The sequence below is a fragment of the Brevefilum fermentans genome (assembly GCF_900184705.1).
In the GTDB taxonomy this organism is placed as follows: Bacteria; Chloroflexota; Anaerolineae; order Anaerolineales; family Anaerolineaceae; genus Brevifilum; species Brevifilum fermentans.
In genome coordinates, this window is the sequence record NZ_LT859958.1 from 230,686 (window position 1) to 288,356 (window position 57,671).

The window sequence follows — 57,671 nt, forward strand, 5'->3', positions numbered from 1 at the left end:
GGTAGAGCCCGTATCCGCTTACAAAAAAGATATCTATGTTGACCGATTTGCGCTTCTTTGGCTGCCATATTACGCCTTTATAAAAGGGGAAGAGCGGGTGATTGTCCCGGCTTTCCGCTGGGGCAGTTAAACATACAGCGACTTTATTAAATTAATATTCTTATATTCAAATGGACTGTCTGAAACAGGTAGTCCATTTTTGGTGTGAATCGACAAGAATTTAAGGGAACAATACGTTAATGGGTCAACAATATCTAATATAATTTTTACACCCTGCCTGTAAGATTAATAACAGTAAGAAAAAACAAAAATAATCAAAAAGGAGATCATGATGATTAAAAGAACAGCAAAAGCCGTATGGCAAGGTGATTTGAAGCAGGGCAGCGGTTCACTGGAATTGGGCAGCGGCGCCTTCCAGGGAAAATATTCCTTCACCTCCCGTTTTGAGGACGGCGTGGGAACCAACCCGGAGGAGTTGATCGGTGCCGCGCACGCGGGCTGCTTCTCGATGGCGCTCAGCTTAGAGCTTTCCAAAGCCGGCTACACCGTGGATGAGATCCAAACCGAAGCGATTGTCTCTCTGGGCAAAGATGGGGATGGTTTTTCAATTCCCGAAATTAAACTGGTGTCGAAAGCTCGGGTCAAAGATATTACCATGGACGAGTTTATCAAGTACGCATCGGGCGCCAAGGAAAACTGCCCGGTTTCAAAAGCACTGGCCGGGGTGAAGATATACCTGGAAGCGCATTTGATTAAATAGCGAATTGTGAATAGGAGACCGGATTTTGTTTAGCAGGTCTTCAGTACCCGTATCCTGTCCCTTAGATGTGGCACTGGTCTGGTGATCGGTGCCACCAGAAGGGTCAGACCATCAGCAATATTCTGGAGGCCTGCATCATTGAATTTGTAAACGACCACCTCGCACACTGCGTCAACCATCATGGGCTTGAAAAATGAGCTGTCCTTGCATGTGATAATCAATACAATTAAACACTTTTTCAATACGCTTGTTGGATATGACCAGTGGCAAATACCTGCCAGATTTTCGGTCTGTGTTGGAAAATCTGAATACCGCAATGAAATATGCAAAATCGAAACAAAACTGACCGGCAAGCCAGGGCGTTGACCCGCCAGCCCGTATTTTGGGCGAAAATCCTGTTGATCGCTCTGCTGCTATCCGGCTGTTTGCCCCGGCCAGTAGGCGAAACCGGGTCCATCCCGATGGATCTGTCTGCGCAGATGACTTATGAAGTGGTGAACTCCTTCCCGCATGACCCGGAGGCGTTTACCCAGGGATTGGTCTACCATGAGGGTTACCTGTACGAAAGCGCCGGGCTGTATGGCGAATCATCCCTGCGCAAAGTCGCGCTGGAAACTGGAGAGGTGCTGCAGCGCGTGGAACTTCCTCCACAGGTCTTTGGGGAAGGACTGACTCTATGGGAAGATCGGTTGTTACAGTTAACCTGGCGCGAGGGGCGCGGGTTCATCCACGCGCTTGAGGGTTTCGCACCCCTGGGCGAATTCACCTATGCAACCGAGGGCTGGGGTCTGACTCATGATGGGGTGCAGCTTATTATGAGTGACGGCAGCCATCGCCTGTATTTTTTAGACCCGGAAAGCTATCACATGATTGGCACAGTCGAGGTTTTCGACCAGGATCAGCCTGTTGAGCGGCTTAATGAACTGGAATTTATCAACGGGGAGGTGTTTGCCAACATCTGGCAGACGGATTGGATCGTCCGCATCGACCCGCAGTCTGGTGTGGTTTTGGGCTGGATCGACATGGCTGGGATCCTGCCTGAGGCGTTAATCACACCGACCACAGACGTGTTGAACGGCATCGCCTACGATCCGCAAGGCAACCGCTTGTTTGTCACCGGCAAAAACTGGCCACTGCTGTTCCAGGTTCGCCTGGTGCCCCTTGATGAGGGTCATTAAATCAAAAATGGCCAGATCGCTGGCCATTTTCTTTGATTCAGGTTCGCCCATTATTTATTTTTTGATTTGCCTTCGATCACCTTCGATTTGCTGGCGCCCTTGACTTCAATCCGGCGGGGTTTAACTTCTTCTTTTTTAGGCAGATGGATCTGCAGGATACCGTTTTCTGTTTCAGCCTGGATCTTTTCCACGTCCACGGTGCCGGGCAGGGAAATCGTGCGAGAGAAGGTACCAAAGCGGCGTTCTCGCAGGTGGTAATGACCCTCTTCGCCTTCTTCACGCTCATCGCGAACTTCGCCCTTGATCGTCAGGTTATTGTCCGTATAAGTGATTTCGATGTTGTCTGCGTCGATGCCAGCCACGTTGGCTTTAACAACGAACTCGTCTGGTTTTTCCACCATGTCCATGGGCATGCACAGGCTCATCGGTTCTCCGTAAGCATATTCACCGGTATCGTAGACATTATCAAGCATACGCTCCAAAGCACGGTTCCAGCTCAGCATTTCTCGAAAGGGATCACGTCGTATTAAATTAGCCATTTTTTCGTCCTCCATTGAACCTATTTTTATTGACTTACATCTACAGTATAGGGAGGATATGTTTGATTTTCGTCAAAAGGGTATTAACAAAATCTAAAAGATTTAACTTAAAGGGCTGGATTGATCGTTTTTTGCTACTGGATGGCCGCCCCTTATGGAGACGAAACCCCGAGTTCACTCAAGCGATGTCTTTTCAACCACCCAGAAGTGCGATAAACCAAAAATCCGCAGGGGCGTTTTTTCCAGCCATTGCAGGACGGCGCGCAGACTCTTTCCAAAACGGGGATGCCGGGCGATGATATTGTCATAGGCACCGAAGATGATTGTGCGCTTGATCACGCGTACGGGCAAACCGGAAAACAGGCGTGTGAGATCACGCCGGGTGTAAACATTGACATGAGGAGCCAGTCGATCGCGCCAGGCACGCGGCAGGTAGTTGATCAGGGGGATATTTCCGAAATGATAAACCCCGCGCCAGTAAAACCCATGGGTCTCGAAAGGGTAGCCGCGATTGGGGCAAAACAACACCAGCCGCCCCCCTGGTTTTAAGCTGCGCAGGATCTCTTTGATGACAGCACGGTCATCCTGGACGTGCTCCAGCACTTCGTGGCTCAATACCAGGTCAAAGCGCTCTGCACTCAAGGGCAGGTCTTCCCCGCGGGCATTGACCAGGTGCTCGGCGTGGATTTTGGCTTGCTGCAGGCGCTCAAACTCAATATCCAGCCCCACGATATTTTCCGTGAATTTCCCCAGGCGAAACAAGTACGTGCCCACTCCACAGCCATTCACCAGCACCGCCTGTTTCTGCCGTCCACCGGCGGCTTCCAGGATTAATGCCAGGCGACGTTCTTGACCGTCCCGCCAAACATAAGAAGGTTCGCCGCGCAGGGCTGCCTTGTCCAGGTTGCGCACAGAGGGTGGAGCTTCTTGAGGGGACATCGATCACTCCATAGCCATCGGGTCGATATCGCGGGTGTGGGGCACCCAGGCCATAATGGTGGTACCATCGCCGGGCACAGTGGTGATATCCAGGTCTCCGCCAACATTGCGGGCGCGGGTTTGCATGTTTGAAATCCCATGTCCCAGCGTTAGCTGAACCGCTTCAGGATCAAAGCCGCGGCCATTATCGTGCACTTCCATCAGCACCCGATCAGATGTGGTCCAAACCGACACTTCCACCTTGCTGGCATTGGCGTGTTTGGCGACATTTGCCAGCGCTTCCTGGCAGATGTGGAACAGGGCAATCGCCTGCGGATCCGGCAAGTTTTCCAACCCTTCAGAGGGACCGCTGAGGGACGTCTCAACCAGAGAATTGACCTGAAATTCCTTCACCAACCGCCGCAATCCGTCCATCAGGTTCTCTTCATAAAGCTGGCGCGGCCGCATGTCCATGATGAAGGCGCGCAGGTCACGGATCGTGCTGTTGAGGTCTTCGATGGATTGGTCAATGCGGGTGCGGACCTGGGCGGGCTCTTCCTCGAGCAGCAGACGGGCATGTTCAAGCGTCAGCCCCACCGCGTAGATGGATTGGATAACACCATCGTGCAGGTCCATCCCAATGCGCTCACGCTCTTCGAGCACAGCCAACCGACGTCCCTGGATATTCAGGCGGACGTTTTCAATTGTGGTCCCCACCCAGGAGGCGATTGATGAGAGCAATTGTCGATCGATATCCTCCAACGGATCATCCCGCGTGAGGGCAATGCTGAGCACGCCCAGCACTTCACTACGGCTGGTAAGTGGAAAACAAGCAATCTGCGCCAGCCCGGCATCCACCAGAGCCTGGTTCCTGAGGAAGGGGTCGTGCCGGTAGGGCAGACCGACAATAGAGGGATTGCCGCTGCGGGCTGTACGCCCGATCAGGCTTTCATTCAAGGTGAAGCGTGCCTGGTTCCAGATGGAATGGACGGCATCACCCAGGTGGATCGCCCTCGAAAGGAAATTTTGACCTTCCTGGTCTAAAAAGATTTCACCGACTTCCACATCGAAATAATTAATCACCCGGTTGAGGGCTGTTTTAAGCAGATCGTCCAGCTCGGTGATCGACGCCAGGGCTGAAGCCAGGTTATTGAGCAGCGCCAAATCCTGGATGCGACGGGTGAGGGTGCGATCCCGTTCGTGCAGTTCATCGTAGGAGCGCGCGTTGGAGATTGCCACTGCGGCATAGGCAGCCAGGGTTTCGATCACGCGCTCATCATCCTGCGTGAAGCCGTCTCCGGTGATTTTATCGACCAGGTAGATTTGCCCCAGGTTGCGCCCGCCCTGGTAGATGGGTACGCCCAGCAGAGAAACAATCCTGGGCGCCTGTTCAGGGAATGCCACCAGTCCAAGGTCGGTTTGAATATCCATCACACGCACCGGGTTGCTGGCGTCAGCAATCGCATTGATCAGGTTCATATTGATCGGCGGATGGGGTTGGGAAAAGACCTGTCCCTCATCGTTCCAGACCGAGATGAATTGCTCGAGATGCCCGCGCTCGGTACGGATGCCAATCGTCGCATAAGCAGCATTGGCTTGCTCACAGGCGATGCGGGCGATGCGGTTCAACAGGGAATCAATCGAGATATCCTGCACCAGTTCCAGGCTCACCTGGTGTAAGGCTGCCAGCCTTTCTTCTAACTGTTCACAGGAGAGATCTGTTTTGAGGACCATAGCGGGCTCATTTTACCCCAAAAGGGGGGCTGTGTTCTGAAGGCAGGCGAGAATCTGATAGCTTTTGGGAGCCCTTTGCCAGTATATTCCATTAAGTGAATTTATTGTTGATCAATTACCACATCGGGTATGATCATTTCTGATACAACGAACCATGGAGGTCGGGCAGATGACCGCAAACACGGCACATGAAGAAAAATTTTACAACCTGACACCTGCAGAACGCCTGGCACGCATAACCGATCAGTACCGGCTTTCAGCAGAGGATGGGGCAGTATTGAGCGGAGAGCAGGGCCTTTCACTTGAATCTGCAAATCACATGATCGAAAATGTGATTGGCACCTTCAGCCTGCCGCTGGGAATAGCCCGCAATTTTCTGATCAACGGTCGCGAGGTTCCCGTGCCAATGGTCGTGGAGGAGCCTTCCATCGTCGCTGGCGCTTCTTTCATGGCGAAATTGGCGCGCGGCACGGGCGGTTTTTTTGCCCACGCAGATGCAGCCGAGATGATTGGGCAAATCCAGGTTTTGGACCTGGACGACCCATCCACTGCCCGACTGGCGCTGCTGGATAACAAAGAAATGCTGCTGGCAGAAGCTGCGCGGGTTGATCCCGTGCTGATTAAACTGGGCGGCGGACCGCGTGACCTGGAGGTGAGGTTGATCCAGGATTCGCCCATCGGGGAATTTGTGGTGGTGCACCTGGTTTACGATGTGGTGGACGCCATGGGCGCTAACGCGGTCAACACAGCCGTGGAACGCCTGGCGCCGATTATTGAGCGCATCACCGGGGGCAGGGTCCTTCTACGCATTCTCAGCAACCTGGCTGATCGACGTTTAGCGCGCGCCCGGGTGACCATCAACACCGCAGACCTGACTTTTGGAGAGTTTAGCGGAGAAACCGTGCGCGATGGAATCGTCCAGGCTTGGGCGTTTGCTGCTGCCGACCCTTACCGTGCTGCAACACATAACAAGGGCATTATGAATGGCATCGACTCGGTGCTGATTGCAACCGGGAACGATTGGCGCGCTGTGGAAGCCGGTGCGCACGCGTTTGCCGCCCGGGGTGGGCGCTATACCAGCCTTTCGACCTGGAGCCAGGATGAGACCGGAAACCTGGAGGGGTCACTTGAGATGCCGATGGCTGTTGGCACGGTGGGCGGCGCCACTCGCGTTCACCCAGCGGCTCAGGCCTGCCTGCGCTTAATGGGAATTAAATCGGCTGCCGACCTGGCTGAGGTGCTGGTTTCGGTCGGCTTGGCACAGAACTTGGCTGCTTTGCGGGCACTGGCGACAGAGGGCATCCAGCGTGGGCACATGACCCTGCATGCACGCCAGGTAGCGGTTGCCGCCGGCGCACAGCCCGAACAGATCGATGCCCTGGTCGAACGCTTGATTGCTGATAAAATCATCCGTATTGATCATGCGATAGCAATTTTGGAAGATTGGAATGGAGGAGACCGTGGACAATAATGAGCATTTGTCAGCGCAGCAGGGAGGAGTGGCTCAAATCCCATCCCGCCCCGTAGGCATTGCCGGTTATGGGGTTTATATTCCGCGGTACCGCTTGCCCGGCACCGAGGTCTCGCGAATTTGGCTTGGCGAGCCCTCACCCGGCCCGGTTAAAGAGAAAGCCGTGGCGGGGCTCGACGAAGATGTGGTCACCATGTCGATTGAGGCCGCGCGCAATGCCCTGGCACGGGCGGCAATCGATCCCGAGGAACTGCGAGCGGTGTGGGTGGGCTCGGAATCTCATCCTTATGCGGTTAAACCCTCTGGCACGATTGTGGCAGAGGCGATTGGTGCACCGGTTCACGTCCAGGCCGGGGATTTTGAGTTCGCTTGCAAGGCTGGAACAGAGGCGATGGTGGCTGCCATGGCCCTGGTTGGTTCGCACATGGCGGATTACGCTCTGGCGATCGGCATGGATACCGCCCAGGCTAAACCCGGTGACGCGCTGGAATACACCGCTGCATCGGGTGGAGCGGCTTATATCATCGGTCCGGCTGAAAACGCCCTGGCATCAATTGACGCTCATTATTCTTTCGTGACCGATACTCCGGATTTCTGGCGGCGGGAACACCAAATCTACCCCGAACATGGTCAGCGGTTTACCGGTGAGCCGGCTTATTTTAATCACATCATCTCAGCTTCGCGAACCTTGCTGGATCAAATGGGTCTCACGGCAGCCGATTTCAAATATGCGGTCTTCCATCAACCCAACACAAAATTTCCCCAACGGGTCAGCAAACAGCTTGGCTTTACGCCGGAGCAGATCAAAGAGGGGCTGCTCTCACCGGTGATTGGAAACACCTACGCCGGGTCGGGTATGGTTGGGCTGACCGCCATACTGGATATTGCTGAGCCGGGCGATCGCATCCTGATGACGACCTACGGTTCGGGCGCCGGGTCGGACGCTTTTGTGATCACTGCCCTGGAAGCGCTATTAGAACGACGGAATGCTGCGCCCAGCACCCAGACTTATATTGCCCGCCGCACACAGATCGATTACGCTACCTATGCCCGCATGCGCGGGAAGATTGCCATGAGATGAGGGTGCCATGGATAAACGCCCATCAGATGTAATTGTGGCTGGCATCAGCCAGACACCGGTCGGTGAGTTTTGGGATCAATCGATCCGCCAGTTGGGAATCGAGGCGATCCTTGATGCCCGCAAGGATGCAGGCGGTTTGGTGCCCGAGGTGTTGTATGTCGGCAATCTGCTGGCAGTCTCTGCCTCTCGTCAGGCAAACCTGGGCACCCTGCTGGCTGAGAACGCTGGTCTGCGCGGGATAGAGGGGGTCACTGTGGAAGCAGCCGACGCTTCAGGCGGGGCAGCCTTGCGGCTGGCTTACCTGGCTGTGCGTTCAGGCGCTGTGAATACAGCCATGGCGCTGGGCGTGGAAAAATTCACCGATGTGATTGGCGGGGCATCGGAAGCCATGCTTGCCCACATGCTGGATGCTGATTACGAAGCGGCTGAAGGGTTGACCCCGGTCGGACTGGCAGCGCTTTTATTTAAGCGTTACCTGCTTGAGTATGAGGTCGATCGCGATGCCCTGGCAGGCTTCCCGGAAACCGCCCATGACAATGCTTCGGTCAATCCAAATGCCATGTTCAAGTATCCGATGCGCCCGGGCGTTTACCAGCAAGCTATTGTTTCCGAGGATTTTACCTTGTATGACGTGGCGCCCTATGCGGATGGGGCAGCGGCAGTCCTGCTCACCCGCGAGGATTGCCTGCCCGTGGGTTGGGACCAACCGCGGGTCAGGCTGATTGGATCCAGCCTGGTTACGGATACGCTTTCTATTCATGACCGCCATCATCCGCTGGAATGGGATGCAGCCCGTTTAAGCGTTGAACGCGCCTGCCGTGCAGCAGGCATCATGCCCCGGGATGTAGATTTTTTTGAAGTCCACGACGCCACCACCCTGCATACCGTTCTTTCTCTCGAGGCAGCGGGGTTTGCTTCGCAGGGACAGGGTTGGATGTTGGGCAAGCCTGAGACGATCGGACTGGGCGGTCAGATCCCGATAACCACTTTTGGTGGCTTAAAGGCACGCGGAAATCCGATCGGTGCAGCCGGGATTTACCAGGCGGTGGAAGCCACGCTGCAATTGCGCGGGCAGGCGGGTACAAACCAGGTGCAGGGTGCCAAACTGGGCTTGATCCAGTGCCTGGGCGGGATGGCTTCTACAGCAGCAGTGCATGTTTTAGCAGCGGATAACGGTTAGTCGGTAGTTGGATGGCAGAAGGAAGACAGGTTTTCGATCGATGGGAGTCTTCCTGTAAGAATTCACCTTCAGACTTTAAATCCCTGATCTTATTTCAATGATACAATCTACAAACGATGATGACCACGATTCAGGAGGACATTCCATGAAGGTTTTGATCACTGGCGGGGCAGGCTACATCGGCAGCACAATTTGTTCGGCGCTGCTGGATCACGGGCATACCCCGGTTATCCTCGATTCCCTGGTCACCGGTCAGCTCGCTTTCACCCGTGGACGCATCTTCTACCATGGCGACATCGCTGACCAGGACCTGGTGCGGCAGGTTTTTAAGGACCATCCAGACATCACTGCAACGATCCACTGTGCCGCCCTGATCGTGGTGCCTGAATCTGTGTCAAAACCCTACGAGTATTACCAGGAAAACGTGGTCAAGTCGATGGATTTCTTTTTCCAGTTAGCGACTCTGGGTTACCCGCGGGTGGTGTTCAGCTCATCAGCAGCAATTTATGATGTAGTGCCCGGTTTCATGGTCACGGAGTCGTCTCCGCTTAATCCCATTAGCCCTTATTCGCGCACCAAGTACATGATGGAGATGATCCTCAAAGATTTTTGCCACGCCTACGGGCTGAAGGGTATTGCCCTGCGTTATTTCAACCCGATTGGTGCAGACCCGCACATGCGCACGGGTCTGCACATCAAAGAGCCCAGTCACATCCTCGGGCGGTTGGTGGCAGTGGCGCGGGGAGAGGCACCGGAGTTCCAAATCACAGGCACGGACTGGCCCACCCGCGATGGCACTGGCATCCGCGATTATATCCACGTGTGGAACCTGGCTCTGGCGCACATCAAGGCGGTTGAACGTTTTGATGCGGTTATTGAGGCGGATGCGAGCCTCGAGAATCCCTATGCGGTGATCAACCTGGGAACCGGTCGGGGCGTTACTGTGCGCGAGATGGTGAAGGCTTTTGAGCATGTTCTCGGCCGCGAAATTCCCAAGGTGGAAATGCCGCCGCGTCCCGGCGATGTGGCCGGCTCCTATGCCAACGCGGATAAAGCCCTGTCACTGCTGGGCTGGTCGGCTGAACAGTCGATCGAAGCAGGGATAGCCGACGCGCTTAAATGGGGTGAAATACGCGACCAGATTTTGGGGTGGTGAAGGGGGCAACATAAAGGTTGCGGCGTTGAGTCATCTCCTAAAAGCGTATTCACGATGATCGTGTTTGGAGCGGAACGCCAGAAGCACAGCGAAAAGGTCTGAAGAAAAGCGAGCGAGATCAGGGTTCATAATTTAATTTCTCATCGAATGCGAGAAAAAATCGTCTATAATATAATCAACCACAAGACAAAGGAACGCATTAGATGAGCATTTTCGATTTAATCTTTGGTCATCCCGCCATTCGAGCACTATCCGATGAGCAGAAAAAAGAAGTCAACCTGCTGCTGGTTGAGCTGGTAAAAATCGGTCGCCTGGACGATTACCTTTCGACCAGCCCGGGCGGACATTTTGATATCCGCTGCCATCACACCGGGGCGCGCAGGATCGGGATGAAATTGAACCAGATCGGCGGTTTGGAGCTGATGCAGGCTGCCAGGGCGCATGTTAAACGTAAACTGAAAATGGTGATGGCAGAGCACCTTGATTATTGCTGGCAGGGTATTGGAGATTGGAAAGCCTGAACATCTAAGAAATTCAGCAACACTTTTGTCTTTAATAAAAGGAATGTACGATGAACGACCACCCCGACTTCCAGGAAGAGCAAACGCCGCGCCCCCCGCATTATGACGAGATAACTGAAGAACAATACGAAAAAGAAGACCAAAAACCTGCCGAAAAGGCTCACCAGGATCCCTTGAGCGCCATTACCTGGGCGCTGATTCTGATCTGGGCTGGCCTGGTCTTCCTGGCTTCGAACCTGGGCTGGCTGGACAGATTCCAGCCGCAATTCAACCTGCCGGGAGAGATCGAATTTTTGGGCTTGCGAACCTGGTCGGTCATCGCCCTGGGCGCCGGCATCATCCTCTTATTTGAGGCGATCATCCGCACGATTGTGCCTGCTTACCGCCGTTCTACCGGCGGAAGTTATTTCCTGGCAGCCATCTTGCTGGCGATCGGGCTGAATGCGATCTTCGGCTGGCAACTCATTTGGCCCCTTGTGTTGATCGGTATGGGTCTGGCTGCCCTGGCTAACGCTTTTTTCCATAGGCGCAAATAAGGTTTAAAACAGGTCCGGATCCAGATTTTTAAGCAGCCGCCAGGTATGCAGCAGGGGAGTATGCCAGCGTTCGCGCCCGGTACAGCGAAAATACGGGATTTGGTAGGCGCGCACCAGGTCGCCGATTTTGTAGCGCGCCAGTATGGGGGTAAAAACGATCAAACTGCCGGTTTCACCCGGTTCCATTTCGTACAGCATTTTCACACCGTGGCGGTCATGGGGATGAACTTGGTCTCGTCTTTGGTTATGCCGTGGGTGATCGCCCAGCCCAGGGCGGTTTCGTGTAGTAAAAGTTCGTTTTCGCCCGCCCTGACGCGTTCGATGCGGGGCTTATAATCGTCATAGGTTGAAACGGGGAATTTCGCCCGGTAATCCGCGCTGCTGCTGACGGTGCTGGCGCCAAATTTTACACTATATGCGGTTTGAGCGTAGATTCTCAGCGGACTTTGCAGCACAACTTCCTGGGCTGCTGGCGGATTTTCCAGTGATGCCTGCCAGGGCTGCCCCGCCAACCCACCCTACTGGTGCCGGATCTCCGCCAAGCCTTTCCAGACTAAAATGCTCACCGTGACCACGAAATATGCGCTTAACAGGGCTGCTTCCGACAGGTAGCCCAGCACCGGCACGATCAAAAATGCCAGCCCGATCTTGCCCAACATGGCGAGAAAGCTGACTCTTAAGGGCAATTCTGCCCTGCCAAAAGCCAGCAGCAGGGAACGGTCCCAGTAGAAGGTATTGGCGATTCCATAACCGACCATCAGCACCATTAACACCGCAAAAGCTGGTGCATACGCTTCTTTGTAGATATAAATGGTGCGTCCAAACAGCATCCAGGGCGAAAAAAGCAGTTGCCGCCCTAACAGCAACAACCCGGCAGCCACAGTCCCCGTCCAGGCGCCTGAGACGGTGGTGACACGGATGAGCAATTGCTTGAGCCGGTTCCATTCGCGGCGGGCAACGTGTCGGGTGATCTCCGGAAAGGTGGTGCTGATGAAAGGTGTGATCGGCATCACCACCAGGTTGATCACGGCCTGTGCAACCTTAAAATAGCCGGCTACCGAGGTATCGAAGAAATAGCTCACCCACAGCACCTCGCTATCGCGCGCCAGGGTGGTGACCATACCGCTGAAGTTGGAATTGACAGCAAAGCTTAACATCTCTTTGCGCTCTGGCAGGTTGCCGCGCAAGGTAGTTCGCCACCAGCCCTTCCCCAGGTGTTTGGGTAGCCAGTACAGGGCAACAAAAACCGGGCCGAGCCCCAGGATCGTCTTACCCGCCAGGTATACCAGCATGACGGCAAACACACCCCCTTTCACGAGGAATACCAGGGCGAACAAGCCGATGGTGACCAGGCTCTGGATAAAATTGATCAGCGCCAGTGATTTGAAGTGACCGGTCACCTGCAGCGCGCCGGTGGCGGTTTCGGTGATCATATTGCTGAGGATCGTGATCCCGTAAATGATGAACAACGGCTGAACGGCGAGGTCCTTGGCGAAGGTCAGTGCGCCCCAGCGAGACAGGATGAGCAATACCAGGTATGCCAGAAGCGAGGTGGAGAGTTCTGCCAGACCGCCCACTTTGATTATCGCTGAGGCGTGTTTGCGCTTGTCCTCAGCCAAAAATCCCCCCATGTAGCGGACCACAAAATCACCCATCCGGAAGGACAGCAGGCGGTTGATATTGGTGACAAAGCTGATCACCACCCCCAATTCACCAAAGCTCGCCACACCCAGAAGATTGGCAGCCAGGACGCTGAGCACAGCGCTGATGGCCTGGCTGGCAAATAAATAGGCTGAATTGCTGACAACCTTTTTGAAGATGGCGTCCTTGCCCCAGAATTTAATTCTGGAAAACAGCTTTTCGTCCTCTTCCCGGGTCTGCTGTGGATCGTTTTCTGTGTTTTGTTCCTTGTGAAGGCTCATGGGGTTTCGACCTGGCTGACCCAATCTCGTTCTGCCATGTACCAGTCCACCAGGCGAGTGACGCCTTCTTCAAGGTTCACCTGCGGCTCCCAACCGAGGAGCGCTTTGGCTGTTGTGACATCGGCCTGGTTGGTGTGCACATCGGCGCGGTGAAAAGCTTCGTATTTGATCCGGGCGCGCTTGCCGAGGAGCTCTTCCAGCATGTGAATCAGGTGATTGATCGTGATCACCTCATGTCCGCCCAGGTTGATCACCGCATAACCGAGGGGTTTCAGCGCCTGGATTGTGCCGCGGGCGATATCGTCCAGGTAGGTGAAGCCGCGCGACTGCTCGCCATCGCCGTTGACGATCACCGGTCGGTCCTCGGCGATCCACTGGCAGAAACGAAACATGACCATATCCGGCCGCCCGGCAGGACCGTAGACGGTGAAATAGCGCAAAACCGTGACGTCAATGCCATACAGGTGGTGATAGGCAAAGGCCATTGCTTCAGCGCCCTTTTTGCTGGCGGCATAGGGCTGCAGGGGGTGATCGGTATCATCCGTTTCCTTAAATGGCGGATCGGATTTTTCAGCGTACAGGCTGGAGGTCGAGGCAAGAATAAACTTCTCGACAGGGTACTGGCGGCATAGCTCCAGAAGGTTGAGGGTGCCGGTCAGGTTGGTATCCACGTACACCCAGGGGTCTGTCAGGCTGGAGCGCACCCCGGCGCGAGCAGCCAGGTTGATCACCCCGTCCACTTTTTCAGGCAGCCAGGGTTTTAGGGACTCGATGATGAACCGATCAGCAATATCCTCCTTCAGAAAGTGAAAATTCGACCGGGTCATCAGCTTTTTTAAGCGGTATTCTTTCAGGCGGACGTCGTAGGCGTCATTCAGATTGTCAACGCCGTACACCTGGTGACCGGAATCAGTCAGCAATTCCGCCACACGGTAAGCAATAAAACCCGCGACTCCCGAAATCAAATAGTTAGCCATTAGAGCCTGACGACCTTGGGGTGATCTTTCCCCTGATTTCCCAGGGCATTGCGGGTGTCAACAATCAACTTTGCCCTGGCGAGGATGGCACCGTAATCGTACTGTGCGTGATTGGTGATGATAGCCACACAATCGGCATGCTCAACCGCTTGCATCAGGTCGGGTACGGAAGAAAGCGACAGCCCTTCCTCCTCAAGATGCGGGATATAGGGATCGTGATAAATCACATCAGCGCCTTTTTCCTGTAAAAGGTGGATTACATCCAGGGCAGGCGACTCGCGCAGGTCATCGACATTCGGTTTATAAGCAGCACCCAGGATCAACACCTGGCTGCCGTTGATGGGCTTTTTATGGAGGTTCAGGGCGTCCTGAATCTTTCCCAGGGTATAGCGGGGCATGCTGGTATTGATCTCAGAGGCAAGCTCGATAAAGCGGGCGGTGTAGTTTAACGAGCGGAGCTTCCACGACAGGTACAGCGGATCAACCGGGATGCAGTGACCACCCAGACCGGGTCCGGGGGTGAATTTCATAAAACCAAAGGGCTTGGTGGCGGCGGCATCGATCACCTCCCACACATCAATTTTGAGGCGGTCGCACATGATCGCCAGTTCATTGACCATGCCGATGTTGATCATGCGGAAGGTGTTTTCAAGCAGTTTGGTCATCTCGGCTACTTCACAGGTTGAAACCGGCACAATGGTCTCGAGGGCCTGGCTGTACCAGGCTGTAGCCACTTCCGTGCAGTCTGGAGAGATGCCGCCGATAACCTTGGGGGTGTTGATGGTTGTCCAATCATCCCGACCGGGGTCAACCCGTTCCGGGGAAAATGCCAGGAAAAAATCTTCGCACACCGAAAGTCCGCTGGTCGACTCAATAGCAGGCAGAATCATCTCGCGGGTTGTGCCCGGGTAGGTGCTGGATTCCAGCACCACTGCCATGCCCTGATGCATGTGGGGAGCCAGGGACCTGGAAGCCGAAACAATAAAGGAAAGGTCCGGGTCGCCAGTTTTGCGCAAGGGCGTGGGAACACAAATTGATACGGCATCGACCTGGCTTAAAATGGCATAATCGTTACTGGCGGAAAGCAAACCCGCATCAACCAGCGCTTTGACGCGTTCGGAGCTTACGTCGAGAATATAGCTCTCCCCCCGGTTGATGGTCTCCACTTTCTCGACGTCCGGGTCCACGCCTACTACGGTGAACCCGGCTTCGGCGAACACCACAGCCAGGGGCAGCCCCACATAACCGATGCCTACCACGCCCACGCGGGCGCTTCGGTCACGGAATTTTTGGATTAAGTTTTCTTTGATCGTTCCCATGGGATGAACCCTTTTTTATAATAGAATTCGAAAGATTATTTTATCACAGACCCTGGCGGCAGCACGTCTTTCTAAAATAAACTCAACTGTTCTGGCTGATCGTTGCCCGCCGGATCATCACCGGGAAGGTCTAGGTTGGCGTCCTGAGACACGGTGCTGGTTTGGCGGGCAGCCTGTGCTTTTTTCATTAGACTGGGTAATTTTGCAAAATCTTCTTTGACCACGTTGCGTAGGGATGGCTGATGCAAGGCGGCTGCCGGGTGATACATGGCCACCACCATGCGTCCACGGGACCAAAAATCGCGGCCATGAATGAGGCTGATCTTTCCCTTGTCGATAAAATAGTTCATCGATACCCGCCCAAGGGTGACGATCACATCCGGGTTGATCGCTGAAATCTGACGTTCAAGGTAGAATTTGCAGGCATTCAGTTCTTCCGGTTCAGGGTCGCGATTGCCAGGCGGGCGGCATTTGACCACGTTGGTAATAAACACTTCTTCGCGTTTGAACCCCGCATCGCCCAGGAGTTCATCTAAAAAATTTCCGGCTGCGCCTACAAAGGGTCGCCCCTGTTCGTTTTCGTAAAAACCGGGTCCCTCGCCAATAAACATGATCCGCGAATGGGGGTTTCCCTCCCCGGGAACTGCATTCTTGCGGGAAAGATGCAACGGGCAGCGGGTGCAAACCCGGGTTTGCTGTGCGATTTCATCTAAAATTTCTTCGGGCGTCAAAACACACCTCCAGCGTATTGAATAACACACTCAATATTATCGGTTATCCACCAGTTCGGCAAGTATTTCAGGCACCAGTGGGTTTAAAGTCATCAAAAGTGCATCTTCGCCGGCATCCTGATAATATCCTTTGCGGACGCCAACCACAGCAAAGCCAAATTTATTGTAAAGATGAAGGGCGTCCTGGTTACAGGCTCTGACCTCCAGCAGTGCGTGGGTTGCGCCCAACCGGGTTGCTTCCAGTAACACTTTTGCCAGCAATCGCCGGGCGATGGAACGCCCGCGGTACTCCGGGTGAACTGCCAGCGTTCCGATATGGGCTTCATCGAGGATCAGCCAGACGATCACATTCGCGACAACCCTTGGTGGATGGGGTTCTTCAATCCATTCTGCGACCCAGCACAAAGTTCCCTGGTTTTGTGCAAGGGCTTTAATAAAATCTTTTTCAGCCCAGGGTGTGAGGAAAGAGGCTTGCTCGATAGCGCTAATCGGACTTAAATCCGCCGCGGTCATTGGGCGTAGACGGATGTACCCCTCATCGGTTTTCGATCTCATATTATCCAGGAATGGCGGACGTTGTGCTCAGATAGGTCGGCGCCAGGCTTGCAGGGTCGTCAGTATCGCCAGCCTGCAGGCGTGCCCATCCCAGGGCTGCCAGGAAACCTGCCCGACGCAAACAACGTTCAGGCGGGAGCAGGCACGCGTTTTTCCAACGGCGCCCAATGATGGCGCGGGCTTCTGCTGATAATTCGCCACAGATCAACGTGGGCGATTCAATGGTTTTAACCAGGTCCCTGGCATCCAGCACCACAGGCTCGCCCTGTGCAACCCACTCACCGCCAACGACATGGTAGGTGCCACAGGCTAATCGCTGGCGCCCGGCATGTAAAACAGCGACCATTGGACGCTCATCGAGGGGCTGTGCTTTGGCAATGACATCCAGTGAAGGGATACCCACAAGCGGGATGTTAACCGCCAACGCCATGCCCTTAATAAATGAGACGCCAATTCGTAAACTGGTGAAGGAGCCTGGTCCCGTCGCCACAGCCAGACCGGTCAGCTCGCTTGGTTTGATGCCGGTGGATTTGATCATGCGCTCAAGCGCCGGCGCAAGCTCAACAGTGTGATGATGTTGAGTTTCCCAGGTGACTTCATACCGTAAAAATGTGCCATCAAACAATGCCAGGCTGATCCATGAAGTTGATGTATCAAGGGCGAATAACACTAGAACACTCCATAAACTTTGCGGCGCAAATTAAAAACCATTGATTCATATCGCGCTCCTCGGGGAGAAAACAGCATGGTGCGGTTTTCGAGGGCTGTCGCTTCAAGTTGAACCCACAGGTGTTCGGCAGGAAGCGCGGCTTGGATCCGTTCAGCCCATTCAATCACAAGGATGCCCTGGGCGAGCATTCGGTCAAGATCCAGGATTTGGGCGTCTTGTGCGCTTTCCAAACGGTATGCATCCAGGTGGAAGAGCCGTTCCTGGTCGGGACGCCGGTATTCGTTTACGATCACATAAGACGGGCTTGTGACCGGATCAAGCGTGCCCCAACCGTCACCGATGCCCTGGACGAGGGTGGTTTTTCCAGAACCCAGCTTGCCTGCCAGGCAGATGACATCACCCAGCCTGAGATATCCGCCCAGGTGGATACCCAACCGCCGGGTCTGCTCGGCGCTGTAGCTAAAAAATTCAAAGCTCAAGTCATCTAAGATAGGCATAAGGATTAAACAGTATCATATCAGATTCGTGTTCAATGAACAACCTCAGTGTTCTTTGCCTGGAGCGCCAGGTTGGTCCTGGTCCTGGGCGGAATCAGCGCTGTAGAGGATTTTTTTAAGCCGGTTTTTGAGCGCCCTCCGCTCAAGCATGACCCGTCGCCCACAGGTGAGACATTCGATGCCAATATCGGCGCCGAGGCGCACCACGCGCCATTCGTACCCGCCGCAGGGATGCGGTTTACGCAGGCGTAAGATATCGCCAAGACCCAGTTCAGTCAGCATGATTGGATTATACCATCCAGACGGGCAGGGTTTTTAAATCTCTCGACGATTTTTGGTACGCAACGCTTAGGGTTGATGTCCAGTTCCTGGTTTGGAAGCGTTCCCAGTCTTATTCAGGAATTTCTGCAGCTTCAGCCAGCAATTCCTGTAATCTGGGGTGGTTTGCATAAAAACCGCGGTATTCAGGTGGCAGCAGCATGGCGATCCGGCACATGATTTCATCGGTGTTTTGGGCTAACCAGGCCTGGCGGTTCTCGCGATCAAAATCGGGCAGGTGGTATGGATAACCTACACGAATTGTCACCGTTGGGCGACGGAACTTCATCCATTCATTGTAGACGCGCTCTGTGCCGACGATGCCAATGGGTAAAATTGGAACTGAAGCTTTGGCAGCCAGCATCGCGGCACCCTGTTTGCCTTCAAGCATGCCCACACCCTCATGACTGCGGGTGCCCTCCGGGGCAATGCCAACCACACGTCCTTTTCGAAGCCAGTTAAGAACCTCGCGCAAAGCTGAAAAGTCGGTTGTTTCCCGATCCATCCAGACGATGTCGCCAATTTTTTCCAGGACCCACCTGAAGAAAGGCTTTTTCTGGTATTTTTTAGCGACAATTGCCACCTTATCCATGCGTTGAGGAACGGCTATCAAAAAGGGCACATCCAGGCGGCTGATGTGATTGGTGGTCATCATCACTCCGCCTTGTGGAGGAATGCGCTCCCCATTGATGATTTGAAAGTGGGTTATTTTGTTGATCAAAAAGATGATCAGTTTGAATAAAGGTTTCTCAGGCATGGTGATTAATTTCCTCTATACGATCGTTAACAGGCATGTCTGCTATAAGTTGCCCTGATTGTGCCTTTCCGGATGAACGCTTTCGGTTGCAGCCAGGGGATGTGGTTTTTCATTTCGCAAATGCTTGTTGATTAAAATCAGACCTATCACTGCCAGCACCAACATCAGGGTTACCGGTAAGTGGGAAAGCAAAGTTTGGGCGAAGGTAGGTTCTGCTTCTAAAATCAGCAAAGGTGCCACCCCTGAAATAAGCGCCAGAACATTCCAGAAGCCATGCAAGACAAATGCGCCCAGGGCGCTTAACCCAAGAGAGAGCCATTTTGAGTCGCGCCATGCCCTTGATAATCCCCAACCCATCATACCCGAAGCAAGCATGTGCAATACGCCCGTCCCAGCCCGACTGATGGCCATGATTAACCAATCTTCCGTGTTAATGACGTTGGTAAAATACAGCACGTTTTCCATCAAAGCAAAACCTGCGCCACACAACAGTCCGCCCACAAAACCCTCCTGCGGGGTGATTTTGCGACCAGCCAGTGGCCATAAACTCAGGGGCTTGATCACCTCTTCAATGATTGGGGCGATACCGCCGAAAATTGCCAATCCCCAGAAAATGACGCTTGGCTGCAGGAGAAGGGGCTTGAGGAAGTCAAGTATGGCGTCTAAATCCTGGTCCAACATCATTAGCTGTTCAACCAGTCCCAATAATTGCTGCTCAAGTTGTGGATTGGCGTTAATACGAAAACCCAGCCCGATGCCCCCGATGCCAGCCAGGATCAGGATGGCCAGCAGTTCCAGGACAACCACCAGGAATGGCAGCATGACGATACTGATCCCAAAAACCCGCCATTTTCTTGCCTGGGATCCGCCGGCAAAACCTCTTTGAGCAGCCTGGTAGATCCATAAGATGGGAATTCCGGCAACCAGAATGTTGATCGGACCCAACAGGATCACAGCCACATTTTCCAATCGGGCGATCAGCCAACCCAATAAAACCACGACAGGCCAGATCAGGATCACCCAGCGAGCAGCTTTTGCTAAAACGGGATGGTTCAGATCCAGCCAAGTCAGCGAGGGTTTTCCTCGCAGTTGATTGATGCTGAGCAGTAAAAGTGGGAGGAGCAACACACCGCCCAAGATCGACGTCCAGAAGAGCAACCCGATGGGCATGCTCTGTGAGAAACTCATCCGTGAATCTAAAACAAACAGCAGCCAGGCAACGCCTGTTGAGAAGGCTTGCACAGCAAACAACAGGATGCCCAGGATGCTGGCCAGCAGGGTCAGTATCACCTGCCAATTTTTACCCGGTGTTAGCTGTTCTGTCATTTAATGTTGGCCCGTGACGGTTATTTTTTAATGATCTCAATGCCATTGATGATGGTGGCATCTTCAAAGCCAACCGCGGTTTGTGGATCTCGGAGGGCGATCAGATCTAATATGGGCATACTGTCCTCGGTTACCTGGCCGAAGATCGTGAAACCACCGTCCAGGGAGGGAGTGGGCGCCAGGGTGATGAAAAATTGGCTGCCGTTCGTGTCGGGACCGGCATTCGCCATGGCAAACAGCCCATTGCGATCAAACGAAAGGTCGTCCTTGGTCTCATTGACGAAGGTGTATCCAGGCCCGATTATTCCAAGGCCAGAGGGGTCGCCCGCCTGAGCAACGAAGCCCGGGAGAACCCGGTGGAAATAGACATCGTCATACCAACCACTTTGCGCCAGGAAGACAAAGGAGTTAACTGCAATCGGGGCGACATCGGCAAAAAGTTCGATGTCAATTTCACCCGCGCTGGTGTTCAACCGGGCCATATAAGAAGCTTCAGGATCGATGACCCAGGCAGGGCACTCCAGGGTACCGCCGAATTCGTACGCCCCGAGCAGACCGAAAAGGTTGGGTTTATTATCGCGATAAATCCGGTCGTTCACGACCACGGTTGGTGTGTAATTCATGCCAATGGCAAACCGCTCTTCGGTGAGCTGTTCAATCCAGGCTCTTTTTTCCGGATTGAGAAGGTCTTTCGTAAACTGGTCCACATCCAGTTCCCAACCCTCGGCGACCTCCTGGACCCAATCGACAAATTCATCTTCCGTCATCTGGTTCCAGTAACCCTGATACAGATACAACAAGTCGTGCATTTCCCAGAATTTCCCCTGGGCGCCTGCTGCCTCGGCAGCTAAGCCCGCGATAAAGGCTTTATCATGGATGGATGGCAGGGGTAAATGCCGGAAGGCTAGCTTAACCGCATTGGGAAAATTTTGACGTAAAAAGTCCGTCAAGTGTGAAAATTGTACACAGGCTGGACATTGAAAATCGGCGTATTCGATGATTGTAATCGGGGCGTCCGGATTCCCCCGCACCCAGTCCTCATCGGATAACGGTGGGAGTTGATCAATGACCGCCTGGTAATAATCGGTTTCAGGGGAGGTTGTGTAATCATATGCTGCGGAACAGGGCATGCGGTCCGTCTGATCTTCCGAATCACGTTCAGGCGTGATCTGCGGTGGCGGATCCTTGATTACAGGGATGGCTTCAGATGTTTGCTGGGGTTCAACAGCTTTAGGAGCACAGGCTGCGATTAGCAAGGCGCCGATTAATAATGTAAACATCGTCTTTTTTAGCATTTCAAACCTTTCTTCGTGGGTGTATTTGCCAGTTAACCCTGGAGACCTGCCAAACAGGGTGAGTCCTTTACCCTCCCCCCAGCCGACTGGTAACCGCTGTTTGCAAGGCTTTCTGGACACTGTCTTTATCTTTCGTTGCGTCGATGATCACCCATCGCGCGGGTTCTGCTTCTGCCAGGGCAAAATAACCCTGCCGGACGCGTTCGTGGAATGCCAGCGTATAAGCATCCAGCCGGTTCCATTCGGTGCTGTTGACGCGCTTACGTTCCATTCCCACTTCAACGGGAACATCCACCAGCAGGGTCAGATCGGGTTTCAGTCCACCGGTGGAAAAATCAAGCAGCATTTGCAGTGTGTCCAGGTCGATTTGATGACCAAATCCCTGGTACGCCAGGGTGGAATCGCCGAAGCGATCACACAAGACAATCTTCCCTGCTGCCAGCGCTGGGCGGATGAGCTCTTCCACGTGCTGGGCGCGGGCTGCCAGGAACAGTAAGATCTCGGTGCGTGGGGTAATAGATACGTTTTTGAGGTTCATCAAGACTTCACGAATCTGGTTGCCGACGGGGGTGCCGCCGGGTTCCCGGGTGAGAACAACCTCGTAACCCGCATCCTGTAAAAACTCTTTTAGCGCAGGCAGTTGAGATGTCTTCCCGCTGCCATCGGGTCCTTCCAAGGTGATAAACATGGTTATTCTCTAAATATCCTCACGTGCCGATTGGGTTCTTTACCATATGAATGCGAGACAAGGTCAGCCTGGCGTGCCATTTCGTGCTGTAAACGGCGAATTGTGGACGAGGCGGGCGCCAGGTCAATCCAGCGCTCGCCGTTCAACACGGCTTCGATGGCAGCCTGGGTTTGATCGACAACAGTGCGATCCTGCCCGGATATCTCCTCGACGCTGGCCAGGTTGAACACATCGACTAAAAATTGCTCTAATTGCTGGCTGGTGTTCGAGCGTAAGACAAAAATGGGCATTTTACGCTGTTCTGCCTCGACAATGGGCTGCTGGCGCTCGCGATAATAACGGCGCAGTGTCAACAGGGCATCTGCTTCTTTCAACTCACGTACGATTCGGGCGGGTACATTCAGCAGTTTTGCTGCCTGGGTCAGCCGATTGCGCGCCACCCCGAATGGGAAAATGTTGATCGGCTTCAACGGTTGTGTCTCCATCTCCGCCAATGCCAGGGGAGGGGTTGCGCCTGCGAGTATCCCAACCTCGCTGCGCTGATTGCCAGTCGAACGGCTGAAGGGCATCGTTTCTCGTTTGCCTGCCCTGCTTACAGCCTGGGCGGCTGTGCTGATCTTTGGAACAACCGGTTTTTGCGTATGGATTCGATTTTGCTCATCACGATAGCGGATTTCCGGCGGAAGCGGGTAGCCCCGTAAAAGTGCGTCCACAGCCGCAGAGACATCGTTTTGTACGGCAACTCGGTTCCGGTCCTGGATCTCGACCAGCATATCAAAGGTTGCTGGTGCGCGGCGTTCAAGAACGGTCTTTTGGGTGCCGCGCCGGCGGGCTTCCTCATCGGAAAGGGTAACGGATTCAATTCCGCCCACCAGATCAGACAGGGTGGGGTTGAGCAGGAGGTTTTCTAGGGTGTTGCCATGGGCGGTGCCGATCAGTTGAACCCCACGTTCTGCAATAGTACGGGCTGCCATGGCTTCCAGTTCTCTGCCGATCTCATCGATGACGATCACCTCGGGGTTGTGATTTTCCACAGCCTCGATCATCACCTCGTGCTGGAGAGAAGGTTTGGCCACCTGCATTCGGCGAGCAGAGCCAATCGCCGGATGGGGGACATCCCCGTCGCCGCCAATTTCGTTGCTGGTGTCCACGATGATCACGCGGGATTTTTCTGCCAGGATACGGGCTGTCTCCCGCAGGATGGTGGTTTTGCCCACTCCCGGTCGTCCGAGGATGAGGATGCTGGCGCCGGATTCAATTAAATCCTGGATGATATCGCTGGTACCATAAACTGCGCGGCCGATCCGACAGGTCAATCCGATGACTTCCTGGCGCCGGTTGCGAATGGCTGAAATTCGGTGCAGGGTGCGCTCGATACCGGCACGGTTATCGGCATCAAACTCGCTGATGGAACGCGTGACGGCTTTGATATCGTCGTAGGTGATCTCTTGCTCGCTGAGAACCACCTCACGGTTTACGAAACGCGCCTTTGGTAGCCTCCCTAAATCCATGACCACTTCGAGTAAATTATCGCTGTCATCCAGCTCACGTAAAACCGCAGAAATTTGCTGTGGCAGGATGTCCAGCAGCAAATCAAGATCATCTGTAATTTTTTCGTGTTTTTGCATATTCAAATTATTTTCTTTTCCGTAAAATTGATGCCGGGGAAGGTTACCTCAACATCACCTTTAATTCTATCCTAAATTGATGAATGTTGGCTCTGTGTGCAACTCGACAGCCCGGGTTTTATTCCCGGGAAGATTCGATCGATGCAATTGGAAGGGTCGGCTCACGATTGCCGTTTTCAAACGCTGGATATGAAAACTCGGTCTTAACCCGTTGGCGGTGTGCCATATAGCGCACCAGCAAGGCCTGTGCAGGGAGCACCCGAACAGCGCGTTCGCACAATGCAGGTTCTAACCAGGGCTGGTAGGAGCGTGAGGTGATAAAGACCGGGCGCCCATGCAGGTCAGGCAATGCCAGCAGCAATTGCTCCAGCAGTTCGGTCATTTCAATCCTGGCTTGCGGGTTGACGACGGGCAATACCCATACCCCAACCGGACCGTAGACCAGGTCTGCATAAGCTTGCAGATCGCCCTTTGACGTGTAATGCACCAGACCGAGCATCTCCTGGCGGGAAAGGAATTCCACGGATTGCACCAAAGGCGGCACCAGGGTGTAGTACAGGTTGCGCATCCCCGTTACATCTGTGCTTGACCAAATCCGCCAGCCTGAAGAGCGCTGATGGCGGGCTTGCCCTGGCGGGGCACATTGATAGACATTTTGCTGGGCTAAAACTGAGAAACCTGCCTGACGAAAGTGTGGAAGGAGGGGCGAATCTGTGAAAACTTCTGCCACGACCTGTTTTGCACCCCAGCCACCGGCTTTTTTCACCAGCGCCTCCAGCAAGGGCACCAGGCAGTGTGAATCCCCCCGGGTTGGCGCGAGCAGGTAGTTAATCTGGGCGCTGCTCATCTTTGAGGACTGGTAAATTTGGGCAATACAGCGCTCCTGGTCACCTTCAGATTGAAAAACGCCGGTAAAACGGTGATCGGCTGGGTGAATTGCAATCAGGAGGTGACTTAGAGAGAGGGGTTTGCCGTGGGTGAGGTGCAGAATGTTGTCCAGGCAGGTGAGTTCTCGGCGATGACGATAAAGATATAACCAGTCACTCCAGAGGATTGCACGCTCGCTCATGTCCTTACGATACTCACAAAAATAAGTTAAAAGGGGGATCGACATTCATTGCCTGATTAACACCGCTTCCCAGCCTTTCTATATGCTGGGAAGCAAGCCTGTCTTTATCGGGCAGGATCATCAATGTCGATGTCCATCTTTAGATTAATTCTGGACGAATTACCAGCCACGGGTGGAAAGCATGTCGGAATCGGAGAGATCTGCCACCTGGCGTCCCACCATGGCTTCACCCAGGTTACGGCTGATTTCAGCCAGAACCCGGGGGTTATCATAATTGGCGGCGGCTTTGACAATGGCTGCAGCCCGCTTTGCCGGGTCACCGGACTTAAAAATGCCCGAACCCACAAAGATGCCATCCACACCCAGTTGCATCATTAAGGCAGCATCGGCAGGTGTTGCAATACCGCCGGCAGCAAAGTTGACGACGGGCAGGTGTCCAAGCTGGCGCACCGCTTTGACCAGTTCATAGGGTGCGCCGATATCTTTCGCGTAGGTCATCAACTCTTCTTCAGGCATATTTTGCAGACGCTTAATCTCGCCCAGTACGCTGCGCGCATGGCGAACCGCTTCGACCACATCGCCGGTGCCGGGTTCACCCTTCGTGCGCAACATGGCTGCACCTTCGCCCAGTCGGCGTAAGGCTTCACCCAGGTTACGGCATCCGCACACAAAAGGGACTTTAAAAACGTGTTTGTTGATGTGATAGGCTTCATCGGCGGGGGTTAACACCTCAGATTCATCGATAAAGTCCACGCCGAGGGATTCCAAAATTTGAGCTTCAACAAAATGTCCGATGCGACATTTAGCCATCACCGGGATAGAAACCGCATCCATGATCTGGATAATTAACTCGGGGTCGCTCATACGGGCAACTCCGCCGTGGGCGCGAATGTCTGCGGGAACGCGCTCCAACGCCATTACTGCGACGGCACCAGCATCTTCAGCGATCTTCGCTTGATCGGGCGTGACCACATCCATGATCACCCCGCCTTTTAGTTTCTGTGCCAGGCTTTTTTTAACCTCAAAAGCCGCAATTTGTTGTTCCATAGAGCCTCCAAAAGATAAATAGTTATAAAAATTCTACCACGCGCAGAGATGTCCGACAACTGAAGCCGTGGTATAAATCGTTCCGAAACACTAAACTTTTGGTGATACAGTTTTTTATGTTTTGTCAATATTTTTGTGTCGTCCAGGATGTAATATTGCGTTGCATGTGCGGAGTATTTTTTCAATTGCTTTACGAAATTGCAATAATTTCAGTTTTCTCGCTTAAGATTTGGGGATATTGCACAGCGGATGTTGCCCCCATTTCGTTATTGTTTTTAGCAGTCCAATTTTCCAACCAGTATTTCAATCTCTTGCAGTGGCGCTATAAGAGCTTTTATCTTTTAGGGGTATCTTGATAGCATTCTTATCGGAAATCTATATTAAGCTCGATTTTTCATCTTCTCGCTATGGAAATAGCGATAAACATGGTATTTACTTTCCCAGCAATTCCTTGTAGATTTCATAATCATTATCTGAAAAACAACAAAACATCACTTTCTCTAATGAGTGATCTGACTGAATGAAATCCTTTACTGTTTGGACGGCTATTTGAGCTGCAGGGCGGTTGGGATAGCCATATACCCCGGTACTTATACAAGGGAAAGCGATCGTTTTTATGTGATGCTCAACCGCCAATGAAAGGCTTTTACGGTAACAGGATGCCAAAAGCTGTGACTCTCCCTGTGCCCCGCCATACCAGACGGGGCCAACCGTGTGAATGACATACCGGGCTGGCAGGTTGTATCCGGCAGTAATTTTTGCGTCTCCAGTCTGGCAGCCATTTAATTTTCGACATTCTTCCAAAAGACGCGGGCCTGCAGCCCGATGGATGGCGCCATCAACACCACCGCCACCCAGCAGCGTTGTGTTAGCAGCATTTACAATGGCATCGACTTTAAGCATTGTAATGTCAGCCTTAATACAATCCAAAATTGTCATTTTTCACCTTCTTTTTGGCAGTTTAATCACATAGATTTCATAATAAAATGAGGCACATTTACAAGCAACGGATAATTAAATAAATCAAAAAAAGGTTTGCTTTTATAAGCTTCTCCACACACTTACCACCGTCCCATGGATATTCGCCTTGCGTACTTCTTCAATGCCAATTCTTTATTGGCATGAATCTTTTGCAATAATGTGATTATTATTTATGATCGATCCTGGCGACTTGCAGTATGGTTTACAAAAAAGACAGCCAATAGGCTGCAATCCCAAAAGCCACAGATACATTAAGCGAGGCTTTCAGTCCGACCATCGGCACCGAAACCACCAGATCGGCGATCGTCAGTAAACCGGGGTCAATGCCTGCTTGCTCATTTCCCACTGCCAGTAAGAATTGCTGAGCACCCAGCGAAGCCAGGTCGACATTAAAGATAGGCTGTGAACTTGCCGTAGTTTCAAGAGCCAGAAGGTAATGCCCCTGGTTTTGCAGGTTTTGAGCAAGGGCAAGTGCATTGAGATGCTGTGACCAGGAAAGTGTAATTTCAGCGCCCAGAGCCGTTTTTTGAATGGCTGAATTGTCTGAAGGGCTAGGCGTATATCCGCATAGGTAGAGGTGCCGAGCGCCCACACCATCCGCTGTACGAAAAATAGCCCCGACATTGTGTGTACTGCGGATATTGTCCAACAAGATACAGATTCTGCGTTTGGGAACCACACTGCTATGTTCTGATCCCTGATGCTGAAAAGGTGCCGAAGCTTTAAGCATTGGCGCACCGCAACGAGGACAAAAATCTCCTTTGTGTACCGTCGGATCAATCGGCATGCGCAAACCACAGTCAGGGTGGGTACATTGTCGAATTTCAAACATGGTCATGTTCCAAAACTGTCTCGTCCTGGCGAACTGTCAATCGAACTGGGTTTATTTTATCGCGAGTCTTGGCTTTCCCCCACCTTGAAGTTGGGAACACTTTTCCCCAGTGAAATATAAGCCAAACGCCTGGGTGAGGGGGGCACCCAGACGTTTGACGCTTGTAAATATATCATGGTCTCCTGTAGATTGCAAGGGTTAAGAGGTTAAATTAACATTAGCGTTTTAATGTTCATTGCCTCCGGTGTCCAGAACTGCGTTCAGACCAATCCCGAGAGACATGGGCGATCAAAACCTGGGTGGGGAAATCATGGGATTGTGTATCGACCAGGTAACCCGGCGACCAGAAGTCGCCGATGTTTTCATCGGTTTGCAGAGCGGGGAAAGCTTCGAAGATCCGTTTTGACGTCCACTGCCTGACAGCAGCCAGCGTTTTCAGGGTCAGGCATTCGGGAAAATCCAGCAGGGTCCATTTAAAATAATCGGGTCGAATAGAAATCAGATCCAGTTCCCAGCCATAAATTTGGCTCAATTCTGGCATCCAAGTTCGCAATTCTTGTGCCAGCTCACCTAAAAGATAGTGCTCCTTCATGCGTGGGACCAGGTAGAAGGAGGTGTCATAAACCGTTTCTGCCAGGGCAGCCAGATCGTCATTTGAGGCAGGTTGAAAATCGGGTTGCTGGTCGCCAGGTGACTGACTGCTGGATTCAGCAACGCCTGGATGACGGGCTGAATACAAGTCATCGATTTCTTCCGCGGATTGGTCCTTGATCCCCGCTTGAAGAATGCTAGCCAGGTCCTCTTCGGCTGGTGATTTGGGTTCCAACGGCTGCCAGGAGCGGCTTGCTGAAAGATCAGCATGAGGAAGCTTCACTTTGTGATCGGAAAGCCCTTGATCTTGTTTTTCTGCTGATTTTTTTGGCTTTGCAGACACCATTTCATCCTTATTGTGCTGGGCGGTATTCCATTCCAAATGCCATCGATTTGATGTCGATTTCTGTTACCTTGCAAGGATTGTTCCAGCCTCTGGTGGGCGTTTCCTTTTATCTCCGTGCTTGTTCCCGCAACCTTGTTTTACCAGCTTCAAGCTACAATATTTGCTGAGTTGAGGACGTTTTTAATACGATTGAACCATTCCAGTGCAATCATTATACTGGAAGGTTGCAATGCTCTGCACGGTCATTAAGCGTCTTTTTGATCAGCTCAATAAGCTAAGATCGTATCCATTAACAACCGTTTTGAGTTTGGAATGATGTTATTGTATCAACAAATTTGCAAACATTTTACTCTTATGGATTAACAAAGTATCATTATTTATTAAGAAAACCACGTCATACGCTAGATCGTTATGCGCGGAAAGATTAAGCGCACATCGGCAAAATGGTACAACTTACGGCAAACCATTTCGATTTCTATTGAATCAAATACCCATAAAGGAGGTGAAAATGACACTTTCGAAAGAACAAAAAATAGATATGTTCTGGTATCTGTTGCTTTCCAGACGATTGGATGAACGTGCCTGGGTACTGCATCGTCAGGGAAAAATCGCTTTTCATATTTCTGGTATTGGACAGGAAGCTGCTCAAATTGGCGCTGTCTATGCCATTAAAAAGGGCAAAGATTGGCTGGTTCCCTATTACCGTGACCTCGCAATGGTCCTTGCGATGGGGATGACCCCGGCTGAGTTTGTAAGGAGTCTGATGGGAAAAACAGACGAACCCACATCCGGGGCCCGGCAGATGCCAAGCCATTTCAGCATGCGCAAGGCAAATATCCTCAGCCACTCTGCACCGGTTGCCACACAGTCACCCCATGCGGCAGGTATCGGGCTGGCAATTAAACTGGATGGTGGAGACGCAGTTGTCCTCACTACGATTGGTGAGGGATCTACATCTCAAGGTGAGTGGTACGAGGCCGTTAACTTTGCGGCGATTCACAACCTCCCGGTGATATTTCTGGTAGAAAACAACCATTATGCCATCTCTGTTCCGCAGGAAAAGCAAATGGCAGTCAGCAGCGCGGCTGATAAAGCCTGTGGTTTAGGGCTGCCAGGGATTGAGGTCGATGGAACGCAAATGTTCGAAGTGTATGATGCTGTGGCAGAGGCGGTTAAAAATGCAAGGGCAGGCAGGGGGCCATCCGTTATTGAGGCGAAAATGTATCGATTAACGCCGCACTCCTCCGATGATGACGATCGGAGCTACCGCACCCGTGAAGAGGTTGAAGCCTTTAAAAAGAAAGATCCGCTGCTGATGATGAAGAATTTGTATATTGAACAGGGCTTGATAACCGAAGAAGAATATGAGGAACTGGAAGAGAAAGCCAAACAGATGGTCGATGCAGCGGTTGAAGAAGCAACCCGGGCTCCCTATCCCCAGGGCAAAGATGCAGCAACCCTGGTTTATGCTGAGGAGGTAAACAATGGCTGAGATTACTCTAATTGAAGCAATTCGCCAGGCAATGGATGAAGAACTGGCGCGTGATGAGCGTGTTTTTATCATTGGCGAAGACGTTGGTGTGCGAGGCGGTGTGTTTCGAGCAACACAGGGGCTATTCGAAAAATATGGTGAATCGCGGGTGATCGATTCTCCTTTGGCTGAATTGTCAATTGTCGGTGTTGGCATTGGTGCAGCTGTGTATGGAAAGCGTCCTATTTGCGAAATCCAGTTTGCCGATTTTATTTACCCCGCCTTCAACCAGATTGTCAGTGAAGCTGCAAAAATGTATTACCGTTCCAATGGGCAATGGTCGGTTCCTATGGTCATCCGCGCACCCTATGGAGGTGGTATTGGCGGTGGATTATATCATTCTCAAAGTGTAGAGGCTCTCTTTACACAGGTACCGGGCTTGAAAGTCGTGATCCCCTCCACCCCCTTCGATGCTAAGGGTCTGCTAAAATCCGCTGTCCGCGATCCAAACCCCGTACTATTCTTTGAACCCAAAAAAGGTTATCGCCTGATCAAAGGAGAAGTGCCGGAGGATGATCGGGAATATACAGTTCCGATAGGGCCAGCCAAAATCACCCGTGAAGGTCAGGACTTGAGCGTTTTCGCTTACGGAATGATGCACCATTACGCTAAGCAAGCAGCAGAAGTGGTTGCCAAAGAGGGGATTGACGTTGAACTTGTTGATCTGCGCACGCTATACCCGGTAGACCGGGAAACGATTCTGAAATCTGTGCAAAAAACCAGTAAAGCCCTGATTGTACATGAGGATAATCTGACCGGCGGATATGGCGCCGAGGTGGCTGCGACCATCGCAGAGTGGGGTTTTATGGATCTGGACGCGCCCGTGCGAAGGCTGGCTGGTCCGGATGTTCCGGCAGTTCCTTTCAGCCATCCCATGCAAGAATGGTTCATGATCAATCCAGAAAAGATCGCTGATGCGATCCGTGAATTGGCTGCTTTTTAAAGCATGCACTCAATAGAGGAGGAAGGATGGCTACAAAAATTGTTATGCCCCAATTGGGCGAATCGATTGTTGAAGGGACAGTCACTGGCTGGCATAAGCAGGTGGGAGATGAAATAAATGAATTTGATCCGTTGCTGGATGTGGAAACCGATAAGGTGACCAGTGAAATTCCCAGCCCAGCAAGCGGCACCGTGTTAAAAATTCTTGTCCATGAAGGGGAGACCGTTGCAGTGGGAACCGTTTTAGCTTGGGTTGGTGAACCTGGCGAGGAAATCTCCGCTGCAGATGAAAAGGTGATTCATCACCACGAACCACATGAGACCCCGGATATTGAATCGATCATTGACGAGCCGGTCCTGCAAAGGCCTGCCGGCAGGAACGAGGAGCTGGGTTATATCTCGCCGGTTGTGGCTCGACTGGCGCGTGAAAAAGGAGTGGATCTTACCAAGGTCAAAGGGACCGGCATGGACGGACGCATCACCAAGAAGGATGTCCAAAACTATCTCAAAGAACATCAGGGGGTAGCAGAAGCTGAAATACCCATCTGGGAGACACCGGCAGATGGGGACCTGTTCCGCCCAACAGAATTGATTTTTGCGAAAAAAGTGGAAGAGCCTGTTCCTACCAGCCGACCGGAAGTCAGTGCAATCCCCGGTGAAACCCTGGCACTGACTCCGATGCGGAGGCGAATTGCCGAGCACATGGTGCAAAGCGTCCATTCAGCGCCACATGTGACCACGGTAATGGAAGCGGATATGAGTCAGGTAGCGCGCCATCGTACCATCATCAATCAGGAGGTAGGCAAAGAGGTAAATGTAACCTACACTGCTTACATTCTTTCTGCTATTGTCACCGGATTGAAAGCTGTTCCTTTGGCAAATTCAACCTGGACAGAAACGGGAATCCGTATCCATAAGCAAATCAACCTTGGCATGGCTGTCGCCCTTCCAGATGGCGGGTTGATCGTTCCTGTGATTAAAAACGCTGATGAACTTTCACTGATCGGGTTGGCGAAAAAGATCAATGACCTGGCAGAACGCGCTCGAAGGGGTCAGCTCAAACCAGACGAGGTCCAAAACGGCACCTTTTCCCTGACCAACCATGGAATTCAGGGCTCTTTATTTGCCACGCCGATCATCAACCAACCGCAAAGTGGCATCCTTGGGGCGGGGTTGATCCAGAAGAGGCCGGTTGTTGTCAATGACGCCATCGCGATTAAGCCCATGATGTATCTGAGCTACTCCTTCGATCATCGCATCCTGGACGGTGCCTCTGCCGACACTTTTCTGGCAAAGGTTGTGGACGCACTGGAAAACTGGCAGTGATTCCATTGATTCGGTCTATACCCTGCGGGGTTCGGTATAATCAATGATCAATCCTGAAAAAGTAGTGATCAACCATGTGAATGGATCGGAACATCAAAGCAGAAAGGAACCCTATTAGATGAAAGAATACGATGTGATTGTAATTGGTGCCGGACCCGGCGGGTATGTCGCAGCCATCCGCAGTGCCCAATTGGGCAAGAAAACTGCGTTGATTGAAAAACGCTTCCTTGGTGGTGTGTGTTTAAATGTCGGCTGTATCCCTTCAAAAGCCTTGCTTAAAAATGCCGAGATTGCGTATACCCTGCGAGAACGCGGCAAGGAATTTGGGTTCAAGCTCGATAACCTTGAGCTGGATTACAGCGTAGCGCATAACCGCAGCCGTAAAACTTCTGAGCGGCTGGTGCGCGGCATCAACTTTTTGATGAAAAAGAATAACATCGATGTACTGATGGGCGCCGCGAAACTGATTACAAAGGACACCGTAGAAGTAACCCCGTCGGAAGGCGAGTCCGAAACCCTAAAAGCTAAGGACATCATTATCGCCACCGGTGCACACCCCTTCAGCATCCCGGGTGTGGAAGTGGACGGCGAAAAGGTCGTTGATTACGAGGTCGCCATCCTGCGAGACACACTGCCAGAATCAGCGGTGATTATCGGCGGCGGCGCTATCGGTGTGGAGTTTGCCACCATCTGGAGCGCCTACGGTGTCCGGGTGACGATCGTCGAGATGCTTGATACGCTCCTGCCGCTTGAAGACCCGGCGGTGGGTAAGGAGATCGAAAAAGCCTATAAAAAGCGCGGCATAAAGGTGATGACCGGCTCTAAAGTGAAGGGTGTCAAAACCAACACGAAGGGCACCTCCGTTACCGTAGAAACCGGCGACGGCGATGAAGTTATCGAAGCAGATCTGACCCTGGTCGCAATCGGGTTCAAGCCCAACAGCCAGGGCTTGGGTTTGGAAGACGTGGGGGTCAGGCTCAGCCCGCGCGGTCACATCGAGGTCGATGAGCGCATGGCCACCAATGTGGAGGGCATCTGGGCAATTGGCGATGTAACCGGCAAACTCCTGCTGGCGCATGTGGCTTCTGCGATGGGAATCGTCGCTGCAGAAAACATCGCCGGTGTTGAGACCGTGACTCTGGATTATGACATGATGCCCCGCGCCACCTATTGTTCCCCACAGACGGCCTCCTTTGGGTACACCGAGGACCAGGCTAAGGAAAAAGGCTACGATGTCGCGGTTGGCGAGTTCCCCTTCCAGGCCAGCGGTAAGGCGCTCGGATTGGGCGATTATACCGGCTTTGTGAAGATCGTCAGCGACAAGAAGTACGGCGAAATCCTCGGCGCACACATGGTCGGCCCGGACGTATCGGAACTGCTGCCCGAACTGACCCTGGCGCAGCGCTTTGAGCTGACCACCCACGAGATTGCCCGCAATGTGCATGCGCACCCCACCCTGAGTGAGGCGATCATGGAGGCGGCAGCGGGCGCCCAGGATGAGGCGATACATATTTGATGTTTATGGATTAAAATATCAATAACAGGCGGACCACAATCCCCACCATAGCGCCCGTGTCATCACAGCACGGGCGTTATGGATTAATGATCCTCTTTGGCACGCGGTTGGTTGTGGGATCACGTGCGGGCGGCGCGATTGTCATCGGATTTTGGTAGCCGCTAATGCAATATCCATTTCCTGGGGATTTCCGATTGCATTTATGCGACGCGTGTTGAGGAAACTGAAGGGCTCTTTCTTGACAGTCATCTCAAGCTGCGCGACCTAAACCACCTGCAATTGGGACCCCAATGGCGTCTTTTCTACCTCAATGCGGGTGGAGAAGGCATCCTTGAGCTCATCCAGGTGGGTGATGACCAGAATCTTCTCAAAATCTTCCTGCACCAGGTTGATGGCTTCCACCAGGAGCTGCCGACCCTGGGCGTCCTGGCTGCCAAAGCCCTCATCGATCACCAGGGTCTGCAAACGCGCGCCTGCCCGACGGGCTAACATCTGGGAAAGAGCCACCCGGATGGCAAAGTTAACCCGAAACGCCTCTCCTCCCGAGTACATTTCATAATCTCGCTGACCAACACCATCGCTGATGACCATGTCCAACGTTTCTTTGAGGTCTTCCCGGCTGGCATCTTTGTATTCGCGCTGGGTGACGAAATTAAAGGACATGCGCCCATGGCTCAAGCGTGAGAGCAGGGTGTTGGTCGCGGTTTCAATCTCGGGCAGGGCTTGCTCGATCAATAACGCGGGGATGCCATCCTTACCAAAGGCACGCTCGAGTTGTTTGAGGTCTGCGATCTGCTGGGACAGCCCTTCCCGCTCTTCCAGCATGGCGGATTTGCGCTGTTTGAGGCTTTCTAAAGCGACCACGTTTTGCGTTGCCCCACCCACATCCTGGCGGAGTTGATTTTCCTGCTCCTGAATATCATACAATGCGGTTTCAGCCTGGCGCAAATCGGGCATAGCAGCTTGTGCGGCTGAATACTGGATGGCTGCCTCGTCATGGGTGGATGTCATTTCCCTCAGGTTTTCTTCCAGATTGACCAATTGGTTCTCTATGCTGGCAATTTCCCGTTCGATCGGAGCCAGGGCAGCTCGGGCTGTTTCCAGGCGGTGGAGTTGTTCCTGCGCGTCCCGACCGGCGTTTTCAGCCTGACGCAATTTTTCGTGTGCTTCCAGGTCGTAACCCAGGGCTTTTAGCTCGGCGTCAATCTCAGCCAGGCGGGTGCGCGCCTCCAGGGCGAAGGCACCGGTTTCAAGCGCTGTGCGAATCTCCGCCAGCCGTGGTGCCCCATTTTTTTCCCAGGCTTGCTGCTGCGCAGTTAAATTTGCAATTTGGAGTTCAAGCTGGTCTGCCTGCCGGGTGGCCTCACGCAGATTGACCTCCACGTTGTTCAGGTCGGCCAGCTTTGCACCGATGCGGCTCAACTTTTCCTCGACGTTTTCTAATAACTTCTTATTGGCACGATAGCGATCCCCCAATCCCAGTCCGTCTTGTTGCAGATTTTCAATCAGGTTCTTCCGGTCGTCAGTGTTGAGGGGACCGCCGCATAGCGGGCATTCCACACCCTCGGCGGCTTGCAATTGCTGAATACGCGCTTGAAGCTCGTTCATCTCCTCCCTCAGGCGAGGGTTTTCGGCTTTGGCTTCAGCCTGTTGCGTTTGCAAATGTGCTGCCTCTGCTTGCAGCAATCCGCGCTCTTCCAGTTTTTGATTCGCAATGGCAATTTTTTCCCTTGAGGTGCTCAACTGCTGGGTCAAGGTTTCCAGTTCATTAAGACTTTCCAACAGGGTGGTGTGCTGCTGTGTCAGACCTGCCAGAGCCTCTCTCAGGCGGGCTTCCTCCGCCTGGACGATGCCCAAGGGCTCCTGCCGCAGGGATTCACGCTGCCTGAACTGGATTGCCACGGCTTCCATAGCTTCCAGGGCATGGTAAGTTGACTGCCAATCCTGGTAAGCCTTTTCGATGGCTGGGGCAGAACTCAACACTTTGGCGTAACTCAATTTCTCCTCGCGGCGTGTAGATAAAGTCTCCAGGACTTGACCCCGGTTGCGGGTGATGATATCGATTTGAATTTGATAGGCAGCCAGCATTCGGGATTGCTCATCCAGGGCAGCGAGCATGCTGCGGATATTTTCCAGGATGGATGCCCGTTCCTGACGTTGCTTGGATACGTCTGCCAGCCGGGCTTTCAGGGTTTTCAAACGTTCAATGCGCTGTGGTTCTTCGTCAAGTTCGCTTTGGATCTCGCTCAGGCGACCTTCCAGGGATTTGACGGTTTTTTCAAAATCACGACGTTTCTGGCTGGCAGCATCCCGGTAGGTTTCCCATATTTCGAGCCCTAATATATTGTTGAGAATTCGTTTTCGATCAGCCGGTCTGGCGCTGGCAAACTGGTCTGCTTTGCCCTGCAAGAAAAAAGAGGCGTTGGTGAAGGTGTCAAAATCCATCCGCAAGGTTGATTCGATTTTTGCATTTGTCTCGCGCAGGGTGTGCTCGGTGAGGGATTTCCAGTATCGGTCTTCTCCCGCATCTGCCTCGATGAAAAAATCCACCGTTGTGGGCTTGCCGCGCGGGTTGATACGCTGCACCCGGTAGCGAGCGCCCTCAAAGTCAAAATCGAATATCACCACAGCAGCCTTCACCGAGGGGTGATTGTTGATGATGGATTCATCGCGTTTTCGCGCCTGTCCAAACAAAGCCCAGGTCATCGCGTCCAGCAGGGCAGACTTGCCTGCCCCATTGGCGCCTGAGATGCATGCCAGGTTGAAACTTGTGAAATCCAGTTCAACCGCTTCTCGGTAAGACAGAAAACCTTCAATGCGTAATTTTACAGGAATCATCTGATAAACCTATTTTCACCCAGAATGGATATTTTGCATGTTGTAGGAACCTTTCAGGCACTGCAATCCCCAGGTTTGAGCTGATTATCGCTCAGACAAACCGGCATGCATTCCTTGATCGTACTGGAAGATTCATTTTCGTATTTTACGATAGCTCGTAGAGAGAGGCAAGTTGTGCCAGTGCGGGGATAAAAAAGATGTCGAAAAACAAGTTGTGTTGAAAAATTGATTTATGAAGGGACACAATTATTTTTAGTAAATTCGATTTTAACAAATATTATATCAATTTGTAGGGGTAGACCTACGGGTCTGCCCAACCCGAAGAGTGCTTTGCCCAGGGCAACTACGGCTCAATACCCTCGTTAAAATTATTTGACAATGGTCACCCCAGTGGATATACTTCTACCAGATATTAACCGATAACCTTCGGGGCAGGGTGCGGGTCTGGTGACCTAATTCCCGATCGGTGGTAATCCCGAAAAAGGGAGAGCCCACGAGCGCCATCCTGGGCGCATGAACCGGTGAGAAGCCGGTGCCGGCGGTGACAGTCCGAATGAGAGAAGGTCGGTGCATCCACCTGGATGATTGTCCACGCCCCGTAATCATGAATCGGGGTTTTTTTAATGAAGAGCGACACAGGAAAAGCATACACTCCCCAATCGAATGGCCTGTTTTCGCGCCTGTTTTACCTGGCAGCATCCCTGCTGATTGGCGTCTTGCTCTGGCATGCTGCGACCCTGGTGTTTGGCTTGCCAGCGTTCATCCTGCCCGGTCCAGGACAGGTTTGGCGGCGTTTTTTACAGTCTCTGACGGAGGGTCAGTTGCAACAGCATGCCCTGACGACCCTGTTCGAGGTTTTAGCCGGGCTGCTCATTGGCGGCCTGGCGGCGACCAGTTTGGGGTACCTGTTAGCCAAATCGGCTCTTTTGGAGAAATTACTCTCTCCCTACCTGGTCGCCAGCCAATCCCTGCCGGTGGTTGCAATTGCGCCGCTGTTAATCATCTGGTTTGGACCGGGGATTTTTTCAAAGATCCTTATTTGCAGCCTGACCGTATTCTTCCCGATTTTGATCAACACCGTCGTCGGCTTGCGAGAAGTGCCTAACGATCTGCGCGACCTGATGCGCACTTTAAAAGCCAGCTCAACCCAAACCCTGTGGAAATTAGAGGTTCCCGCAGCACTGCCGATTTACATGGGCGGTTTGCGCGTTGGCGCCACCCTGTCTGTGATTGGCGCGGTCGTCGGCGAACTGGTCGGCTCGGATCGCGGCCTGGGGTTCCTGATCAACATCGGGCGCGGTCAATATGACACTGCGCTGGTATTTGTGGCAATTTTCACCCTGGTGTTTATAGCCGTGGCTCTTTACGGCCTGGTTTTATTGATAGAAAGGCAATTCTTGTCGTGGCAATCCTGGCGCCAGAATGCCCGATGACCCAAAACACGATTGAAGGAGCGAGCTCTTATGAAAAAAAAACCTGCACTGATTCTGACTGCCCTGCTGTTTATTTTACTGTTCCTAGTGTTTATGTCTTATTACGGGCCCCGAATCAATCAAATGCTGGCTAAAATACGGGCTCAAGCACCCGAGCAATCCGGACCTGTTCCAGTGCGATTAACCCTGGGGTACATTCCGAACATTCAATTTGCGCCAATTTACGTCGCGATTGACAGGGGTTATTTTTTGGATGCAGGTTTTGATGTGCAACTGGAATACGGCAACGAAGCGGATGCGGTCGCCCTGATTGGTGCAGGTGAGCAAACCTTCGCCATTGCCAGCGGTGAGCAGATCCTGCTGGCGCGTGCCCAAGGTCTACCGGTGACCTACGTCGCTGCCTGGTACAACGAATACCCGGTCGGTGTGGTCTCACTGACCGATTACCGCATTCGGGTGCCTGAAAATTTGCGCGGGGTTAAGATTGGCCTGCCCGGTCTATACGGTGCCAGTTATATTGGTTTGATTGCCATGCTGGAGGCTGGCGGAATGACCGAGGACGATGTTAACCTGATATCGATCGGTTTCAACCAGGTAGAGGCGATTGTCAGCGGGCAGGTGGAATCGGCAGTGATTTATCTCGCGAATGAACCCGTGGTGCTGCGGTCTCAGGGATATGCAGTGGACGTGGTGCGCGTGGCGGATTACATGCAACTCGTTTCCAACGGTTTGGTGACCAACGAAGCGACGATCAAGAAGAATCCTGAGATGGTGAAAGCTTTTATCGGCGCGATGCTGCAGGGGATTGCAGATACGGTTGAAAATCCAATTGCTGCCTTCGAGATCAGTAAAAAATACGTTGAAAACCTCGCCGATGCGGATACGGATCTGCAACGGCAGATACTGGGCGAGTCAATTGTCTTATGGCAGACCGAGCGCCTGGGGTACACCGATCCGGTAGGATGGATCAACATGCAGACGGTACTGCTAAAAATGGGTTTATTGACCGAGACCCAGGACCTGGAAAAGGCATTTACGAATGAATTCCTCCCCTGAAGCAGCGCTGAGCGTCCACAACCTGGACGTGATCTTCCGAGATGCCAGCGGTGTGGTGCATGCCCTGCATGATCTGACCTTCAGCCTGCCGCCCAACGGATTTCTTTCGTTGATCGGGCCCTCTGGATGCGGCAAGAGCACCCTGTTAAGGGTTTTAGCCGGGCTGGTGCCGCCCACTGCCGGCGAAGTGCGTTATAGCACCGACCAACCCAAAATTGGCATGGTGTTTCAAAAAGCAAACCTGATGCCCTGGCGAAGGGTGTTGGAAAATATCAGCCTGCCCCTGGAATTAAAGGGGCTGCCCAGGAAAACAATCCTGGATCGAGTTCATGAAGTGATCCATCAGGTGGGGCTGGAAGGCTTTGAACGCGCCTACCCGCGTGACCTCTCGGGTGGGATGGCGCAGCGTGTGGCGATTGGGCGTTCGTTGATCCAGGACCCCGATATTCTATTGCTGGATGAACCCTTTGGTGCTCTGGATGCGCTGACCCGCGAGCGGATGGGGGATGAATTGCAGCATATCTGGCATGCGCACAAAAAAACCGTGGTTTTAGTGACCCATTCAATCCCTGAAGCGGTGTATCTTTCTGACCAGGTCCTGGCGCTCTCCTCACGACCGGGCAGCATCGTCCTCGATATGCCGGTCGACTTGCCCCGGCCGCGTACATCGGAAATACGTTATTCAGAATCCTTCAGTAAGTTGACGCATAAACTGCGCGATACGCTTCAAGAAGCCAACACCATGAGTGCGTGATGTCATTCGGCAGTCTTGATTGATGCGCGCTGAAATCTGAGCAGAATGATGATGCCCAGCCCCATCAGCGAGGCTCCAAACACAACCAGAATCATCGCAAATCCACCAAAACGATCAAACGCCTGGCCCAAGGATAATGGCAGGACCATCATCCCCAGGCTCGAACCCAGGTAGAGCAACCCCGTAACTCGACCGGTCATGTTCACCAGGGTTTTAGCATACGATAAAAGCGTAGGGAACAAGACCGAGGTTGCCAACCCCACCCCGGCTGAGCCAATCCACATCATCACCGGGCGGGTCGGCCAAATCAGAAGAAGTATGACCACCAGGGTCAATAAGGAGAAATTGAACAGGACTATCGTACCGGGTGCAACCTTTTTTGAGATCGGGATGGCGATCAGCCGACCCAGGGACAGGCTGGCCCAAAATAGCGCGGTGATCTGTGATGCCGTCGCGATGTCTGCAATCCCTGATTCAGAGACATAACTAAAAATCCATCCGCTAAAGCCAATTTGAACCCCTACAGCAAAAAAGATAGCCAGTATCAACAAGAGTATGATTCCCACATGATGCACTTTTTCTGGGCTTGCGGTATTAGCCGCTGCCAGGTTTTCAGGTGAAGGGGAGCTGACCAACCCCAGTAATCCCGGTATAAACAGCAACATCAATGCCCAGATAGCCCAGCTCAGATTGCCGCCAGTCCATCCCAGGACGGTCGTAATGATCAGCGGTGTAAAAAATGCGCCGACGCCAAAAATAAAATGCAAGGCATTTAAATAAGACCCCACACCTGATTGAAAAATCCATACCATGTTCAAGTTTGTGCCCACATCGACCGCTCCAACGCCCAGGCCGAAAAAGAACAGCACGATCAACAGGGCAGAGAACCAGGGCATCAACGGGATCAGAAAACCGGTCAGTATCATCACCAACAAAAACAGGGTCATCAGGCGATGGGTTCTAACCCGGTCAAATAACCAGCCTCCGCTCAGCGAGCCGATCAGATATCCCAGGTTCTGTGCAGTAAAGGCGAAACCCATCTGACCCAGGGAAATGCTGACCTGGTCTGCTAAAAAAGGCAGCAGTGGGCCGAGCATGGAAAGGCCGATCCCCACCGAGATGTATACAACAGCGTAAATCAGAAATCGTCTTGCATTAAGTGAGCCAGGGTTTGAAAATAGTGCAAATTTTTTCACTTCAACACCTCGTAGTGCCTCAATTTTGGTAACTCAGTAATGTTATCATCAAAGTCCAACTTCGCAACCCGTTTCCGATGGATTAACTCCGAGCAGCGCATTCCTGAAAACGAGTTACCATATGGAAGTGACCCTTTATAAAAATAACCAAAAACACAATTGTTATCATCCTAAGTTATAATAAATTTACTAGACCAATGGTGGCAAGGCATTAAATTATGATCAAGAAATCTGACAAATTTGATACAAGCGCAGATATTGTTTACTTTAATGGTGATGTTAACGATTTACTGGTCGAAATCCCAAATGAATTTGTTCAACTTGTTGTGACATCGCCTCCTTACAACCTGGGTAAGGAGTATGAAGAAAAGACTGATATTGATATTTACCTCAAACAACAAGAGAAAATAATTACACAATGTGTACGAGTCCTTAAATCAACAGGAAGCATTTGTTGGCAAGTTGGTAATTATGTCGGAAATGGCGAGATTATTCCGCTTGATATTATCTTGTTTCCAATTTTTTCTAATCTGGGTTTACATTTGCGTAATCGTATCGTTTGGCATTATGGGCACGGACTGCATGCAACAAAACGGTTTTCCGGACGATATGAAGTCATCCTTTGGTTTACAAAAACTGATCAATTTGTTTTCAATCTTGATTCAGTACGTGTGCCACAAAAATATCCACAAAAAAAACATTTTAAAGGACCCAAAAAGGGCCAGTTGTCCGGCAACCCCCTAGGAAAGAATCCGTCAGATGTTTGGGATATTCCAAATGTAAAATCTAATCATGTTGAAAAAACGACACATCCGTGCCAATTTCCAATCGAGCTTATTGAACGCCTGGTATTGTCGATGACAAACGAAAATGATTGGGTATTTGATCCTTTTATGGGTGTTGCCTCCACAGCAGTAGCCAGTTTATTACATCGTCGAAAAGTCATTGGTGCAGAAATTGTTGAAGACTATGTGAATATTGGATGGGAAAGAATTCGACTCGCTGAAGAAGGCAATTTGCGGATCAGACCTATGAATCGACCCGTGTATAACCCCGATAGTCCCGACTCTTATGTTCCTCCAAAACAAGTAGCTCTTGATTCAAGCTATTCAAAAACGCAATTACAGCTTTTTGAAAAGGCAAAATTAAAACACAAAAAGGATCTGTGACAATGAAAATCGTTTATGAATACTCCCATTTAGGCGGATCGGAAATATTACAGGTCAGATATCCGGAAATAAACTCTGAAATTGATCAAGTAATTTCTAATGTTTCAGCGTTGAGATTGAAAAAGAGCAAAGAAAAAACCATGGCTGGGAAAATGCTCTTCTCCCCTACAGATATGAACAGTCAGTTTAAGAAACAATTTCATGATAACGGCTTTAGGGAAATTCGAGATTATTACACTATTGAGATTCCAAATCATTGTGTGAGAATATCAAGAGCTTATAAACAAATTGATTTTGTTAAACAAAAAGTTCTCGTTGAAGTTCAATTCGGCAAATATGCTTTTATGTTTTATGATATGGCAAAATTTCAATACTTCTTCAATGAAAACAAAGCAGATGTTGGCGTTGAAATTGTTCCCTGTTATTATTTACAGCGAGAAATGTCGTCAGGCGTTTCCTATGGTGAACAATTGATTTATGATATTGAACGGTTAAAAAGACATTTCCCAGCTGTCCCAGTTAAAGTAATTTTGATCGATGTCGAAAATGAAAAATAGTTCACCCGGGTTACCATTTAAGAAAATGTAAAGCAATTTTGTAATTATTAAAGGAATTCTTATGCCTCGTCCTTTAAAAATTGTAATCCCCATGGCCGGCTATGGCACTCGCCTGCGCCCGCTGACCTGGAGCAAGCCCAAGCCGTTAGTTCCCCTGGCGGGGAAAACCGTCCTGGACTACCTAGTAGACATGTTTCACAGCGTCTCGAACTTTGAACAGGCTGAATTTGTGTTCATCCTCGGGCCGACAATGGGCGAACAGATACAGGAATACACATCCTGGCACTACCCGAACTTAAAGGTCCACTATCCCATCCAACCAGAGATGATCGGTCAGTCCGATGCTTTCTGGCAGGCGCGAGAATTTTTGCACGGGTCGATGTTAATGGCCTTTTCCGACACCCTGATTGAGATCGACTTTTCTTTTCTGAAGGATGAACAGGCAGACGGCATCGCCTGGGTCAAGCCGGTGCCTGATCCGCGGCGCTTTGGCGTGGCAGAAGTTGACGAAAACGGCCGGGTCACCCGGTTGATCGAAAAGCCCCAATCGATGGACAACAACCTGGTGCTGGTCGGGTGTTATTATTTCCGTGAGGCTGAAGAACTGCTTTCAGCGATTAAAGCCCAGAAAGAACAGGACCTTTCTTTGCGGGGAGAATTCTACCTGGCAGATGCGATCAATATCCTGTTGGAGCGTGGGTTTAATATGCGCACAGAAATCGTGGATACCTGGCTGGATGCCGGCACAATCGCTGCCACCATCGAGACCAACCGCTATTTGATGGATCATGGTCGGGAAAATAGCGCAGCGTGGACTGACCTGGAAGACAGCCTGATCATCCCACCGGTTAACCTGCACCCTTCAGCGCAGATTCGCAAGTCGACCATCGGACCGTATGTTTCACTTGGAGAGGGAACGCTGGTTGAGAACAGCCTGATCGAGGATGCCATCATCGGATCTGAGACCGTGATCACCGACTGCAAGCTGGAGACCTCGTTGATCGGGGATCGGGTAACGATCAGCGGTGTGAGTGGCAAGTTCAACTTAGGAGATGACAGCCAGGTGCAGCGATGAAAGTTCAGGTGGAATCTTATGCAGGCAGCAGTCACCCCGAAACACCGCGCACCATAATCTGGGAAGGACAGCGCTATACCGTTCAAAAGGTTCTTGAACGTCGAAGAGAACCGCATGGACTCGGCTTTCTGGTACACTGTATACCGGGTGACCAAATATGCGATCTTTTTTATCTGATAGAAACAGGAGAATGGCAGATACACCCCCACGGGGCTGCCTTTATTGATCAACTATCTCAAGAAACAAGGAAATAAGGAGTTAATATGGCAAAACGATACTTATCCAGGACCGTTAAAGCATTGAAACCATCGGGAATCCGCAAGTTTTTTGATATCGCAGCAACGATGAAAGACGTCATCTCACTGGGGATCGGAGAACCGGATTTCACAACGCCACAACCGATTATCGATGCGGGGATTCACGCGCTACAGAAAGGTGAAACCCATTACACCTCCAACGCCGGCATCTTGCAACTGCGACAGGCGATCGCAGAAAACCTTGAACGGCTATACGGTGTCCGTTACGATCCTGTAAGTGAAATCATTATCACAGTGGGGGTGTCTGAGGCTCTTTACCTGACTTTCAGTGCTTTGCTGGATCCCGGCGATGAGGTGATTATCCCGACACCCTGCTTTGTGTCTTATCAGGCTGAAGTTGAATTAGCCGGAGGGGTTCCGGTTGAAGTCTATACCAATATGGAAGACGACTTCCAACCCGACCCGGCTTTGATTGCCAAGGCGATCACACCAAAAACGAAAGCCATCCTGCTGAGCTACCCCTGCAATCCCTCGGGCGCAGTCGCCAGCCGTGAAAGACTTTTGGCAATTGCAGACCTGGCAAAACAGCATGATTTACTGGTCGTCTCGGATGAGATCTATGACCGCCTGGTTTATGGAGTGGAACATGTCTGTTTCCCAGCACTGCCCGGAATGCAGGATCGGACCGTCCTTTTAGGTGGGTTCTCGAAAAGCTATGCCATGACGGGTTGGCGTGTTGGCTACGCCGCAGGACCCGCCGATGTTATCGGCGGGTTGGTACGCATTCATCAGTATTCGGTCATGTCTGCCCCAACGGTCTCGCAATACGCAGCAATTGAAGCGCTTAGAATTGGCGAACCCTACGTTCAGGAAATGTTGGCGGAATACGACCGCCGTCGAAAAATGATCCACGCTGGCATGAATGAACTCGGGTTGGATACCTTCGAACCGCATGGCGCCTTTTACGTCTTCCCCAATGTGATCAATACCGGGTTGGATGATGAAACCTTTGCTGAACGACTGCTGAAAGAAGAAGGCGTGGCGGTTGTACCAGGCTCTGCCTTTGGAGATGCCGGGGCTGGTTTTGTGCGTTGCTCCTATGCCACCAGTTACGAGAAGATCGAGCAAGCTCTTGAGAAAATTGACCGTTTTGTAAAAAAGCTTTAATCGCACAGCCCTGCGAAATAGGTTGTCTTGCCACTGCTGATCGTTGACGCAGAATATCAAATTAAGCCACTGAATTGACCGCACAGCTCCTGCGGGAAGATTGCGGTCTTTTAATTTTCTGAAAAGAAATTATCGCTCACAATTGAACACTTCGCTTTGATTGACGAAATAATTCAAACTGAATACACTTGAGTTATCATGATCAAGACCAGAAACACCCTATCCGAACGCTGGTGGGACATGTGGGTTGCGATTTTTGCCATGGGGGTGGTATTGATCGTCTCATGGCGCCTGTGGGTTACGGAATGGACCGGCGATCTTTATATCCTGGTGTTCCTGACTTTTTTTGCAGGGTTAACGGGTCTGGCTCTGGGTTACAGCAAGTTTTCTCCCCTGGTGGCAGCCCTGTTTTCCGCAGTTTACGGCACTTTCTGCATGGGGTGGTTGTTCGGAACGACGGTTGACCTTGATATCACCTGGCGCGAGCGCATCGTCAACCACCTGAGCTGGCGATTGCAGTTGTCCATTGAGCAATTTAACGCCAATCAAGCGGTTACGGACCCGATCCTATTTTTGGTGATCATGGCCGTCTTACTGTGGATCATGGCATCGATTGCTACCTTTATCATCGTCCGGCAAGGGTCGGTCTGGCCGGTTCTGATCCCCCTTGGGATTTCGATGCTGGTGGTCAGCCATTATGATCAAGACCTGGCGCGCAATACGCGCTTCTTGATGACCTTTATGTTCTTCACCCTGATCCTGGTTGGGCGGATTAATTTTTTAACCCGCCAAAAACAATGGAACCAGGAAGGCATCAGCACGACCCACGAAACCCACACTGTTCTCACCCGGGCTATGATCATCCTGGCATTGATCCTGGTGATCCTGGCGTGGCTGATTCCAATTACACCGCAACAAAGAACCCGTTATGCCGAATTGTGGCTCTCGTTAATCGAAACCTGGGAAGAGTTCAGAGGACGATTCGGCGATATTCTCGTGCTTGAAACAACGACGGATACGAAAACGATCACTTTTTTCGATGAAACCATGGCGTTGGGCAGCGGCACACCGGTCAGTGAAGGGGTTGTGTTCACCGTTGAAGTCACCCAGCCCCCACCGGCAGCGTATCGTAATTACTGGTACGCCCGCAGCTATGATTATTATGAAGATGGCAAATGGACATCCTCCCCCGGGGTCGTCAACACCATGCGCTATCCCGATGATTTTCAAATTTTGTTTCCTGACTGGGTGGGTGGAGTGCCTGCAGCATACAGCGTGACCTCCCAGGTTGGACAGGTCAATAATTTGTATGTGACGGGATTACCCACGCGGGTTGATCGCCCGGTGGAGGCGCTTACCCGCTGGATCTCGCCAACCGAAGAAGACCTGATTGCATTACTCGCCTCTCCCGAGCTGTATCTGGGTGAAACTTACCAGGTGGAGAGCCTGGTCAGGGTACCCACTGCCAGCCAACTGCGCCATTCTGAGACCGAATATCCAGACTGGCTGGCGCGCTATACCCAGTTGCCCGCTGATTTCTCACCCAGGATCGCCAGCCTGGCTGAAGACATCGTGAACATGGATGACCACCCCTACGATATGGCCGTTGCTATCACCCGCTATCTGCGCATCAATATTGAGTATGCGCGCACGATCCCGCCGGTTCCTGCAGGCGCCGACCCGATGGAATGGTTTTTGTTCGATCACCAGGCCGGGTTTTGTAATTACTATGCGGCTGCCCAGGTGTTAATGCTGCGTTCCCTGGGGATCCCGGCACGTTTTACGGTCGGCTATGCACCGGGTGAATATGATTTATTGACTCAAACTTATACCGTGCGCGAACTGGACAGCCACGCCTGGCCCGAGGTGTATTTTGTGGATTTCGGATGGGTGCCTTTTGAACCCACCGTTTCTCAGCCTGCCCTGGTGCTGCCGAGGGGTTCGGACCCGGGAAGCTCTGATTTTATCCCCCCGGAACGGGGTGAGACGCCCCTCATCGATGACGCTATCGATGAACCTATAGCTGAAATGGATGAATCGCCCCCGACCGACCTGGAAGAATACGAGGTGCTCCCACCACCTGTGGAAGGCAGCACCGTGGCCTGGATTTTGCTGATCGTCTTTCTGCTGGTGATGGTTTTAGCGGTGTTGATCTTGCAACGCCCCGATTTATTTAAAATCACCATCGATCCTTTGCCGGTGCTGTTAGAGCGCCTGTTATTGAAATGTGGAAAGACTGTGCCAGATTGGCTGCGTCGCTGGAGCGATCTGGCTCGCATGTCGCCCGCCCAGAAGGCTTATCGCCGTCTATGCCGCTCGCTTAAAATTCTCGGTCTACCATCAGACCCGTCACTGACGCCCGCAGAGCGCGCACAAATGCTGACCCGGCGCATTCCCCAGGCGTATCAACCTGCACTGGAGATTGTTGAGCAGTATCATTTGGACCAATTCAGCGACCATTTGATGATCCAGGGGCAGAGCACTGCGGCAGGATGGCAGGTGCTCAGAATGGCTCTCAAAACCAGGTTGAGAAATATTTTCACAAAACAATCCATACAGTAAAATCTGTTCTGGAAAATTCTTTGGCTAAATCAGCCTGACCAACTGACGCATCGCCTCCCGGCGCGCGTCGATTAATCCAGGCATCACATCCAGACCGAAAAATACACCGGTGCCCTCTATAACCACGGACGCAGCAACGCTGCCCATCAAAGCCGCTTCCATCGGGTCGTAATGTTCTCGATAACCGACCAGGAATCCGCCAGCAAAGGCGTCCCCGCTGCCCGTTGGGTCGACTGCGTTAGAGGGGTATTGAGGGATAACCCAACGCCGCTCGTTAACGCGATCCAGCAAGTAGTACCCAAGGCTTTCCGTCTGGATGATGATAAATTCAGGCCCTAAATCGGCCAAAACTTCGGACATTGCCCATAAATCCGTCTGGCGACCAAGGAAAAGATTACGTATCTCCGCTTCCGGCGTGATGAAGGCTGTAATTTCTGAAAGCAAGGGGGGCAACTCCTGCCAGAAGGCAGGGTCCATATAGTCCGGGCAGGAGGTCAGGGTGATGGTGCCCGCCTGGTGCTGGTGAAAAATCGAGGGCAGGATGATATGCGAAAGATAATCGATGGGGCAGATATGGATCGCACTGGCTTCTAAATAGTGCAGCGGTATGTCTGAAATCTGGATTGAAAACGGCTGCAATGTCGTGCGACGACTATGTAGAAGCCTGGGGGCTTGGTAGCCCAGCAGATTGCGAGGAAAGGGCAGGCCACGGTCTGAAAAATGCTGGATCGGATTCTGGTAATGGGCAGTGACCGCATCTTCGTGGGCGATGAACCGCCGGAGATCTATATCGCTATCGATGACCCTGATGCCAGATGGGTCAAAGCCCAGGGATGATATATCCGCGATCCAATCCAGGGGAAAATCCTGACCAACGCGCGCCAGCAGACCCGCTTTTTTTCCCCACAGCTTGAGCCCAATGGCAGCATAGGCTAAATTGCCGCCAAATCCATCAATTTGCGGTTCACCGGAAATTGGGATAATCGTATCCCGATTCAGGCGACCCGCGATTACGAAACGCAGGGGGTTATCCGGTAGTTCACTGGTCATTTCAGGTCTTCTGCGAGAATTTCCTTGAGTTTTTCGCGATCAGATTCAATATCCGGCACTTCCGTGGGGAATTGCAGATCCAATCCTTTGTGTGTTTCAACAATCACTGACGCAAGAGCCAGGTTACGGTACCTTGCCCGATGCTCTGCAAGACAATCAATAGCTGGCGCTTATTTTCTGCAAACAACAATTCTTGCAGGTCGATACGTTCTTTTCGAAATGTCTTCAGTTGTGCCTGACCCTCTTTTTTGCTGGTATCGTCGGTGTAGCGACTTTCAATTTTGCTTAAATCAACGCCGGTATTGGAGGGGATGCGACGATGGTCCACGGGTCAGACCTCCTTAAGCCTGATGAATTTTGGTTGATTATAACTTGTCTGAGTTCGAACAGGTGCCAATGCCGAGAACTGATATTTATTCCTGACCTGCAAAAAACCCTGCTAAAGCGTTGATTGGTCCTAGGGAAACCTTATCCTCTGCCAGGTTTAGCACCGTCACCGATGCGGTATCAATACGCAGGCGATGAAAGGCGTTCAGGGGCATCCCCAGGAAATGGGCGACAGCCAGGCGGATGGGATCGCAATGGCTGACACAGATGATCTTATCTGTATCCGCACAGGTTTGGCTGATGGACTGCAGGCTGTGGACGATGCGAGTCTGCGCAGCGACGAAACTCTCTCCACTTGGAAAGCTGAAACCATCCGGGAATTCCTGGACATCTCTCCACAATCGGTTTCGTCTGAGCTGTTTGAGCGATTTTGCCTGCCATGCCCCAAAATCGATTTCAATCAAACCGGGCTCGGTGATCACTGGCAGGTTATGGATACGAGCGATGGGTTCAGCGGTCTGTTGGGTGCGCTCCAGGGGGCTGGAAAACACGGCTTTTATGGGCAAAGCGGATAGTTCTGCAGCTAATTGCCTGGCCTGGGCGTGGCCCTGCTCATTCAGATGAACTCCCGGCAGCCTGCCGGCAAGTTTTTTGCCTACCATTTCGTTCTGACCGTGCCTGACCAGGTAGATTATTGCCATGTTATTCTTCCCCTGCCTCACGGGTCAAATCAGCCAGGGCTTTGGCTTGTGCCTCTCGCCAGCGGCGCAAACGTTCGCCAGCCTGAGCTTCATACCCCTGGTCAGAGGGCTCATAAAACACCCTTCCAACCAGGTTATCGGGCAAATACTGCTGGGGCGTCCAGTGACCCTGATGTTGGTGCGGGTAATCGTAGCCCTGACCATGCCCCAATCCCCTGGCGTCCCGGCTGGGGTCCATCAGGTGGACGGGTACCGATCCGGCGCCGTGCTCTTCAATCTCCTTGAGTGCACTGAAATAAGCCAGCGCAGAATTGGATTTTGGGGCGGTTGCCAGGTAAAGTGTGGCTTCTGTGATCGGAAAAATGCCTTCAGGTAAGCCGATGTACTCATAGGCTTGGGCTGCAGCGTTAGCCACCACCAGACCCATCGGGTCGGCAAGGCCAATGTCCTCCCCGGCCAGGATGATCAATCGCCGCAGGATGAAGCGAGGGTCTTCCCCAGCATAGAGCATTTTGGCCAGCCAGTACAGGGCGGCGTCGGGGTCTGACCCGCGGATGGACTTGATAAATGCTGAAATTGTATCGTAATGGGCGTCATCTCCCTTGTCATACAGTACGGCACGCTTCTGGATCGATTCCTGGGCGACGTCCAGGGTGATGGTAATGAGGTTGTTCTCGTCGGGCGGGGTGGTTTCTACAGCCAGCTCGAGGGCATTTAAAGCATTGCGTGCATCTCCTCCAGACATGCGGATCAGATGCTCGAGGGCGCCGGCTGAAAAGTCAACCCGGCGTTTTCCATACCCACGCTCCGGGTCTTTGAGGGCTCGCAATAATATCTGTTCGATGTCCTCTTCACCCAGGGATTTGATCTCAAAAACCCGCGAACGGGAAACCAGGGCTTTGATCACATCAAAATACGGGTTCTGGGTGGTGGCGCCGATCAGGGTCACCAGGCCGGTTTCCACGTGGGGCAGCAGCGCGTCTTGCTGTGATTTATTCCAGCGGTGGACCTCATCCACAAACAGGATGGTGCGCTGCTGGTAGAGTTTGCGCCGTTCGACTGCCCCGGCGATCACCTGGCGTAAGTCTGCCACGCCAGCCAGGACTGCTGAAAGGCTATCGAAATGCGCTCGGGTGATGTTGGAAATGACCCGCGCTAACGTGGTTTTGCCGGTACCGGGCGGACCGTAGAGAATGATGGACGAAAATAAGCGATCTGCCTGGATTGCTCGGCGCAATAAGCGACCTTCACCGATGATATGGTCCTGACCCAGGATTTCGTCCAGCGTCTGAGGTCGCATGCGGTCTGCCAGGGGAGCTTCGTGCGACAAACGTGTTTGCATGGCATGATCAAATAAGTCCATGGGCTGATTCTACCTTGCAAGGTTTAAAGATGGAACATTTGTGCACAAAATTAATCAATAGCCCTGAACCTGATCCACAAGATTGTAAAGGGGCAAATCTTCCAGGTAGCGCTTCAAGTTTTCAACAAACAAATCCAGGGTTTCCTGGGGTAAGTGATGGCTGAGGCCGGAGACATGCGGCGAAATGATCACATTTTCCAGGTCCCACAGGGGGCTTTCTGCGGGTAAAGGTTCCTGTTCAAACACATCCAGGGCAGCCCCGGCAATCTGCTTTGATTTAATGGCGTGGATCAGGGCAGGTTCATCGATCAATCCGCCCCGCCCCACGTTGATCAGGTATGCGGATGGTTTCATGACTTCAAAAGCGTGTGCATTCAGGATGTGCCGGGTTTTTTGCGTAAGGGGCAGCGCTACGACTACAAAATCGCACTCTGACAAAAAGCTGTGCATGGCTTCGATAGGATAGAGGCGGTCGAAGAATTCGCCTTCCGGATCTCCCATACCCGGCTTGATATACCCATGATCCTCGGGGTGCAAGACGTCTTTTTTCACTGCTAAAATTGTTCCACCAAAGGGCTTTAACAAGCGTGCTACCTGGCGCCCGATACTGCCGTAACCCAGGAGGCCAACTGTGGTATAGCGCAGTTCAATGGGCAATAAATGATCCCATTTTCCTTTTCTGGGTGGCCACTGATGCTGCCGCTGGAATTGCAACAATTGGGGGAGTTTTTGACCCAGAGCCAGGATTGCCATCAGGACGTATTCAGCGATCTGGCTGGTGATAGCCCCGCTCATCGTGGTGGTGCGTATCCCCCGGTTTTGGAAGATCGGGTGGTCAAGCTTCGAATCAACACCGGCGCTGTTGAATTGCACCCATTTCAGGTTAGGAGCCATGCCCAGGTTGGGCAGGACACCGCGGGTATACAGGATGTCGACATCTGCCCAGGTTGATGGCGGAATATCTTCTGGTTTCTCTGCCGCGGTAACGGTCAACTTGATCCGCGGTGATACGGCTGTGATGCGTTGTTCACCGCCTTCGGGTAACGTCAGGGCGGCAAGAACATGGATGGCTTCCATAATGTTTTCCTTCCGGTTTGCTTTTTTTAAATTCTACCCCGGCACAACCGGTCAGATATAGATGCGGTTCGGATCGAGCTTTTCCCTCAGGATGCTCAATTCTTCTTCAGTTGGCGGCGCTGTCACCTGGCAATCCGGGGCTTGTTTTAACGACCAGCCCGTATTCTCGTACACCTGGTCAAAACTCACACCCGGGTGCAAGGCAGCCAGGACCAGCTCGCCGTTATCATCGGGCGAGAGGATGCCCAGATCGGTGACCACAGCCTGGGGACCGCCGCCGCGCACGCCGGTTTTTGCTCGGGCGTCGCCGCCTGAAAGAAACCCGGCCGAAGTGTGAAAATCCACCCTGGCAGGAAAACGTCGCTTTTGATGTGGCGTGATGATATAACAGCGATTGGCCCAGGCAGCGATCTCCATTGAACCGCCCGACCCTGGAAGACGAACTTTAGGATGTTCGTATTCACCGATGACCGTTGCGTTGATATTCCCGAACTGGTCAATCTGGGCGCCGCCCAGGAAGCCGACATCCACATTGCCGCGCTGCAGGTAAAGCGAGAAGATGTCATACATGCTGCAGACCGCGGTTGCGCCGGTCACCAGCGTCGGGTCGCCAATCGAAAGGGGCAGGCGCGCCGGTTGGGCGCCGATCACCCCTGCTTCGTAGATCATCTGCAAGTTGGGTGCATGGGTGCGCATCGCCAGGTTGCAGGCCAGGTTGGGGATCCCAACGCCGACGAAAACCACGTCGTGATCTTTTAACAGCCTGGCGGCATTCACCACCATCAATTCCTGTGGGTTATATCCTGATTGATCCATGATTTCTTCCTCGTGGTTAATATGCGCCGTAGTTCACAGGTTGAGAGAAGCGATCGCCAGGGTTCAGCCTGTGGTGAACATCCAAGCCCAGTTTATCCCAGTACGCCGCCCGGTCGGGCAGGTCAAACACCCATTCATCCAGGTAATCCTGGGCACCCTGCTGGGTTTTGCTAACCTTATCCCAGTCCAGGTAAAATTCGTTATCCCGATCGTAATAACCCTGGGTGTAGGAGGGATGGGCACAGTAAGGGACGTGACAGATGGCGTCGACCACCATCCCGGGGATGATCGTGCGGTTGGGATCGGAGCGGATGACCGCTTGATCGACCACTTCTTCCACCGTCAGGATCACCCGCTGGCTGGCGAATGCAGCCAATTGCTGTTCACCCAAAATACCCCAGATCTGGGCATTGCCCTGCTGATCCGCGCGCTGGGCGTGGACGATGGCTACATCCGGCTTTAACGGGGGCACCACCATCACCGCTGCCCCGCTGTATGGGTCGACGATTTGCTGGTAATTGGGGTTATTCGCTGCTAGGTCGGCTGCGCCGGTGGGGTTCATAGGCATGAAAGGTAAGCCACTGGCGCCCGCCTGTAACCGACTGATCATGCCGAAATGTGAGTATTCCTCCCACTCCAGCTCGCCGGATTCGAGGGCAGCCCGAATGCGGTGCAGGGAGCCCACCCCCGGGTTGCCGATATAAGAGAAGATTAATTTCCGGGCACACCCGGCAGCCACCATTTGGTCGTAGATCAAATCGGGAGTAGCTCGCGCCAGGGTGAGGTCCTTCAAGCCCTGGCGGATGATCTCATGCCCGGCGGCAAAGGGGATCAGGTGGGTGAAACCACTGGCATACACCAGGTCCCCTGGATGTACATGGTCCCTGATGGCGTCATGCAACGACATTAACTTACTCATAAAATCTGTTCTCCCGAAGATGATCCGATTAATCTTCTTAACGCGACTTGTTTCTTATGAGCAAAGAAAACCTGGCTCCGAGCAGGGCGCGCGCGTAAGCGTTTCCACCGCAGAAACCCTGAAAATGTTCCCATTGCCCTGCCGATCAATAATTCTCGTGTGGGTTGATCGGATTACGCCACCGCAAAACTCATTATCGGGGCAAGAAATCCAGCAATCATCATCAGGAGCCAGGCCGCGTAAGTCGAAAACGGATCATCTTATGCTATTAAAAAGCCGGATGGCAGATGGACGCGCCATCCGGTTGATCGGTATTGTTCAGGTTAACTCAGAAGCGGCGTACCTGGTTGCGGATTTGTTCCTGCATATACAGCGGCAGGTAGTATAAGCCGCCTGAGTTTTTGCCGGTGGAGCCGGAACCCTTTCTGCCGCCAAAGGGCTGGTAGCCCGGCCATGCGCCGGTTGTAGCGCCCTGTGGACGGTTGGCATATACCACGCCGGCTTCAATGTGATCATAGAACCAGCCCACTTCGTCTTCAGTCCCATAAAATCCAGCGGTTAAACCGTACTTGGTGCTGTTAGCCAGATTCATCGCCTCTGAAAGGTCTCGTGCTGCGTGCACCATGACGATCGGCAAGAACATCTCATGCTTCCACAGCCGGTGCTCCAGGGGAACCTCGACAGCGATGGTCGGCTGGCAGAAATAACCTCTGGCGTATTCGCCTTCGGTGATCACCTCTCCGCCGGTTAGTATTTTTCCGGCTGCCTTAAGTTCAGCGGTGAAGGATTGATAGTCTTCGTAGGCTGCACGGTTGATGACAGGACCCATATAAGTATCGCGCTCCGCAGGATCGCCGACTTTTAATGTTCGAGCCAGCTCAACCATACGGGCAACAAGCGCGTCATGCACCTCCGCCTCGACAAACACCCGTGAACAGGCGGAACATTTCTGTCCCTGCAATCCAAAAGCCGAGCGGACAATACCAATGGCCGCGTCATCCAGGTTGGCATGCTTTGAGACGATCGCCGGATTCTTGCCACCCAGCTCCAGGATGACAGGACGCACATAATCGCCCTGCGCAAAGCTGTGGAAAATACCCATACCGACATCATAGGAACCGGTGAAGGTAATTCCGCCGATATCCTTGCTTTCCACGATGGTTTTGCCAACGGTTGAACCGGGTCCGGTCACAAAGTTGACTACACCGTCAGGGATGCCAGCCTGGCGTAAACAATCCACAAGGATGGATGGCGACCAGACCGTGTTCGAGGCCGGCTTGATCACCACGGTGTTGCCCGCCACCAGGGCAGCCCCGACGGGACCGCCGGTAAGGGCGGGTGGGTAGTTAAAGGGGCTGATCACAGCCCATACGCCATAGGGTTTGAGCACCGAGGTATTGGAGGAATCAAAACCGACCAGGGGGTCTTTTCCCATCCTTGCCCGGTAGCCGCGGTTGGCTTCCATTTGATCACAGGCATAGCGAATCAGTTCGGCTGTTTCAGCCACGTCGCCCAGGGATTCCATGCGGTTTTTGCCGACTTCCAGGGTGACCGCTACGCCGATCTCAAACAGGCGCTGGTCAATCAAATCTGCGGTCTTGCGGAGCAGGTACACCCGCTCATCCCAATACATTTGGCTCCAGCCAGGGAAGGCCTTTCGGGCAGCGGCGATGGCGTCCTCTGCGTCCTGTATGCTGCCTCTCTGGTAGGTGATGAGGTGCAAATCGGTGTTGATGGGAGAAACTTGTTTGTTTTTCTCAGTTGAGAAGCGTTCTTCACCGGCGATAAACATTGGAATTTCCTGCCCCAGCTTTTGTTTTTGCGCTTCCATCGCTTCTGCAAAGTGAGTATGCAATTCTTCCGGAGGATTGAACATGGTGGAGTACGTGAGTTTAAAGCTTGATTTATCGGTCATAAGGAAACACACCTCCTGATCATCGTGTGAAATATTGAAGTTTACCAACAGTAAGATTTTATCACAGATCAGGAGGTAGGTGATAGCTGAGAGCAGGTCGTGGGTCGTAGGGTCGTTGTTTCTCCGGGCACGATTTAGGAGGAATCACCATTCACGAATTCCTGGCTTCCACTTTCTCCCGCTCAAAGCGCAGGGCACGCAGACCGTTCAGGGTCACCAGCAGCGAGACGCCCATATCAGCTAAAACCGCCAGCCACAGGGGTGTAAAGCCGAAGAGCGCCAATACCGCCACCAGCAGTTTGCTGCCCAGGCTAAAGCTGATGTTTTGTCGGATCAACCGGTTGGCAAAAGCCGACAACCGGATGGAAAAGGGCAGTTTGTGGAGATCATCCGCCATCAACACCACATCAGCAGTTTCCATGGCTTGAGCGCTGCCGCTGCCCCCCATCGCGATCCCCAGATTTGCGGCTGCAAGTGCGGGTGCGTCGTTGATCCCATCGCCCACCATGGCAATCGGTCCGTAATCCTGACGCAGTATTTCAACGATCTGTTGTTTATCGCCGGGCAATAAGCTGGCGCGAACCTCGTCGATGCCGATATCGCCGCCCACCTTGTTGGCGACGACGCGATTGTCACCGGTCAGCAAGATGGTTTTCTTCCCCATGTCTTTGAGCTCTGAAATCACAGCGGCTGATTCCTTGCGCAGGGTATCAGCAACAGCGATGAAGCCGCGCACCTGCTGCCCGTCGCATAAAAGCATGGCGGTTTTCCCCTCGGCTTCCGCCTGCTCAACCCAGGCGTCCACCTGGGGCGGGACATTGTGCTCTTCTGCAAATAAGCGTCGGCTGCCAATCGTCATCAGATGACCATTAATCACACCTTCCAGACCCATTCCACCGCGCGCCACCAGGTTCTCTGCTGCTGGGTAACATTCCGTCAGCCCGCGGTGTTCAGCTTCCCTGGTGATCGCCTGGGCTAATGGGTGGGTGCTGTGGCGCTCCAGGGCATACGCCAGGGCGATCATATTATTGCAGGGTTCGCAATCCGCCTCACCCTGGCAATCCAGGTCTCTGCTGTCCACCACCTGCGGTTCGCCGCGGGTAAGGGTGCCGGTCTTATCAAAGGCGAAGGTGCGCAGTTTGGATAAAGCCTCCAGGAAGACACTGCCTTTGAACAAAACCCCTGCTCGGGCTGCGCGGGTCAGGCCGGCAACCATGGTGACCGGGGTGGAGATCACCAGCGCACAGGGACAACTGATGATCAGTAAAGCCAGGGCGCGGTACAGCCAGCCGCGGCTGCCGTCAGCCGGGTTCAAAAAAGGAGCACCCAGAAACAGGGGCGGGATCATTGCCACCAGCAGAGCCAGTAGAACCATCGCGGGGGTGTAATAATGGGCAAAGCGGTCGATGAATTTCTGACTTTGAGACTGGTGCGACTGCGCCTGTGTGACCAGTTCGATGATGCGGTGCAATGAACTGTCGCCAACCAGTCGGGTGACCTG

55 protein-coding genes and 1 riboswitch (2 of these 56 only partly in view) are annotated in these 57,671 nt (G+C 52.5%); of the genes, 21 read left to right on the top strand and 34 right to left on the bottom strand.

Annotation, left to right across the window (positions count from 1 at the left end; genetic code table 11):
* The 3 genes from CFX1CAM_RS00985 to CFX1CAM_RS00995 all read left to right on the top strand — a co-directional run.
* Positions 1-130, top strand: partial view of an ATP-binding protein gene (locus CFX1CAM_RS00985; protein ID WP_087861214.1) — the 3' portion only. It extends 2,345 nt beyond the left edge of the window; the window shows 130 of its 2,475 coding nt (coding positions 2,346-2,475); its start codon lies off the left edge, out of view; its stop codon occupies positions 128-130.
* A 201-nt stretch (positions 131-331) separates the two neighbouring features.
* Complete coding sequence (locus CFX1CAM_RS00990) at positions 332-760, top strand: OsmC family protein (protein WP_087861215.1); 429 nt, start codon at positions 332-334, stop codon at positions 758-760.
* A gap of 323 nt (positions 761-1,083) precedes the next feature.
* Entirely contained in the window at positions 1,084-1,938 is an 855-nt protein-coding gene (locus CFX1CAM_RS00995; protein ID WP_087861216.1) for a glutaminyl-peptide cyclotransferase, read from the top strand.
* Positions 1,939-1,988: 50 nt separating this feature from the next.
* Here CFX1CAM_RS00995 and CFX1CAM_RS01000 read toward each other — a convergent pair whose 3' ends face one another.
* The 3 genes from CFX1CAM_RS01000 to CFX1CAM_RS01010 form a co-directional block, all read right to left on the bottom strand.
* Entirely contained in the window at positions 1,989-2,477 is a 489-nt protein-coding gene (locus CFX1CAM_RS01000) for an Hsp20/alpha crystallin family protein (protein WP_157891630.1), read from the bottom strand.
* Positions 2,478-2,651: 174 nt separating this feature from the next.
* Complete coding sequence (locus CFX1CAM_RS01005) at positions 2,652-3,416, bottom strand: class I SAM-dependent methyltransferase (RefSeq protein ID WP_087861218.1); 765 nt, start codon at positions 3,414-3,416, stop codon at positions 2,652-2,654.
* A gap of 3 nt (positions 3,417-3,419) precedes the next feature.
* Positions 3,420-5,129 carry a sensor histidine kinase gene (locus CFX1CAM_RS01010; RefSeq protein ID WP_087861219.1) on the bottom strand — a complete coding sequence of 570 codons (1,710 nt, stop codon included), beginning with the start codon at positions 5,127-5,129 and terminating at the stop codon, positions 3,420-3,422.
* Between the two features lie 169 nt (positions 5,130-5,298).
* Here CFX1CAM_RS01010 and CFX1CAM_RS01015 point away from each other — a divergent pair, with 169 nt between their 5' ends.
* The 6 genes from CFX1CAM_RS01015 (at position 5,299) to CFX1CAM_RS01040 (ending at position 11,074) form a co-directional block, all read left to right on the top strand.
* Entirely contained in the window at positions 5,299-6,600 is a 1,302-nt protein-coding gene (locus CFX1CAM_RS01015) for a hydroxymethylglutaryl-CoA reductase, degradative (protein ID WP_087861220.1), read from the top strand.
* Complete coding sequence (locus tag CFX1CAM_RS01020) at positions 6,590-7,681, top strand: hydroxymethylglutaryl-CoA synthase (protein WP_231940994.1); 1,092 nt, start codon at positions 6,590-6,592, stop codon at positions 7,679-7,681. The genes CFX1CAM_RS01015 and CFX1CAM_RS01020 overlap by 11 nt, the downstream gene beginning before the upstream one ends.
* A gap of 7 nt (positions 7,682-7,688) precedes the next feature.
* Entirely contained in the window at positions 7,689-8,861 is a 1,173-nt protein-coding gene (locus CFX1CAM_RS01025; protein ID WP_087861222.1) for a thiolase C-terminal domain-containing protein, read from the top strand.
* A 145-nt stretch (positions 8,862-9,006) separates the two neighbouring features.
* Positions 9,007-10,017, top strand: coding sequence for a UDP-glucose 4-epimerase GalE (galE, locus tag CFX1CAM_RS01030; protein ID WP_087861223.1), 1,011 nt, complete (start codon positions 9,007-9,009; stop codon positions 10,015-10,017).
* Between the two features lie 203 nt (positions 10,018-10,220).
* Complete coding sequence (locus tag CFX1CAM_RS01035; RefSeq protein WP_087861224.1) at positions 10,221-10,538, top strand: hypothetical protein; 318 nt, start codon at positions 10,221-10,223, stop codon at positions 10,536-10,538.
* 50 nt (positions 10,539-10,588) lie between these two features.
* A complete protein-coding gene (locus CFX1CAM_RS01040; RefSeq protein WP_087861225.1) occupies positions 10,589-11,074 on the top strand; it encodes a hypothetical protein in 486 nt (161 codons plus the stop codon).
* Positions 11,075-11,077: 3 nt separating this feature from the next.
* On the opposite strand, the gene CFX1CAM_RS01045 is transcribed toward CFX1CAM_RS01040, so the two are convergent.
* The 20 genes from CFX1CAM_RS01045 to CFX1CAM_RS01140 form a co-directional block, all read right to left on the bottom strand.
* Positions 11,078-11,272, bottom strand: a complete 195-nt coding sequence (locus CFX1CAM_RS01045; RefSeq protein WP_087861226.1) for a hypothetical protein — start codon at positions 11,270-11,272, stop codon at positions 11,078-11,080.
* A gap of 2 nt (positions 11,273-11,274) precedes the next feature.
* Entirely contained in the window at positions 11,275-11,586 is a 312-nt protein-coding gene (locus tag CFX1CAM_RS01050) for a GH3 family domain-containing protein (protein WP_087861227.1), read from the bottom strand.
* A 6-nt stretch (positions 11,587-11,592) separates the two neighbouring features.
* Positions 11,593-12,996 (bottom strand): lipopolysaccharide biosynthesis protein, encoded by a 1,404-nt coding sequence (locus tag CFX1CAM_RS01055; RefSeq protein WP_087861228.1) that lies wholly within the window; start codon positions 12,994-12,996, stop codon positions 11,593-11,595.
* Positions 12,993-13,973, bottom strand: coding sequence for a GDP-mannose 4,6-dehydratase (locus CFX1CAM_RS01060; RefSeq protein WP_087861229.1), 981 nt, complete (start codon positions 13,971-13,973; stop codon positions 12,993-12,995). Before CFX1CAM_RS01060 ends, CFX1CAM_RS01055 begins: the two co-directional genes overlap by 4 nt.
* Positions 13,973-15,292 carry a nucleotide sugar dehydrogenase gene (locus tag CFX1CAM_RS01065; RefSeq protein WP_087861230.1) on the bottom strand — a complete coding sequence of 440 codons (1,320 nt, stop codon included), beginning with the start codon at positions 15,290-15,292 and terminating at the stop codon, positions 13,973-13,975. The genes CFX1CAM_RS01060 and CFX1CAM_RS01065 overlap by 1 nt, the downstream gene beginning before the upstream one ends.
* Positions 15,293-15,363: 71 nt before the next feature.
* Positions 15,364-16,023, bottom strand: a complete 660-nt coding sequence (locus tag CFX1CAM_RS01070; RefSeq protein ID WP_087861231.1) for a uracil-DNA glycosylase — start codon at positions 16,021-16,023, stop codon at positions 15,364-15,366.
* 36 nt (positions 16,024-16,059) lie between these two features.
* Entirely contained in the window at positions 16,060-16,578 is a 519-nt protein-coding gene (rimI, locus tag CFX1CAM_RS01075; RefSeq protein WP_087861232.1) for a ribosomal protein S18-alanine N-acetyltransferase, read from the bottom strand.
* A 1-nt stretch (position 16,579) separates the two neighbouring features.
* Complete coding sequence (gene tsaB / locus CFX1CAM_RS01080) at positions 16,580-17,248, bottom strand: tRNA (adenosine(37)-N6)-threonylcarbamoyltransferase complex dimerization subunit type 1 TsaB (RefSeq protein WP_087861233.1); 669 nt, start codon at positions 17,246-17,248, stop codon at positions 16,580-16,582.
* Positions 17,248-17,745, bottom strand: a complete 498-nt coding sequence (gene tsaE / locus CFX1CAM_RS01085) for a tRNA (adenosine(37)-N6)-threonylcarbamoyltransferase complex ATPase subunit type 1 TsaE (protein WP_087861234.1) — start codon at positions 17,743-17,745, stop codon at positions 17,248-17,250. Before tsaE ends, tsaB begins: the two co-directional genes overlap by 1 nt.
* Before the next feature lie 45 nt (positions 17,746-17,790).
* Complete coding sequence (locus CFX1CAM_RS01090) at positions 17,791-18,027, bottom strand: DUF951 domain-containing protein (RefSeq protein WP_087861235.1); 237 nt, start codon at positions 18,025-18,027, stop codon at positions 17,791-17,793.
* 109 nt (positions 18,028-18,136) lie between these two features.
* On the bottom strand, positions 18,137-18,820 hold the full coding sequence (locus CFX1CAM_RS01095; protein ID WP_087861236.1) for a lysophospholipid acyltransferase family protein: 684 nt from the start codon (positions 18,818-18,820) through the stop codon (positions 18,137-18,139).
* 42 nt (positions 18,821-18,862) lie between these two features.
* Positions 18,863-20,146: a PrsW family glutamic-type intramembrane protease gene (locus tag CFX1CAM_RS01100; RefSeq protein WP_087861237.1), complete on the bottom strand. Its 1,284-nt coding sequence runs from the start codon at positions 20,144-20,146 to the stop codon at positions 18,863-18,865.
* A gap of 20 nt (positions 20,147-20,166) precedes the next feature.
* Complete coding sequence (locus CFX1CAM_RS11540; protein WP_197687144.1) at positions 20,167-21,441, bottom strand: peptidylprolyl isomerase; 1,275 nt, start codon at positions 21,439-21,441, stop codon at positions 20,167-20,169.
* A 67-nt stretch (positions 21,442-21,508) separates the two neighbouring features.
* A complete protein-coding gene (tmk, locus tag CFX1CAM_RS01110; RefSeq protein ID WP_087861238.1) occupies positions 21,509-22,129 on the bottom strand; it encodes a dTMP kinase in 621 nt (206 codons plus the stop codon).
* A 2-nt stretch (positions 22,130-22,131) separates the two neighbouring features.
* The gene (locus tag CFX1CAM_RS01115; RefSeq protein ID WP_087861239.1) at positions 22,132-23,757 is read right to left on the bottom strand and encodes a R3H domain-containing nucleic acid-binding protein; all 1,626 of its coding nucleotides are present in this window, start codon (positions 23,755-23,757) and stop codon (positions 22,132-22,134) included.
* Between the two features lie 118 nt (positions 23,758-23,875).
* Positions 23,876-24,826, bottom strand: a complete 951-nt coding sequence (locus CFX1CAM_RS01120; RefSeq protein ID WP_087861240.1) for a hypothetical protein — start codon at positions 24,824-24,826, stop codon at positions 23,876-23,878.
* Positions 24,827-24,985: 159 nt separating this feature from the next.
* On the bottom strand, positions 24,986-25,873 hold the full coding sequence (pdxS, locus tag CFX1CAM_RS01125; RefSeq protein WP_087861241.1) for a pyridoxal 5'-phosphate synthase lyase subunit PdxS: 888 nt from the start codon (positions 25,871-25,873) through the stop codon (positions 24,986-24,988).
* Positions 25,874-26,305: 432 nt separating this feature from the next.
* Complete coding sequence (locus CFX1CAM_RS01130) at positions 26,306-26,812, bottom strand: O-acetyl-ADP-ribose deacetylase (RefSeq protein WP_087861242.1); 507 nt, start codon at positions 26,810-26,812, stop codon at positions 26,306-26,308.
* A 244-nt stretch (positions 26,813-27,056) separates the two neighbouring features.
* Positions 27,057-27,686, bottom strand: a complete 630-nt coding sequence (locus CFX1CAM_RS01135; protein WP_157891631.1) for a TrmH family RNA methyltransferase — start codon at positions 27,684-27,686, stop codon at positions 27,057-27,059.
* Positions 27,687-27,918: 232 nt separating this feature from the next.
* Positions 27,919-28,620 carry a transposase gene (locus CFX1CAM_RS01140; RefSeq protein WP_157891632.1) on the bottom strand — a complete coding sequence of 234 codons (702 nt, stop codon included), beginning with the start codon at positions 28,618-28,620 and terminating at the stop codon, positions 27,919-27,921.
* Between the two features lie 511 nt (positions 28,621-29,131).
* Between CFX1CAM_RS01140 and CFX1CAM_RS01145 the strand changes: the two genes are divergently transcribed.
* The 4 genes from CFX1CAM_RS01145 (at position 29,132) to lpdA (ending at position 33,938) form a co-directional block, all read left to right on the top strand.
* Positions 29,132-30,115 carry a thiamine pyrophosphate-dependent dehydrogenase E1 component subunit alpha gene (locus CFX1CAM_RS01145; RefSeq protein WP_087861245.1) on the top strand — a complete coding sequence of 328 codons (984 nt, stop codon included), beginning with the start codon at positions 29,132-29,134 and terminating at the stop codon, positions 30,113-30,115.
* Positions 30,108-31,097 carry an alpha-ketoacid dehydrogenase subunit beta gene (locus CFX1CAM_RS01150; RefSeq protein WP_087861246.1) on the top strand — a complete coding sequence of 330 codons (990 nt, stop codon included), beginning with the start codon at positions 30,108-30,110 and terminating at the stop codon, positions 31,095-31,097. The genes CFX1CAM_RS01145 and CFX1CAM_RS01150 overlap by 8 nt, the downstream gene beginning before the upstream one ends.
* A 26-nt stretch (positions 31,098-31,123) precedes the next feature.
* Positions 31,124-32,422 (top strand): dihydrolipoamide acetyltransferase family protein, encoded by a 1,299-nt coding sequence (locus tag CFX1CAM_RS01155; RefSeq protein ID WP_087861247.1) that lies wholly within the window; start codon positions 31,124-31,126, stop codon positions 32,420-32,422.
* Between the two features lie 118 nt (positions 32,423-32,540).
* Positions 32,541-33,938 carry a dihydrolipoyl dehydrogenase gene (gene lpdA, locus CFX1CAM_RS01160; RefSeq protein WP_087861248.1) on the top strand — a complete coding sequence of 466 codons (1,398 nt, stop codon included), beginning with the start codon at positions 32,541-32,543 and terminating at the stop codon, positions 33,936-33,938.
* Between the two features lie 264 nt (positions 33,939-34,202).
* Here lpdA and CFX1CAM_RS01165 read toward each other — a convergent pair whose 3' ends face one another.
* Positions 34,203-36,776, bottom strand: a complete 2,574-nt coding sequence (locus tag CFX1CAM_RS01165) for an AAA family ATPase (protein ID WP_087861249.1) — start codon at positions 36,774-36,776, stop codon at positions 34,203-34,205.
* A 418-nt stretch (positions 36,777-37,194) separates the two neighbouring features.
* Positions 37,195-37,345: riboswitch (FMN riboswitch) on the top strand.
* A 54-nt stretch (positions 37,346-37,399) separates the two neighbouring features.
* Between CFX1CAM_RS01165 and CFX1CAM_RS01170 the strand changes: the two genes are divergently transcribed.
* Genes CFX1CAM_RS01170 through CFX1CAM_RS01180 form a run of 3 tightly spaced genes read left to right on the top strand, consistent with a single transcriptional unit; the run spans position 37,400 to position 40,019 of the window.
* The gene (locus tag CFX1CAM_RS01170) at positions 37,400-38,209 is read left to right on the top strand and encodes an ABC transporter permease (RefSeq protein ID WP_087861250.1); all 810 of its coding nucleotides are present in this window, start codon (positions 37,400-37,402) and stop codon (positions 38,207-38,209) included.
* 30 nt (positions 38,210-38,239) lie between these two features.
* Positions 38,240-39,265, top strand: coding sequence for an ABC transporter substrate-binding protein (locus CFX1CAM_RS01175; RefSeq protein WP_087861251.1), 1,026 nt, complete (start codon positions 38,240-38,242; stop codon positions 39,263-39,265).
* Positions 39,249-40,019 (top strand): ABC transporter ATP-binding protein, encoded by a 771-nt coding sequence (locus CFX1CAM_RS01180; protein ID WP_087861252.1) that lies wholly within the window; start codon positions 39,249-39,251, stop codon positions 40,017-40,019. The genes CFX1CAM_RS01175 and CFX1CAM_RS01180 overlap by 17 nt, the downstream gene beginning before the upstream one ends.
* Positions 40,020-40,021: 2 nt before the next feature.
* Here CFX1CAM_RS01180 and CFX1CAM_RS01185 read toward each other — a convergent pair whose 3' ends face one another.
* The gene (locus CFX1CAM_RS01185) at positions 40,022-41,215 is read right to left on the bottom strand and encodes an MFS transporter (protein WP_087861253.1); all 1,194 of its coding nucleotides are present in this window, start codon (positions 41,213-41,215) and stop codon (positions 40,022-40,024) included.
* Between the two features lie 218 nt (positions 41,216-41,433).
* Between CFX1CAM_RS01185 and CFX1CAM_RS01190 the strand changes: the two genes are divergently transcribed.
* From CFX1CAM_RS01190 to CFX1CAM_RS01215, 5 genes are all read left to right on the top strand, one after another.
* Positions 41,434-42,384, top strand: a complete 951-nt coding sequence (locus CFX1CAM_RS01190; RefSeq protein ID WP_087861254.1) for a DNA-methyltransferase — start codon at positions 41,434-41,436, stop codon at positions 42,382-42,384.
* 2 nt (positions 42,385-42,386) lie between these two features.
* Positions 42,387-42,941, top strand: coding sequence for a BglII/BstYI family type II restriction endonuclease (locus tag CFX1CAM_RS01195; protein ID WP_087861255.1), 555 nt, complete (start codon positions 42,387-42,389; stop codon positions 42,939-42,941).
* A 61-nt stretch (positions 42,942-43,002) separates the two neighbouring features.
* Complete coding sequence (locus CFX1CAM_RS01200) at positions 43,003-44,016, top strand: sugar phosphate nucleotidyltransferase (RefSeq protein ID WP_087861256.1); 1,014 nt, start codon at positions 43,003-43,005, stop codon at positions 44,014-44,016.
* Positions 44,017-44,279: 263 nt separating this feature from the next.
* Positions 44,280-45,440 (top strand): pyridoxal phosphate-dependent aminotransferase, encoded by a 1,161-nt coding sequence (locus CFX1CAM_RS01210; protein ID WP_087861258.1) that lies wholly within the window; start codon positions 44,280-44,282, stop codon positions 45,438-45,440.
* A gap of 198 nt (positions 45,441-45,638) precedes the next feature.
* Positions 45,639-48,002, top strand: a complete 2,364-nt coding sequence (locus CFX1CAM_RS01215; RefSeq protein WP_087861259.1) for a transglutaminase TgpA family protein — start codon at positions 45,639-45,641, stop codon at positions 48,000-48,002.
* 24 nt (positions 48,003-48,026) lie between these two features.
* Here CFX1CAM_RS01215 and CFX1CAM_RS01220 read toward each other — a convergent pair whose 3' ends face one another.
* The 9 genes from CFX1CAM_RS01220 to CFX1CAM_RS01260 all read right to left on the bottom strand — a co-directional run.
* Complete coding sequence (locus tag CFX1CAM_RS01220; RefSeq protein ID WP_087861260.1) at positions 48,027-49,052, bottom strand: carbohydrate kinase family protein; 1,026 nt, start codon at positions 49,050-49,052, stop codon at positions 48,027-48,029.
* A gap of 103 nt (positions 49,053-49,155) precedes the next feature.
* Positions 49,156-49,380 carry a hypothetical protein gene (locus CFX1CAM_RS01225; RefSeq protein ID WP_087861261.1) on the bottom strand — a complete coding sequence of 75 codons (225 nt, stop codon included), beginning with the start codon at positions 49,378-49,380 and terminating at the stop codon, positions 49,156-49,158.
* Between the two features lie 85 nt (positions 49,381-49,465).
* On the bottom strand, positions 49,466-50,080 hold the full coding sequence (locus tag CFX1CAM_RS01230; RefSeq protein ID WP_087861262.1) for a histidine phosphatase family protein: 615 nt from the start codon (positions 50,078-50,080) through the stop codon (positions 49,466-49,468).
* A 1-nt stretch (position 50,081) separates the two neighbouring features.
* Positions 50,082-51,443, bottom strand: coding sequence for an AAA family ATPase (locus CFX1CAM_RS01235; RefSeq protein ID WP_087861263.1), 1,362 nt, complete (start codon positions 51,441-51,443; stop codon positions 50,082-50,084).
* A 54-nt stretch (positions 51,444-51,497) separates the two neighbouring features.
* The gene (locus CFX1CAM_RS01240) at positions 51,498-52,520 is read right to left on the bottom strand and encodes a D-2-hydroxyacid dehydrogenase (protein WP_087861264.1); all 1,023 of its coding nucleotides are present in this window, start codon (positions 52,518-52,520) and stop codon (positions 51,498-51,500) included.
* 51 nt (positions 52,521-52,571) lie between these two features.
* Complete coding sequence (locus CFX1CAM_RS01245; protein WP_087861265.1) at positions 52,572-53,336, bottom strand: CoA-transferase subunit beta; 765 nt, start codon at positions 53,334-53,336, stop codon at positions 52,572-52,574.
* Between the two features lie 16 nt (positions 53,337-53,352).
* Positions 53,353-54,255 carry a CoA transferase subunit A gene (locus CFX1CAM_RS01250; protein ID WP_087861266.1) on the bottom strand — a complete coding sequence of 301 codons (903 nt, stop codon included), beginning with the start codon at positions 54,253-54,255 and terminating at the stop codon, positions 53,353-53,355.
* Between the two features lie 328 nt (positions 54,256-54,583).
* On the bottom strand, positions 54,584-56,170 hold the full coding sequence (locus tag CFX1CAM_RS01255) for an aldehyde dehydrogenase family protein (protein ID WP_087861267.1): 1,587 nt from the start codon (positions 56,168-56,170) through the stop codon (positions 54,584-54,586).
* 151 nt (positions 56,171-56,321) lie between these two features.
* A protein-coding gene (locus CFX1CAM_RS01260) for a heavy metal translocating P-type ATPase (protein ID WP_087861268.1) crosses the window boundary here: on the bottom strand, positions 56,322-57,671 show its 3' portion. The gene runs 849 nt beyond the window's last position; only the last 1,350 of its 2,199 coding nucleotides appear in the window; the start codon falls outside the window, past its right edge; its stop codon occupies positions 56,322-56,324.

Bases quoted from the DNA above. Each gene is read 5' to 3' on its own strand.
- CFX1CAM_RS01175 (WP_087861251.1), top strand. From the start codon at position 38,240: ATGAAAAAAAAACCTGCACTGATTCTGACTGCCCTGCTGTTTATTTTA.
- tsaE (WP_087861234.1), bottom strand. From the start codon at position 17,745: ATGCCTATCTTAGATGACTTGAGCTTTGAATTTTTTAGCTACAGCGCC.
- CFX1CAM_RS01100 (WP_087861237.1), bottom strand. From the start codon at position 20,146: ATGACAGAACAGCTAACACCGGGTAAAAATTGGCAGGTGATACTGACC.
- CFX1CAM_RS01250 (WP_087861266.1), bottom strand. From the start codon at position 54,255: ATGAGTAAGTTAATGTCGTTGCATGACGCCATCAGGGACCATGTACAT.
- CFX1CAM_RS01015 (WP_087861220.1), top strand. From the start codon at position 5,299: ATGACCGCAAACACGGCACATGAAGAAAAATTTTACAACCTGACACCT.
- rimI (WP_087861232.1), bottom strand. From the start codon at position 16,578: ATGAGATCGAAAACCGATGAGGGGTACATCCGTCTACGCCCAATGACC.
- galE (WP_087861223.1), top strand. From the start codon at position 9,007: ATGAAGGTTTTGATCACTGGCGGGGCAGGCTACATCGGCAGCACAATT.
- CFX1CAM_RS01215 (WP_087861259.1), top strand. From the start codon at position 45,639: ATGATCAAGACCAGAAACACCCTATCCGAACGCTGGTGGGACATGTGG.
- CFX1CAM_RS01060 (WP_087861229.1), bottom strand. From the start codon at position 13,973: ATGGCTAACTATTTGATTTCGGGAGTCGCGGGTTTTATTGCTTACCGT.
- CFX1CAM_RS01130 (WP_087861242.1), bottom strand. From the start codon at position 26,812: ATGACAATTTTGGATTGTATTAAGGCTGACATTACAATGCTTAAAGTC.
- CFX1CAM_RS01240 (WP_087861264.1), bottom strand. From the start codon at position 52,520: ATGGAAGCCATCCATGTTCTTGCCGCCCTGACGTTACCCGAAGGCGGT.
- CFX1CAM_RS01120 (WP_087861240.1), bottom strand. From the start codon at position 24,826: ATGAGCGAGCGTGCAATCCTCTGGAGTGACTGGTTATATCTTTATCGT.
- CFX1CAM_RS01255 (WP_087861267.1), bottom strand. From the start codon at position 56,170: ATGACCGATAAATCAAGCTTTAAACTCACGTACTCCACCATGTTCAAT.
- CFX1CAM_RS01230 (WP_087861262.1), bottom strand. From the start codon at position 50,080: ATGGCAATAATCTACCTGGTCAGGCACGGTCAGAACGAAATGGTAGGC.
- CFX1CAM_RS01005 (WP_087861218.1), bottom strand. From the start codon at position 3,416: ATGTCCCCTCAAGAAGCTCCACCCTCTGTGCGCAACCTGGACAAGGCA.
- CFX1CAM_RS01055 (WP_087861228.1), bottom strand. From the start codon at position 12,996: ATGAGCCTTCACAAGGAACAAAACACAGAAAACGATCCACAGCAGACC.
- tmk (WP_087861238.1), bottom strand. From the start codon at position 22,129: ATGTTTATCACCTTGGAAGGACCCGATGGCAGCGGGAAGACATCTCAA.
- CFX1CAM_RS01000 (WP_157891630.1), bottom strand. From the start codon at position 2,477: ATGGCTAATTTAATACGACGTGATCCCTTTCGAGAAATGCTGAGCTGG.
- CFX1CAM_RS01195 (WP_087861255.1), top strand. From the start codon at position 42,387: ATGAAAATCGTTTATGAATACTCCCATTTAGGCGGATCGGAAATATTA.
- CFX1CAM_RS11540 (WP_197687144.1), bottom strand. From the start codon at position 21,441: ATGCTAAAAAAGACGATGTTTACATTATTAATCGGCGCCTTGCTAATC.
- CFX1CAM_RS01135 (WP_157891631.1), bottom strand. From the start codon at position 27,686: ATGTTTGAAATTCGACAATGTACCCACCCTGACTGTGGTTTGCGCATG.
- CFX1CAM_RS01245 (WP_087861265.1), bottom strand. From the start codon at position 53,336: ATGGATCAATCAGGATATAACCCACAGGAATTGATGGTGGTGAATGCC.
- CFX1CAM_RS01065 (WP_087861230.1), bottom strand. From the start codon at position 15,292: ATGGGAACGATCAAAGAAAACTTAATCCAAAAATTCCGTGACCGAAGC.
- CFX1CAM_RS01025 (WP_087861222.1), top strand. From the start codon at position 7,689: ATGGATAAACGCCCATCAGATGTAATTGTGGCTGGCATCAGCCAGACA.
- CFX1CAM_RS01115 (WP_087861239.1), bottom strand. From the start codon at position 23,757: ATGCAAAAACACGAAAAAATTACAGATGATCTTGATTTGCTGCTGGAC.
- pdxS (WP_087861241.1), bottom strand. From the start codon at position 25,873: ATGGAACAACAAATTGCGGCTTTTGAGGTTAAAAAAAGCCTGGCACAG.
- CFX1CAM_RS00995 (WP_087861216.1), top strand. From the start codon at position 1,084: ATGCAAAATCGAAACAAAACTGACCGGCAAGCCAGGGCGTTGACCCGC.
- CFX1CAM_RS01035 (WP_087861224.1), top strand. From the start codon at position 10,221: ATGAGCATTTTCGATTTAATCTTTGGTCATCCCGCCATTCGAGCACTA.
- CFX1CAM_RS00990 (WP_087861215.1), top strand. From the start codon at position 332: ATGATTAAAAGAACAGCAAAAGCCGTATGGCAAGGTGATTTGAAGCAG.
- lpdA (WP_087861248.1), top strand. From the start codon at position 32,541: ATGAAAGAATACGATGTGATTGTAATTGGTGCCGGACCCGGCGGGTAT.
- CFX1CAM_RS01180 (WP_087861252.1), top strand. From the start codon at position 39,249: ATGAATTCCTCCCCTGAAGCAGCGCTGAGCGTCCACAACCTGGACGTG.
- CFX1CAM_RS01150 (WP_087861246.1), top strand. From the start codon at position 30,108: ATGGCTGAGATTACTCTAATTGAAGCAATTCGCCAGGCAATGGATGAA.
- CFX1CAM_RS01210 (WP_087861258.1), top strand. From the start codon at position 44,280: ATGGCAAAACGATACTTATCCAGGACCGTTAAAGCATTGAAACCATCG.
- CFX1CAM_RS01040 (WP_087861225.1), top strand. From the start codon at position 10,589: ATGAACGACCACCCCGACTTCCAGGAAGAGCAAACGCCGCGCCCCCCG.
- CFX1CAM_RS01145 (WP_087861245.1), top strand. From the start codon at position 29,132: ATGACACTTTCGAAAGAACAAAAAATAGATATGTTCTGGTATCTGTTG.
- CFX1CAM_RS01155 (WP_087861247.1), top strand. From the start codon at position 31,124: ATGGCTACAAAAATTGTTATGCCCCAATTGGGCGAATCGATTGTTGAA.
- CFX1CAM_RS01220 (WP_087861260.1), bottom strand. From the start codon at position 49,052: ATGACCAGTGAACTACCGGATAACCCCCTGCGTTTCGTAATCGCGGGT.
- CFX1CAM_RS01165 (WP_087861249.1), bottom strand. From the start codon at position 36,776: ATGATTCCTGTAAAATTACGCATTGAAGGTTTTCTGTCTTACCGAGAA.
- CFX1CAM_RS01170 (WP_087861250.1), top strand. From the start codon at position 37,400: ATGAAGAGCGACACAGGAAAAGCATACACTCCCCAATCGAATGGCCTG.
- CFX1CAM_RS01095 (WP_087861236.1), bottom strand. From the start codon at position 18,820: ATGCCTGAGAAACCTTTATTCAAACTGATCATCTTTTTGATCAACAAA.
- CFX1CAM_RS01190 (WP_087861254.1), top strand. From the start codon at position 41,434: ATGATCAAGAAATCTGACAAATTTGATACAAGCGCAGATATTGTTTAC.
- CFX1CAM_RS01045 (WP_087861226.1), bottom strand. From the start codon at position 11,272: ATGCTGTACGAAATGGAACCGGGTGAAACCGGCAGTTTGATCGTTTTT.
- CFX1CAM_RS01010 (WP_087861219.1), bottom strand. From the start codon at position 5,129: ATGGTCCTCAAAACAGATCTCTCCTGTGAACAGTTAGAAGAAAGGCTG.
- CFX1CAM_RS01235 (WP_087861263.1), bottom strand. From the start codon at position 51,443: ATGGACTTATTTGATCATGCCATGCAAACACGTTTGTCGCACGAAGCT.
- CFX1CAM_RS01090 (WP_087861235.1), bottom strand. From the start codon at position 18,027: ATGCTGACTGAACTGGGTCTTGGCGATATCTTACGCCTGCGTAAACCG.
- CFX1CAM_RS01200 (WP_087861256.1), top strand. From the start codon at position 43,003: ATGCCTCGTCCTTTAAAAATTGTAATCCCCATGGCCGGCTATGGCACT.